Origin of the sequence: Mucilaginibacter polytrichastri, assembly GCF_001911425.1 — a bacterium.
Taxonomy (GTDB): domain Bacteria; phylum Bacteroidota; class Bacteroidia; order Sphingobacteriales; family Sphingobacteriaceae; genus Mucilaginibacter; species Mucilaginibacter polytrichastri.
The window spans coordinates 4,290,766-4,342,286 of record NZ_MPPL01000001.1 but is presented as its reverse complement, the minus strand read 5'-3'; the positions used below and the strand labels follow the sequence as shown (position 1 = coordinate 4,342,286).

Below are 51,521 nucleotides of genomic sequence, written 5' to 3'. Positions count from 1 at the left end.
TATATACCCAATTACGGCTGGCTAGGCTTAGACCCTACCAATAACTGCGTGGCTAACGAAACCCACGTACGCCTGGCCGTGGGCCGTAACTTTTTAGATTGCTCACCGGTGAAGGGTGTGTACAAAGGCTCATCGGGCCACCACCTGGAAGTTGCTGTATCTGTAGGCTACCAGGACCATGAACCAGAACCAGCTATAGATCAGTTTGTGGACAGGGTAACCAAACCCGGGCCGTTTGCAGGGCTGGAAAACGATACCTCTAAAAATAGTTATCAGCGCTATATGGAAATGATCCAGCAGCAGCAACAACAGCAGCAATAATGCTTTAGGCGTTACCTAAAAATATACCAAGTACAAACACAATGCCGCCGCCCACTATTACCTGTAAAATGGTTGATAGCAGCGGCGTTTTCATAAACTTATACCTGATAAAGGCAATGGCCAATAATTCAAATACCACTACTGCATAAGCCAGGTGCAGGGCGTGTTGTAAGTTGCCGATCAAAAATGGCAAGGTATGCAGCATGCCACCAAGTGCCGTGCTAAAGCCGGTAATACTTCCCCGCAATATAGGGTTGCCCCGCCCGGTAACGGTGCCATCGTCAGATAGTGCTTCGGCCAGGCCCATACTTATCCCGGCCCCTAATGATGCAGCTAAACCTACATAAAAAGCTTTAATAGGTGTACCGGTTAACCCGGCTGTGGCAAATATGGGTGCCAGTGTAGATACCGAACCATCCATTAAACCTAACAGCGCAGGCTGTACTTTCTGTATTACAAATTGATTTTCTTTTGTGCGGGCCATTAGGTGTTGCAGTGTTTATTTGTTTAAGACGATTAAACTTATTGAATTTTAATCCATCTATTACTATATAAAACGATAATTAGGAAAGCGAAAATATTTGGAGGTTTATTAATCGCAGCTTTGGCTGTTACTTCAGTTGCAGAAGCTCAAATATAGCGCGGAAAGATATTACTATTGATTGATAAGTGTGGTTGAATGATGGAGGCGGGGCTGTAAAAGGCTTCGCCTTTTTTGTTGTTATACCTATATATTATTATACTTTTGCAAACTTGTTAATCAAGGGAGGTTTACAGCCTTCAAAGTTTAGCAATGTTTATAATAATAGGAGAAGTGTCTGAGTGGTCGAAAGAGCACGCCTGGAAAGTGTGTATACGTCACAAGCGTATCGAGGGTTCGAATCCCTCCTTCTCCGCAAGAAAATGAAAGAATACGCTGAATTTTAAAGATTTAGCGGATTTTCTTTTTTCACATACAAGATTCCATGCAAAGGGTTCAATGATTTCGACTACATGGCCTCTACGGTGCCAGCTAATCGCTTTTCCTGTAAGGCCCAGATCTTTCCAAAACCACAAACTGGTAATGCCCATCATTGCAGGTACGATGATGAAATCAGAAAGATTAACATACCAAGTCCCGTGCTGTTTTTGTAGTGGTATTGCTGATTCCAACTACAAAAGGTCAGCAAGTTGTCCCCAAAAAGCCTTTAAACTCTGTGCATTTCTTTTATCATTCATTTTATGGTAAAGTTTTAGGAATGATGAATATGATTAATTTTTAGTGGTAGTCAAAATATTGTTTAAGGCTGTTTCTGCATCAGGAAACATGAATGTAAACCCGCTATCAGTTAATTTTTTAGGCAGCACCCAGCGGCTTTTTAAAATCAGTTCTGTTTCTGTGCCGATAATAACAGCGCCTATCTGCAACAGCCAGGCAGGGGCAGGTAGCCCCAATATTACATGGGCAGCTTTACGTATATCGGCCATAAAAGCTTTGTTTTTAATAGGTTGAGGTGATGTGCAATTGAATACGCCATTCAACTCGGGATGTTGTAATAGCCATTCGGTACAACGGGCTGCATCGTGTTCATGCACCCATGATACATATTGCATGCCACTGCCTTGCATTCCGCCTAATCCAAATTTTACCAGGTTAAGTAATCGTGGAAAAGCGCCATCGGCAGCACCCATTACAATGCTCATGCGCAAGGCAACTTTGCGGGTTCGCGGTGTTGGGGCTTTAAAAAACGTGTCTTCCCATTGGCGACAAACATCGATAGAAAAACCGGTTCCAATTTCGCCGGTTTCTTCGTCTTGCGGGCGGTCTTCTGCGTGGCGGTAAATGGTTGCAGATGTTACATTGATCCAAAGTTGGGGAGGGTTTTTGAGTTTTGCTATCGCATTTCCCAATAAGGTAGTTGGTAATACTCTTGAATCAATAATCGCCTCGCGATTAGCGGGCGTATACCTGCAATTTACATTCTTGCCGCATAGGTTTATGAGCAAATCGGCACCATCAATTTCGTTAATCCAGTCGCCTTCTGTCTGTCCATCCCAAACAAGGGTTTTAATGTTACCATCATCAGCTTTAGGAGTACGGCTTAAAATGATGATCTGCTGGGCCTTTTCGCGATAGTAATTGGCCAGTACGGTACCGATGTAGCCGTTACCACCAGCCAGTATAATTTTATTGTAAAGCATATTATTTGGCTAAGAAAATGAATAATAAAACCAATAAACGATAGCAGGCCCAGCTAACAGTAAGTACCCAGCCAAGGTTTAATAATTGGGTTCTGCGGATATGTTCCAAAAACATCAGGCCTGCAACACTCATAAAATAGCATACATAGAAAATGGAAGGGAGGTTGAAGAAAGCGGCTATCAATAAACCTGGCAATAGTAGTAAGGCACCGGCAAAAGAGATAGTCATCATATTACCGAGGTAGGCCCACTTTTTGTTATGGGCAATTAAGCTAACTATTACACCTTGAAAAAAGATCTGCCCACCGCAAACTAAATATTCGCGATAAGCAGTTCCAATAGGCAGCAGGCCGTACATCAAGTGTACATAAGCGGTTAAAATATAGGCGGTAACAGCCCAGGTAAATAATAAATATGCTATGCGATAGTGCAGTTTAAAAGTTGGCTGATATAAATATTGCTCGTTATTGGCTGGGATAATTACACGCCTGTTGTAAGAGATAAATGCATATACTTTGCTCATTAGCCATACAAAAGGTGCAAACTCAAACAAGGGTTTAAGGAAGGGGACGGTTACAGAAAATATTTTAAATAAACTTTTAATACCATAAGTAACTTCGCCGGTTTCCTGATTTATAAGGGCGATCTCGTTAGCTGCACGTTGCCTGTCAACCATTGGGCAAGTCTCAATTGCGGTTTCCTGATAGGCGGCGCGGCCATTTTTTTCTAATAAGCCAGTGCTTACAAATGCCTTAGTATACAGGTTGCACATAGGGCACTCAGCATCAAACAGTATCAGGTGTTTCTTTAAGGTATTCATAATATTTAAGTTTCAGTAATAAATGAAAGTTTTAGTGCAAAAAAAATCTTACTTAAATATTTTAAAAATTGATCCCCAAAACCAGCTCTCTTCAGCCTTAAGCATGGTTTCTAAAGTTTTATCCACGTTTTTAGCCAGCTTGTTTATATCAGTTACCGATTTATTGAAGGTTTGGTAGGCTGGATCTTTCTTATCACCTTCTACTTTGGTTAGCTCGTCTAATATTTTTAATACCGGGTCAAGCTCTCTTTTGCGGCGCTCTTTGGCAACCTGGCGTGCAATGTTCCAGGTATTTTTATCAGCATAAAAATATTCTTTACGCTCGCCTGCTTTGTGTTGCTTTTCAACCAGTCCCCAGCTCATCAAATCACGAAGCGTCATATTGGCGTTTCCTCTTGAGATGCTTAGGGCTTCCATAATTTCTTCGGTAGTTAAGGTCTCCGGTGTTACCAGTAGTAGCGCATGTACCTGTGCCATGGTGCGGTTAATGCCCCACTCAGATCCCAACTTGCCCCATGCCTCAATAAACTTCTGCTTTGCTTCTGGTAATTCCATAAACAAAGGTACGTTTTGTATTGAACTTTCAAAATATATTGAAAGTTTAATTTTTTAAAATATTTGTAATGAAAATAATTTCGGTAAAGGCCAACATACTAAATTTATTGCTGGTGAGTTAGAACCGGATATGGTAACGGTTTCTCTAAAAGACAGCTAGAATATTTTCGTCAATTTTATCGCAATTGGGCTGGACACATTATAAGGTTTTATTGCGTATTGATAGTCAGGACAAAGAACAAGAAGAGGCTGTCTCATAAAGCGAGGCAGCCTCTTGTTGGTCTGATTCAATAAGTTGAATAGTAACTTTTATTTAAGACTGGATAAAAGCTAATATATCGGCATTGATGGTTGCTGCTTCTGTAGTAGGCATCCCATGGGGGAAACCGGGGTAAGAAATCAGTTTTCCATTTTTTAATAATTTTGCAGCTTTGGGGCCCGAAATTGCATATGGCACAACCTGGTCATCTTCGCCGTGTAATACCAATACCGGGATCTCTACACTTTTTAAATCTTCTGTAAAGTCAAATTCAGAGAATGCCTTAATACCATCATAATGTGCTTTAATGCCGCCCATCATTCCCTGGCGCCACCAGTTGTCCCTGATGCCTTGCGAAATTTTGGCTCCTTCGCGGTTATATCCGTAAAATGGAATAGTAAAGTCCTGGAAAAACTGCGGTCTGTTTGTTGCGGTATTTAAACGTATTTCATCTAAAACAGCAATAGGCACACCATCTGGGTTGGTATCGCTTTTTAACATTATAGGGGTAACTGCGCTAATAAGTACTGCCTTGGCAACACGGTTTTTACCATATTTTGCAATATAGCGAATAACCTCGCCGCCACCTGTTGAGTGGCCAATATGGATGGCATCTTTCAAATCAAGAAATTCGGCAAGTTCGGCAACATCAGCTGCGTAGGTATCCATATCGTGGCCGATAGAGCCCTGGCTTGATCGGCCGTGGCCTCTGCGGTCATGTGCAATTACACGGTATCCTTTTTCGAGGAAAAACATCATCTGCGCATCCCAATCATCGCCTGATAAAGGCCAGCCATGGTGAAATACTAAAGGTTGGCCAGTTCCCCAATCTTTGTAATAAATTTCGGTTCCGTCTTTTACTGTGATTTTCATGTTGTTGTATATGTATGTGTTAATAATGTATTTCCTGATTTAAGCCTGGCAATAATCTGCTTATTGATCTGAAGCACATTTTGTTTACTTGTAACCGCAACTATAATAGCTATCTGTGTGCCATATTTTTAATATATTGCAAATCAGTTATTTGCGTTTTTCTTCCATTTTTTTTGGTTACGATATATCGTTAATTTACGTTAATTAACGCTTTATAGCTAATCAATACTTGGACAACAAAGTTATGTCATTGATATTAACGGAGTTTACCTTCCTCTGTATCTATGCGGCATTTAATATTTTTAGTTTCAAATGGTCACCACTAATCGTTGCCCATCGGGTACTTCCATATTCCAGAGACTGGCTATGTTTGCCAGTTTAACCTCAGTGGTTTTTACCTTTAGCTTTCCATCGGCTGCCAACTGAAACATCTCCGGTAGTATTTCAGTAAAAAGCTGCCGTACATGGCTCTTCGGCCAGCTACCTAAGCCAGAGCCCGTTAACTGGAGGTCTACGCTTCTTAAATTTGCGGCAGATAGCTGGATCAGATCTCCGGCCATGCTGCCTACAGAAACAAACCTGGTTTTGTGGGTAAATGAGCCCTTGCCCATTAAGCTGGCTAATATCATTTCGGCCGTGTGGCCCCACAGGTAATCAATAATAATATCTATCGGCGTGCTGTTGTGTGTTTCTTTTAATTGCGAAATAAACTGTTCATCTTCCTGTTTTAAAGAAATAATTTCATCGGCACCCAGTTCCAGTAAATCTTTTAGCGATTGCTCGTTTCTTCCGGTCGCAATTACTTTCTTCGCACCGTAGTGTTTGGCTATCTGCACAGCTACGCGCCCGGTAAAACCTGTTGCGCCATTAATTAACACAACATCGCCGGGCTGTATATCTGCTTTAAACCGTAAGCCCATTGCCGCACCTATTACGGCATTGGCCAGGGCCGCCGCATCTGTATCACTTACGCCGGCTGGTAGTTTTACAATCCTGTCTTTTTCAATGGTTGCTTTTTCGGCCATCATGCCACTTACCCCCATCCCGTATACCCTGGTGCCATCTTTTAGCAGGCAAACGCCATCGCCGCCAATTACGCGGCCATCTTCTTTTGGGCCACCGCTCGAATAATGTTTACCTGTAGCGGTGCCTTTGTCAAAATGTTTAAGGGCAACTGCTTTAACGGTTACTAATACTTCATCTGTGCTTTGAGCGGTTGGCTCGGGAAAGTCTATATACTGGGGCAGTTCGCCCTTCTGATACATTACTGCTGCTTTCATTTTCGTCGTGTTTTTGTTAAGCAAAATTACTTAGTGCCTAATCGGCAGACGATAACATATGTTACCAAGTTTAAAAATGAGACTGGCCTTTGGCTATTTTACTTTTAATACGGCTAAGGTGTACCGTAGTAACGCCCAGGTAAGAAGCAATATAATGCTGAGGTACCCGCTGTATAATATGCGGCCTTTCATTTAAAAGGTTTTGATAACGTTGTTCGGGCGTATCCCTGATAAAAGATACAAACTCGTGCATGTAATGTAGTTGCCGTTCGGCAAAAACGGCTAAAATTATATTTAGAAAGCCCGGCTCGCCGCTCAGTTCGGCCATTAATTTATTAACGTATACTTTGGGTAGCAAATAAATGATGGAAGGCTCAATGGTTTCGATGGTAAACAGGCTTGGCGTGTTTTTTAAAAAACTTTGCAAGGAGGTAAGGCCTTCTTTCTCAAAGAAAAACTGGATGGTTTTATCAACCCCGTTATTGTTAAGAGCCGCACGGATGCAGCCTTTTTCTACAAAAATGTACTGGCCGGATATCTTTCCTTCTTCCAATAAAACGGTCTTGGCGGGTACTTCAATCCGTTTCTGAAACTCCAGGTACTTATCCCAGTAAGGCGCCAGTTGAGGAAATTTATCTTTGAAATGGAAAAGCATACATTAGCAATATGATTTGCTAATGTAGTTACAAATTGTATTGGTTGTACTTTGTACAAGCATGTGTAACTGTATTAAATAGTTGAAACGAAACTTCAATCAGTAAAGCCTGTTGATCTATATATAATAACAAAATAAACAATGGAAATTAAACGCAACGGTTCGCAGCCATCGGGTAAAGGCCCGGCAGAATATTTTACAGGCACGGTACGCATCGACCCGCTGATTAACCCGCCCGAGCCGTCGCGCGTTGCGATGGCATTAGTAACCTTCGAGCCGGGGGCACGTACGGCATGGCATACGCATCCGTTTGGGCAAACTTTAATTGTTACCGCAGGTGCCGGCTGGGTACAACGCGAAGGGGAGGCGAGGCAAGAGATTTATCAGGGCGATGTGGTGTACTTTTTCCCTAATGAAAAGCACTGGCACGGCGCAACTGCCACCACGGCAATGAGCCATATAGCCATACAGGAAAAACTTAATGGTTCGCCTGTAGATTGGATGGAACAGGTAACAGACGAGCAGTACGGTAAATAAATGGCTAAGTTTTCCGTTTGCGGATCATGCTTAAAAAAACAGGGGTAATGCCCAGGTAAGAGGCAATCTGTTTCTGCGCAATTCTTAATTCTAACTGCGGGTACTGCTTTTGAAAAAGCGCATAACGTTCTTCGGCTGATTTTGAAAGGTTGGAGGTTACGCGTAGCTGATATAGGTAGAAACCGTTTTGTGTCAAAATTCTAAAAAAACGTTCAAGTTTAGGGATTTCTATATACAGCTGCTCCAGTGTAGGATAACTAAAATAAAGCACCTCGGTATCTTCTAACGCAGCAATGGAATAGAAGGCAGGTGTTTGGCCCGAGAAACTGGCTATATCTACCGCCCACCAATTTTCGGGGCAAAACAAAATGTTATGTTCCAGCCCTTCCTGGTCGCTGTTGAAGATGCGCAGGCAGCCTTTTTTTACAAAATAAATGTTCTTAGCTATTGCACCCGCATCCAGCAATACGGTGTTCTTTTTCACGGTTTTATATTGGAGCCGGGATACTACAAGTTCGGTTTCTGCAGCATCGAGCACAATGTGCATGGAAAAATTTTTAAGGATGAGCCGGTACATTTTAGTTTTTAGTAAAGATAAAATGTACAGGCTCATATATACTGCACACAATAGAAATTAATACAGCGTGCGGCTTACACCCTATAAGGGCTTGTTAGAAAAAGCTAACAATACGGGTAATTTGATGTGCCTCATTAAACTCAAAATAGTCGAAACCTTGCTTGGTTTCTTCGGGCAAAATAACTTTCCAGGTATAGCGGCCAACATTATTATGGTGCTCTGGTTGGGTAAGTACATGGAAAGTGCGCGTAGGTACGTGCTCTAACGAGATCTGCGCAAGCCCGGCAATGCCGTCTACGCCTTTTACAAGTGCATAATCAGGGTCGGTGTAAATCGCATCGGCTGCCCAAACAGGTGCAAACGCAGCTTTAAATTCTTCCGGCCCATTATTGTTCCAGGCGGCTACATATTGTTTAATCATTTCTTCAACTGATAGTATCATGTTTTTCAATTTTTAGTGTATTACAAAAAACGGGCACCCCGGCCACAATAAAATTAAAGTAGTTTAATAAATGAAATATCCGGAAACGTGTATAGAGCAGTGTTTTTAATCATTTAAAATGTTGTTAACCCTCAATCGTCTCTCTTATTAAACTGGGTTCATTTTTATAAAGCCCCGATTTATAATAACACAACATGAATAATCTTACCAATAAAAAGATAGCCATAATAGGCGGCGGCCCTGGTGGCTTAACACTTGCCAGGCTTTTACAACTAAGCGGTGCCGATGTAAAGGTTTACGAAAGAGATGTTGACAAGGATGCCCGCATGAAGGGAGCCACGCTCGATTTGCATCACGAGTCGGGCTTAAAAGCATTACACGCTGCCGGGTTAATGGAGGCTTTTTGGGCCAACTACCGCCCCGGGGCAGATTATATGCGCATTACAGATCAGCACGCAACCATTGTAATGGAAGATAACGCGGACGGCGAAGGTGAATATGCCCGGCCGGAAATTGACCGCGGGCCGCTTCAAAATATTTTGCTGGAATCGTTGCAACCCGGTACCGTGGTATGGGGCAGCCAGTTTGTTGCGCTTACCCCGCAGGGTAGCTCCTGGAAGGTAGACTTTAAAAACGGTACTGCTATTGTAGCCGATCTGGTGATTGCGGCAGATGGGGCCAACTCCAAAATTCGCCCATATATTACGCCCATTAAGCCATTTTATGCCGGCGTTACCGCGATAGAAGGTGCTGTTTATAATGCTGCAACAGCAAGCCCCAAAATACACGAACTGCTAAACGGTGGAAAGATCTTTGCCTTTGGCGATGAAAAATCTTTAATTGTAAGTGCAAAAGGGGATGGTAGCCTGGTGTTTTACCCCGGTTTTAAAGCTGATGAAAACTGGGTGAAAAAAAGCGGGATAGATTTTGCAGATAAAGCACAGTTAACCGAATGGTTTAAAGAAACCTACATCGGCTGGAATAGTATATGGCTGGAATTATTTGAAAACGCAAGTGCAGCCTTTATACCCCGGGCACAATACTGCATGCCCCTCAACCAAACCTGGGAAGCTTTACCCAACCTCACCATGCTGGGCGATGCTGCCCACCTGATGCCGCCCTATGCCGGCGAAGGTGTAAATATGGCCATGCTGGATGCCTTGGAACTAAGCGAGTGCCTAACCAGCGAAGATTTTCCTGATACACTAGCGGCCATTACAACTTATGAAAAACAAATGCGTGCCAGGGCTTCAGAAACGGCAGACATGACCATGCAATCAACCGCGGCACTGCACTCGCCGGATGCTATTTCTTTTATGCTCAATATATTCAGTTGAATAATTAATAACTATGATTAATTTGTGATGAACATATTAATCATCATCGTCTTTTTTCTTTTTTTCTAATATTACAAAGGCACTGCGCTTAGGTGCGGGCATTACAGCTTCTTCGCCTTTAACAGATTTCCAAATCACTTCGTTAAGGTCAAGATCGGGCGCAGCATCTTCTTTTAAAAAGTTAAAAGATTCAGACCGTTTACTGCTTTTATTCACCGCAACATTGCGTTGGTCCAGATTAACCTTTACTGGTTTGCATTGGTAGGGGGTTAAATCTGCTTTATTGGTAAAACACTCGTATAGCGGTAATGCAGCTGCATCATACTGGCTCATGGGTGGTAAACCTAATATTAATTCAATAGTACGTAACACGCCCGACGTTGAGTACATGCTATGTACAACTGCATTGCGTTTTACATAAGGCCCTGCTACAAATACCGGCGACCGGTGCGCATCAACATGGTCCGGGCCATTTTGGGCATCATCTTCCAAAATAAAGACAACCGATTCCTTCCATATCGGGCTATTTGAAAGGTGTGCCAGGAAACGGCCAATAGCCAGGTCGTTATCTCCAACAGCAGCAATAGGTGTATATTTCCCTATTTTTTGTCCGCTGGTATGGTCATTACAAATGCGGATGGTGCTAAATTGCGGCACTTCATTAATGGTTAACAGCGAGTCGAAATCATGTTGCCAGGCATCTACTCTAACCTGGTCTTTAATGTCGAGATCAAACCCCGGCGATTGCGGGCTCATATGCCCCTGTAAAGATTTAAGTCCGGTTCTGTTATACTCGCCAAATTCGCCATAACTACGGTAGCTCACCCCAGCTCTTTTGCAATAGTCCCATATAAAGCCGTCTCGTGGATAAGTTGCAGGGCGGCCGCCTTCGTAATTACCAGTACCGCCGCGTTTGCCGTAACCTGTTGGCCAGGTTTTTTCTACTACATCTGTTGCATAAGCTGCCATGCTCCAGTTATGGCCATCGGCGCTTACTTCGGCATCAACATAAAAATTATCCATCAGCACAAACTCGTTGGCAAGGGCATGGTGATTGGGGGTAATTTCTTTGCCAAAAAGGCATAATGACTTATCGCCGTTTCCTGCAGATACATCGCCCAATACCTGGTCGTATGTACGGTTTTCCTTTATAATATAAAAAACATGCTTAATGGGCGATTTCTCCCCTTGTTTACGTGGAATTGGGTTTCCCGTTTCGCCATCGGCAATGAGTGTACGCTTAGTGGTAAAGGGCGTATTAGCGTATACCTGTTTGGTGTAAACTTTTAGCTGGTCGAAATTAGGGATCTCAATAAATGACAATGTACCTTTAAATAACCCGGCTATGTATTGCAGCTGATCATTCGCGGTACTGCCGGTCTGATACCCGCTGTTATCTGCTTTAGATATTGGCTGTGGCCCTTTTGGGTTGGGTAATGATGTTTCGCCTTTGCCATTGCTTACCAATAGTTTGCTCCCAAGTACCTTCACACAAGTAGGGTACCACCCTACAGGTATAAAACCCTGGCTCTTGCTGTTACCGGTTTGGCTAACATCAAATACAGCCAGGCAATTATTGTCGGCATTGGCAATATAAAGGGTTTTATTATTGGCAGACAACGCCAGTCCGTTGGTGGTTGAACCAGTTAAGGTAGTAGGGTATAGAGATGTTGAAATTGTTTCTATTACTTTGTTGGTTGTAGTGTTAATAATAGAAACAGAATTGTCGTTAGCATTGGCTACATAAAGTAGTGTGCCTTTATTATTCAGTAGCAATTCATTAGGATGGCAGCCTGTTTTTATCGTATTTGTAATGCTTGCCGATTCGGTACTCAATGCAACAACTTCGTCGCCTCCCCATAAAGAAACGTACAGCGTTTTTTCATCTTTAGATAATACACAGCTATAAGCAATGGTAGACAATTGTATTTTATTGATAATACTCTTCTTTTTAAGATCGATGATATAAACGCTGCTATCTTCTTTGGTAACGGTATATAGGCGGCTATTATCTTTTGTAACCACAATACCTGCCGGGCTCACTTTACCCTTGGGCCATGGCGCGCCCAGGCTAATGGTATCGGGCAGCCCTAACTTGTTGTTTTTTATACCGAAATTGAGGATCGTATTATCGTTACCGGTGGATACATAAAGGTTTTTTTCGTCATTACTAAACGCCAGCCCGTACCACGATTTATCCAGCACATGCTCATCCAGCAACTTCTGGTGTTGCGGATCTATCAATTGGATAGATTGTGTGCTTTGCCCGTTATTAGTAATAGCCAGTAATTTGCCGGAGGGACTCAGCTGCATGTTCAATGGTAAATCGCCAAGGGGTATCGATTGCCCTGCCGGACTAAGCTTCCACCCATTAGGTAATAATATTTGCCCTTTTTGCTTGTCCTTGCCCGGTATTTGTGCCAAAGCTGTACTCGCTAAAAAGGTCAAAGCAAAAACAGTAACCAAGCCGGATTTTTTGAAGAAATTACGCATAACCTAATGTACAAATTAATGGCAGCACGGCTGCCAAGCTGGTAAAGATCGCTTGTTGTGGTTACGTAATTGTTAAGGTTATGTTATAACTTGGTTGCTGTTTGGAGCCAAAAAAAGGGCACAAAAAAAGCGGCTTATGCCGCTAAATAATGAAACAGGTATAGGAAGTTATTTATAACACTACGGCCAGTATCATGGCAATATGTATGAGTGTGCTGGCTGCTAAACAGGTTAATGTGGTACGGATACCTTCGCCGCCCATGTTGGCAATAAGCGTTGTGAAAAAGCATACCATGGTAATGGCCAATACAATAATTGGGGCATCATAATAATACATTAATACAGCAGGGATGGGCAAAAATAATACCCCCTGGCCTACCAGTGTAATAAAGAACCAAAGGGTGTGGTTGGGTTTCTGGCTGTCTGCAAATGCCATGAATCTGGCCCATGGGTTAAAGCTGAATGTTTCTTCTTTATGATTTCCGGCGGCCCAGCTTGCGGGACTGATTGTTTTTAAAGTTGCCATGTTGTTGTTGTTTTGATAGAACAAATATGGCCTTAAACACTAACCCACACCATGACGGGTGTCAGGCTAAAATATGATCGTAATCACTTTTTATCAAACAGGTAGGTATGGTATTAGCGGGGGTATATAAATGCAAAACCCAATAGCCGTTAGGCTATTGGGTTTGCTGATTAAGTTTATGAAAGATATTTTTTCTATTGGTTACAATACCCCGTTGATGCCGTTCACAACACCATTGGTACCCACCATGTCATACAATACCACTTCGGCAGACTGGCCTGTGGCATTAGTAAGTTGCAGGGTTTTGTTAGGGCTAACAGATAGGGTTAACGTTTGCCCGTCTATAGTGGTTAAAGCGGCTTTACCTTTACCTGCGGTAAGGGCTTTAATAATTTCGGCCTTGGTGTAATGGCCGGCAACTACGTGTCCTTTTAATAGGGGGCCTAGTTTTGCAGGGTCTTTCAACAGGCTGTCCAATTTACCCGCGGGCAATTTGCTAAATGCTACATTGTTTGGCGCAAATATGGTAAATGGCCCAGTTGCTTTTAAAGCGGTTTCTAAACCGGCCGATTTAACGGCTGCATTTGCAGAAGAATAATCCGGGTTACCGGCTAATATAGTTGCAACATCTGCTGTTGGCGCTGTTGCCGTGGTGCTTGTAGTTGTTGTGGTAGTTTTTTTAGTAGTGTCTTGCGTTTGTGCAAAAACTTGGTTTGCAGTAAAACACGTGAACAAAGATGCGGCTACTATTACAAGTGACTTTTTCATAATTTTTAAGTATTTAAAATGAATGGATCTGGATTAATAATAAGTAGTTTTTTCGCTATATGCTGTACATTAAATAAATACTTTTTCTGCTATTTATTAATTATAACTTAAATAAAGGCATTTTTGTTTCCCTTAAATTTAAAATGGCCGTTACTACGCTGATATTCAAACTTTAAAAAAGCATAGAATTTTTTTCTCACAACCGATTAATCAGATAAAATCAGTTGTATTATACTACGGCAGGTATTTAATTTTATTTCCTTTCACTAGTGTGACATATATGTTAGCCCAAGGCTGTTAAATTTGAATTATGCGTATGGGCATGTATAGGCCTGCGTAATTTTCATCTTTTAACTACACAACTATGGAATACAGACAATTAGGTGCATCCGGGTTAAATGTGCCTGTACTGAGCTTTGGTACAGCCACTTTTGGCGGCGGCAATGAATTTTTTAAAGCCTGGGGCGATACCCAGCTCGACGATGCTAAGAAACTGATACACCTTTGCCTTGATGCAGGCGTAAACCTGTTTGACACTGCCGATGTATACTCTAATGGCCTGGCCGAAGAAATTCTGGGCAAGGCGCTGGAAGGGATCCGCAACAGGGTGCTCATCTCTACCAAAGCTACTTTTACAATGGGCGAAGGTGCCAATGATTATGGATCATCGCGCTTTCACCTTATCGAATCGGTAAACAATAGCCTGAAGCGTTTACAAACAGACCATGTTGACATCTACCACCTGCACGGTTTCGACGGTAATACCCCGGTTGAAGAAACCCTACGCGCGCTGGACGACCTGGTTACCAGCGGCAAGGTGCGTTACATTGCCTGCTCTAATTTTTCGGGCTGGCACTTAATGAAATCGCTTTCGGTATCAGAGCGTTATGGCTGGTCGCGCTATATTGCACACCAGGCGTATTATTCGCTGCTCGATCGTGAGTTTGAGTGGGAACTGATGCCTTTAGGTATTGACCAAAAAGTAGGTACCATTGTTTGGAGCCCATTGGCAAGCGGGCAGTTGGGGGGCAAGTTCCGCAGGGGGCAGCCTATCCCGCAGGATAACCGCCGCAGCCAGGGTGGCAGCCACGGCCCGGCTACAGATTTTGAGCACTTATATAATATTGTTGATGCTTTGGATGAAGTAGCAGAAGAAACCGGCAAATCTGTAGCGCAGGTATCATTAAACTGGCTATTACAGCGCCCAACCGTTGCCAACCTGGTTATAGGTGCCCGTAACGAAGAGCAGTTGAAGCAAAATTTGGCCGCAGTAGGATGGAACCTTACCACTGAGCAAGTTAAAAAACTAGACGATGCCAGCTTTAAAGATCCTATTTATCCATACTGGCACCAACGCCAAAATACTAAATTGAATCCGCCGCCTAAATTCTATTAGTATAGTAAATAGTGTTATGGATTTAGTTTCCTCCAAAGGAGGCTATGGAGGGGTTTCTACGATTTAACATCGACAAAAACCCCTCTTTTGCGTTAACTTTCTTTAACACTAAATAACATTTTTTTACAACTGATACCGGTAGTTTAGATGATGTAACCTCACACCATCATCATGCGTATCAAGTTGTTTTTCTTATCCTCTTTCTTCCTCGTTTTTGGCTGTAATGATGATTGCAAAATCAATAATATCCCGGCTCATACAGCCTGTAGCTTCACCGCCACAGATATGGTATGGTGGATAGGTACCCGGTAGTATAAATCTGCCCTAAATTAAACTAGCTGATAGTGTACCAGGTAAAAGGCTTCATTATTACTGCTGTCGGTTATTTCATCAACAAACAAGGTATCTGCCTCGGTATACTCATCGGGCAATAAATACAAAGGTACAGATATGGTGCCGTTATCATTTAAAATATGGCTTTGCGGTACGGTTACTTTAATAATTTGCTGAGGCGTAGCTTTCACTTCTTCTACACCCATACTGTAAGGGTATTCGCCCAGGGCCAACCTGCCTTTACCACGTACAAATTTACCGAAGTAACCATTGTTAAGCACGCCTTCTGATGCACGGCCATTCTCGATATAAAATTGAAACGCACCGGTATCAATAACCAGTACCAGCATGCCGTTAATGGTCATCTCAGAAATTACCTTGCCGCCAAACTCATACTCGGCAAAGGTGGAGTTGGTTAGGTAGCTGTCGCCCATTTCGCGCACTTGCAGGCGGGCTGCAACTACCATCCAAAATTTAACATTTACTGCTTTACCTACTTTAACAGGCAGATGGTCATTTACACTATATCCCGGCAGATGTGCCCAAATGGTTGACATATTAATTCAGTTTTATAAGCTGCAAATTAAGCGTAAAGTTAGCAATGGTAAAGAACAGGATGGGTTTGTTTACAATTTGCTGTCTGTTTATAATGTTGATGCTTATCTTTAAACCCATGCTTCCCGATTTGTTGGCCCCTAACCTAAAACTGGTTTTCTGCGGTACCGCCGCCAGCGAACAGTCGGCACTAAAGCAGGCTTACTATGCCGGCCCGGGGAATAAATTTTATAAAGCCTTATACGCCGCCGGTTTAACACCACATCTGCTTACCCCGCCCGAATACCCAACGTTATTGAACTATGGCATCGGCTTAACCGACCTGGTAAAAGGGCGCTCTGGCATGGACAATACCCTGAGACGCGAACACTATGATGCTACATCTGTAAGGCAAAAGATCGAATATTATCAACCCTGCATCCTCTGCTTTAATGGCAAACAAGCTGCGCGGATGTTTATGGGTTTAAGTTCCACTACAGTTATTACTTATGGCTTACAGGATTTTGTAATTGGCAATACAAAAGTATTTATTGCACCTTCCACATCCGGTGCGGCCAATGGCGCATGGGATATGGAATGGTGGCTTGGGTTGGGGAGAATAGTGGAGTGACGTCATGTTGAAACAAGTTACAGCATGACGAGCAGAATTATTTTTTCTCCCCACCCAAAAACTCATCTGTAAAATGTTCCTTATGTTTTGGCTTGGCAAACTTGCCTGCGTTATAAACTTCAGAATTTCCCCGTGGGATAGATAGCGATGCCCATTGCTCGTTCAAAGCCATTTTGCCTATAAAAACAATCTGGCCAATGTGATAGGGGTAGTGTGCCAGTTGCCTGTTAATGGCTTCTGTTACGGTATGGCCCATGTTGCGGATGTAAATAGTGGTATCGATATTATCACCATTAACACTATCTATCGCCGTGAATAAACATTGCCAGCCTTCGTTCCATTTCTGCATTAATTCGGCTCGGTCTGTTATGTCGTTATCAAACTCTGCTTCACGTTTGCGTGATGCCTTTTCGCCGTCGGTGGTTAAAAAGTCAGTCCACCGCGATAGCATGTTGCCCCAAAGGTGTTTAACAATGGTTGCAATACTATTGCTCTCTGTATTGTATTGCCAAAAAAGCTGCTCATCTGTAAGCTGCGCAAATGTTTTTTCGCCCAGCATTTTATAATATTCAAATTGCTTTCTGGCGCTTTGTAAATAGTCTGGTTGCATAGTGTTGGTGTTTAATTTTTTAATCGGTATAAACACACCTCTTGTTAAAGTTAGTGCCAGAAGCTACTGCACAATAATTCCCCTCTCGAGAGGGGAAAGCATAGGCACTGCAATTTGCAGTTGCGCTCATTGGGGTGTGTTACGTCGGTGAGTGAATTTACTCTACCCCCTTAACCTTCATCTTCAGTGTATAAATCGCTTTCGACGCCGTCACAAACAACACATCCTTGTTTTTACCGGCGAAGCAAATGTTAGCCGTCCACGGTTCTGGAATATCGATGTGGGCAATTTGAATACCTGCCGAATTATAAACGGTTACGCCTTTGCCGCACAGGTAAATGTTGTTCTGCTCATCAATCGTCATGCCGTCCGATCCCTGGTTTACAAATACCTGCTGGTCGGTTAGCTTACCGTCGGCCTGGCGGGTAAAGCGGTAGGTTTTATTTCCTTCAATATCGGCTGCGTATAAATATTTACCATCGGGCGTGCCGGTAATACCGTTGGGCTTTTTCAGCTTATCGTTTACCACAATAGCTTCCTGCGCGTCTTTGGGTAGGTAGTAAACCTTCATCCCATCCAGGTCAGGTTGCTTGCGGGTCCAGTAATCGCGCTGGTAGTAGGGGTCGGTAAAGTAAATACCGCCCGTGCTGCGGTCAACCCAAACATCGTTGGGGCCATTAAACAATTTCCCGCCGTATGATTTGGCCAGTACAGTTACCTTTTTATTTGGCGCAATAGACCATAGCTGATCGTTTTCATCTGCACACGAGATTAAATTCCCTTTCTTATCAAAATACATCCCATTGCTGCGGCCTGCACTATCCATAAACAGGGTAAGCTTGCCATCGGTATTGTATTCCCAGATCTTATTATTAGGCTGATCTGTGAAAAATACATTCCCTTTTTTATCAGTAGCCGGGCCTTCGGTAAAGCTGAACTGATTGGAAATCAGCTGCGCTTTGGTTGTGGTATCATATAGCGTATTGGCGCTGGCAGGCTGCGCTGTACAATGTGTTGCCGCTTGTGCAATAATAAATAATGCTAATGCACTTATAGGGATCAGGTTTTTGAAATTCATAATTGGTAATGTCGTGGTATACAAATGTAAGATTCGTTTTTTATTAAGAAGGGCTTGTAAACGAATGAATGTTGATCTGCAGTAATTGAGCGGGACTAAAACTTATAGCCTGTAAAGTTCTGCCATATATGGTACTTGATTATAATATAGCACGCAACTCAATTAACTACATAAAACAAACCATTTCCAGCAACAAACATGTCAGTTTTCCTCTTCCTGTATATTGAGAAAATAATTTTAGCTATGTTTGCCACACGGCCATAAAGGCCAAATGCACAAATAAAAAGCTTGTTTAAGATCGATGCTGAGCATTAACGAGATCAAAAAACCCATCGCTGCGGATATTGATGTTTTTGAGGAAAAATTCAGATCCTCTATGCATAGCTCGGTACCCCTGTTAGACCGTATTACCCATTACATCGTAAAACGCAAAGGCAAGCAAATAAGGCCCATGTTTGTGTTTTTTTCGGCCAGTACCTGTGGTGGTATAAATGAGGCGACCCATCGTGGGGCATCATTGGTAGAACTGCTGCACACTGCTAGCCTGGTACATGACGACGTGGTTGATAACTCTTACCAGCGCCGCGGCTTTTTCTCTATCAATGCTTTATGGAAAAATAAGATAGCTGTTTTGGTGGGCGATTACCTGCTTTCTAAGGGCCTGCTGCTTTCTTTAGAGAACGATGATTTCCTGATACTTAAAATTGTTTCTGAGGCGGTAAGGCAAATGAGTGAGGGCGAATTGCTGCAGATGGAAAAGGTACGCCGCATGGATATCAGCGAAGATATTTACTATGAGGTGATCCGTAATAAAACGGCTTCTTTAATAGCGGCATGCTGCGCCGCAGGCGCGGCTTCGGCCAATGCAGATGCCGAGACGGTAGAGAAAATGCGCTTGTTTGGCGAAAAAACCGGCATTGCTTTCCAGATCAAGGATGATATGTTTGATTTTGGTACCGATGACGTAGGCAAACCGCTGGGTATCGACATTAAAGAAAAAAAGATGACCTTACCGCTCATCTATGCTTTAAATACAACAACTACTAAAGAGAAAAAACGCATTATTAATTTGGTGAAGAACCATAATAACGATGTGGACAAGATAGCCGAGATCATTAAGTTTGTAAAAGACACCGGCGGGCTGCAATATGCCGAAAGCCAGATGAAGAAATACCAGGACGAGGCTTTTACCATACTGAACACCCTGCCCGATGGCGATGCCCGGCGCGGACTGGAACAATTAGTACGCTTCACGACTGAAAGAAATAAGTAGATGTACAGCGAAATAGAATTTATTGCAGGATTTTTGGTTTTTATTGCCTTAATGCTGGCGATAGATCTGGGGCTGTTTAGTAAATCTGACAAGCCGGTAAGTATTAAACAGGCCGGTATTATGAGCGCTGTTTGGGTTACATTTGCGCTTATATTCTATGCCATTATTTACAATTACGGGCACCTGTTGCATAACATTCATGATTTTGCCAGGCTTCAACAGGTAAACGTTAGCCACCTCCATCGCCTTAAATTAAACCCAGCCGATTTTGAAGACAGCCTGGCCCTTTACCGTAAAAACCTTTCGCTCGAATTTATTACCGGTTATATTGTAGAGTACGCGCTCTCTGTAGATAACATCTTTGTGATGATCCTTATTTTTACCGCTTTTTCGGTAGACCAGAAGCATTACCATAAGGTGTTAATCTGGGGCATTATCGGTGCGGTGATTATGCGATTCCTGTTTATTTTTATAGGGTCATCATTAATTACCCACTTTCATTGGGTGCTGTATATTTTCGGAGCCTTTTTGGTTTACACAGGCATTATGATGTTTGTAAACCGCAACAAGGAAGATGAGGTTGATACGCAAAACCACCCGATGGTAAAATTCGCGTCTAAATATTTTGCAGTTTATCCGCAATTTTCGGGCAGTAAGTTTTTTATCAAGGTTGATAAAAAGAAGATGATCACACCGCTGTTTCTGGTGCTGATGATTATCGAGGTAACAGATTTGGTGTTCGCGGTTGATTCTATCCCGGCTATATTTTCGGTTACTAAAGATCCTTATATCGTATTTTTCTCCAATATTTTTGCCATACTGGGCCTGCGGTCTATGTTCTTTTTGCTGGTCAATATTATCGACAAATTCCATTATTTAAAAACCGGCCTGGCCATCCTGCTGGCATTTATTGGCCTTAAAATGCTGGCTGGTGAGTATGCCGAAATGGTGGGTGTAACCACATCAACATCATTGTTTGTTATTTTGGGGATACTGGTAATTAGCGTTGTAGCATCACTTGTATTTCCGAAGCAACCAAGTCCCCTAAAAGGGGAGTGAGACAGAATCAGGAAAGAAAACTGCAACTGCTAATCCATAACCCCATGGGCGCGGTACGGCGTAGCGCAGATAGCGGGGCTGCAGACACCCATGTGTTACTGCATGCTCATTTTCAAAAAGTATTTAATACCAATAGCAAACATCACAACTATTGCATGCCGCAGATCATTTGCGTTTACGCATATAAATAAATCTTTATAACTTGCGGTGCATGCATAACTTCGACTTCAGTTTCCTGAAATTTAGTTTTTTCGATGTACTGGATATTGTGCTGGTAGCCCTTATTATCTATCAGTTGTATAACCTTATCCGTGGTACCATTGCAGCCAATATTTTTATTGGTCTGGCCATTATCTGCCTGCTGTATTTTGTAGTAAAAGCGTTGCATATGACGCTACTTACAAACATACTGGGCAACTTCATGAATGTGGGCATTATTGCCGTTATTGTTGTTTTTCAGCAGGAAATAAGACGATTTTTATTGTTGGTAGGTAAAAATGCGTCGCTGCAAAGAAACAAAGCATGGTGGAAATATTTCTTTGGCAAGGCCGAAACCGAAAAAAATAACTACATCCGCATTAAGCCTATTATAGATGCCTGTAAAAGCCTTAAACAAACTCGCACAGGGGCACTGATTGTGTTCGCCAAGTTTTATGATGAGCAGTTTTATCAAAATAGCTGCGAGGTAATTGATGGTAAAATATCGAAACGTTTACTAGAGAGTATTTTCCAAAAAACAAGCCCGCTGCACGACGGTGCGGTGGTGATATCAGAGAATAAAATAAAATCGGCCAGCTGTATTTTACCCCTTACAGAAAACACAGATCTGCCGCCTCAGTTTGGCTTACGCCATCGGGCAGGTATTGGCGTAACCGAGGCTAATGAAGCTACAGCCATCATTGTATCAGAAGAAACCGGCGAAATCTCTTACGCCAAGCAGGGCCGCGTAAAAATGAATATCAGTTTTGCTGAGTTGGAAAAGTTGCTAAACAAAGATTTTTAACAAACAATAGGGAGGCTCCCAATGGCAGCCTCTCTATTGTTTATTTCTTTTCGTCATTGAGGTACGAAGTAATAACGGGTGGTTGTTTTTATGCCAGTTAACTACTTAACCCACACCGGGACGCTAAGATTATCCCAGTCTAAAGTAAAGCCTTTATCAGAGATTTTATAAACCAGGCGTTCGTTCATGGTAGCAGATTTCACGGGTTTAACGGTTACTACCAACACATCTTTAGCAGGGTCTTCGGTGGTAGAACCATCGCGTTTAATACCCCATTGGCCGGTTTGCGAGTTGAAGATGATCTTCCATTCTTTTTCACCAGGTGTAGCATACAGGCTGTATTTGCCTGCAGGCAAGGTTTTACCTTGTATGGTTAATGGCTTATCTGTAGTGAAAATAGTTGCCTCATTAGCACCTGCGCGCCATACTTTATCATAAGGAACCAAACCACCCCAAATTTGGCGGCCTTTAACGGCAGGGCTGCTGTAAGCGATACTTACATTAACACCTTTTATGGTACCTTTTGCTACTTCGGCAGGGCTTGCCGGGGCTGGTTTATCTTGTGCCATCATAGTTAATGACATCATTGTGCCGAATAATGACAGCAAGAGTGACCTTTTTAGTGTGATACTTTTCATACGATTTTTAATGTTTTCTTTTGGTTAATAATAGGCAAGTTACAAGATATTGATGAATAAAAATTATTAAATAGCTAAGGCTGCCAATTGGCAGCCTTAGCTATTTATTTCTGGATTTTTATCCAATTGTCATCACAATGACGGTAAACTTTGAATATTAAAAGCAACAAGGGAAATTAAATTTGTCATTCTGAACGTAGTGAAGAATCTTCTTCGATTGCAAAGTGCACATCTGCTTAACAACCTTAATGAAGCAGAAGATTCTTCACTACGTTCAGAATGACAAACTTGATATAGGCAACGATAGTCTATTTATTTACTGAATCGCCTTAATGGCATCAGTAGCAGCTTTAGCCGAAGCCTCGTCTTTCATTTTTGTGCGTTGGTCTTTAACCTGCGTAAGCATTTCTATAATTGCGGGCACAAGGCCAGGAGTTTCTTTGTAGCGTTTGGCAGTTGCTATTAACTCTGCGATGCCTTGTTGCGCATAAGCTGGGTTTATTACACGGGTAGTCATCTGGGCAAAGTTTTCCAACAATTCCATGCGTTCGGCACGGCGCGATGCTTTAAATTGCTCGTAGATAAATGGCCATTCATTATCGCTGCCGGCTGTGCCCAGTATGGTAGCCACACGCGATTTTAACGGGCCTTCGCTATCGCCTTTTAATTTATTTGCATATTGTAAGCCATCTGTAGGGTTTAATTGATAAATGCCGTTTAACGCAGCCGCTTGTACGGCATAAGATTCACTACTGATGGCTTGTTTAAACAAGTTATAATTTGCCTGCGATTTTTGTTTAGCCAAAATATTTAATGCTGCAGCCTGCACCAAAGTATTTTTGGTAGTTTGCGCAACTGTAAACAGAACCGGTAATGCGGCATTGCGTACATCATCATTCTTTAAATTAAGGCCTTCTATGGCTTCAATTTGTAAGGGGGCATATTTATCCTGCAAGGCAGCTATCAGCACTTTACGGGCGCCTTCATTATCCTGGTGTGAGGCAAGGGCTTCTAAAGCCTCGTGCCTGTCCAGGTATAACGGGCCGTTAAAATACTGGTAAGCAAATTCGGCCGGGGTTTTATTGTCAATCTTTAAGGCTAGCAGCACTTTGTCTGCATCCACATTTACCAGGTTAGGCTTGGCACCTAATTTAAAGCTTAAAGTATCGGCTTTGTTGCGCATCCATACCTGTTTGTGCTCTTTATTGCTATTGTTGTATACGTCCACATTCAGTGGTAAAATAAAGGCATCACCATCCTGCGTTTGTTGTAAAAAAACCTTTTGGGTTTTGGTATCCTCATCCCACTGGTAGCTGATATTTAGCACCGGGTGGCCTGCGCGATAGTACCATTGGTTAAAAAACCAGTTAAGGTCTTTTCCGCTGGCTTCTTCCATGGCTAAACGTACCTGTTGTGCTTCGCCGGTTTTAAAGGCGTTGGTTTTTAAGTAGATGTTAAGGCCTTTATAAAAGGCTTCGTTACCTAAATAATGGCGTAGCATATTTAAAATACGGCCGCCTTTTTCGTAAGTAACCACGTCAAAAACATCTTCCTTATCATCATAATGGAAACGTACCAGTGGCTCTGTATAGGCTTTTGGCGATGACAGGTATTTTTGCATCGATTTATAGTTATACTCATTACCCGCGTCCATGCCATTCTTATGCTCCATCCACATGGTTTCGCTAAAATCTGCGAATGATTCATTAACGGTGAGGTTGCTCCAGCTTTCGGCCGTTACATAATCGCCAAACCACTGGTGAAAAAGCTCGTGTACAATATCAATGCGGCTTTCGTCTCCACCGTCAATTAGTTCGCGGCGGGTATGTTGCACCTGCTCGCCGTGCAGCGTGGCCGATGTGTTTTCCATGGCACCACTTACATAATCGCGCACTACAATCTGGGCATACTTGTTCCAAGGGTAATCAACACCCAAAGTTTTAGAGTAAAACTCCATTACTTCCGGCGTAAAGCCGAAAATGTCTTTGGCGTAAGGCGCATACTTGGGTTCCAGGTAATAGCTTACCTCTTTGCCGCGCCATTGATCGCGGTAGATCTTAAAATTACCCACGGCCATCATAAACAGGTACGGGGCATGTGGCAAATCCATTTTCCAGGTATCGGTGCGGGTACCGTCGGCATTTTTTTTCTGCGAAGCCAGGCGCCCGTTAGATAGCGTTACATATTTGCCCGGCACGGTCATGCTGATCTCGTCGGTAGTTTTTTGGTTCGGCTTGTCAATGGTAGGGAACCAGGCCGATGAGCTTTCAGATTCGCCCTGTGTCCAGATCTGTACCGGCTTGCCTTTTTCGGTGCTATCCGGGTTAATAAAGTATAAACCCTTGGCATCATTAATAGCTGCACTGCCCTCAACCTTTAATTCGTTTGGTTTGGACGTGTAATCGATATAAATAGTGTAGCTCTCGTTATTGGTATACTTTTTATCCAGGTGGATATTCAGCGTCAGCTGATTGTAAGTATACTTTAATGGAACATTCCGGCCGTTTTTAACAACAGAAATGTTCTTAATATCCATACCCTTGGCATCCAGCCTTAGCGAATCTGTAGGGTAAATATGGGGCTTCAAGGTAACCCACTCTTTACCATACAGGTAGCGTTTTTTGTAGTCAAACCGCACATCGAGTTTGGTATGTACCAAATCATTAACCTTGGTTACGGTTTCGCGGTAAATGTTCATCGGGTCGGCGCTATTCTCTGTTTGTGCCTGTACCTCAGTTGTTTTAAGCGATACTATAAACAGTGCTGCTATCGCTAAAGCAGGGTATTTTAAATGCATAATGTATTATTGGTTCTTGTAAATCTTTCCTTCTTTCATCACAAAGGCCATATTGCCCATTGTTTTGATGTCCTGCAGCGGGTCTCCGTCAACGGCCACAATATCTGCAAATTTACCTGTAGTAATGCTACCGGTTATTGCCGTTATGCCTAATAAGTCAGCAGCGCTGGTGGTTGCAGCTTTAATCGCAGCCATTGGAGGCATACCGGCTTCAACCATGTAACCAAACTCCATCCAGTTTTTGCCATGCGGGTAAACGCCTGCATCGGTACCGAAAGCAATTTTTACACCGGCTTTGTAGGCTTTGCCAAACGTATTCTGAATTACCGGGCCAACTTCTAAGGCTTTGCGGGCAATTACCGGCGGGAAATAACCTTTGATCTTGGCCGAATCCATTACAGAACGACCGGCAATAATAGTCGGCACTAAATAAACGCCGTTCTTTTTAGCCAGTTCCATGCCTTCGGCATCCATAAAGGTGCCATGCTCTATAGAGGTTACGCCGCCCAAAATGGCACGCTTTATACCTTCGGCACCGTGTGCGTGGCAGGCTACCTTCATGCCGTAATCTTTGGCGGTTTCTACCACGGCCTTAATTTCTTCAATGCTAAACTGTGCGCCCGAGCCGTCTTCGCTCAAATCTAATACCCCACCGGTTGAAGCAATTTTTATGAGGTTAGAGCCGCGTTTAAATTGCAGGCGTACGGCTTTTATCAATTCATCCTTCCCGTCGGCAATGCCTTCATCGGGGCCCGGGCGATGCTGAAATGCATCATCTCTGAAACCATCAGACTCATCCATGTGGCCGCCGCTTGCAGAGATAGCACGGCCGGCTGTATAAATACGCGGGCCATCTACCAGGCCCTGTGCCACTGCTTTACGCAGGCTAATGTTTACACCAGACCCGCCCAAATCTCGCACGGTGGTAAAGCCGGCCATCAACGTGGTTTTGGCATGTATGGCAGCGTGGTAAGCAATGTCGGCATCTGTAAAACGAAAGCGGTCCATAGCCGAAGTTTTGGTAAACTCACTTTCCAGGTGCACATGGCAATCAATTAAACCCGGCATTACGGTTTTGTTTTTAAGTTCGATCACATGGTCTGTAGAGGTTCCCGAGGTGTAGCCTTTTTCAATACCGGAGATCTTGTTGCCATCAACCACAATGGTCATCTCACTTTGGGGAGAATTAGCCACACCGTCAATTAATTTCCCACAATGGATGTAAGTTTTTTGGGCTACAGCAAGTTGCGCAGCGGCCATAAAGAGCAGGGGTAAAAGTTTTTTCATAATACTTTTGGGTTGTTTTTTTCTTATGGTAAGTTAGTTAAGCTTGAAGATATAAACTTTTGGCAATTAGTGGTATGCAATAATTCATTAAAATAATGTTCGTTTGTGTGCGAACTTAACCTGTATAAATTGCCAGATAGGCGTTTCAATTACATTTGAAGCACATGGCCGTAGCAACGCTGCAATGATTTATCGCCATTGCAAAAGGTGGTTGTTATAAAAATGTATTGGCGATGCGGGGATGCTGTTTGCTCTTAATTTATAATCCAAACGGGTTTCGGCTATTTTACAAATGTTTGCTGGCATTGTAGTTGCCATATATATTGTTGTTAACAAATAAATAAGGAGGAGCAAATGAATTCGTTTAGGGTGGTTTTATTGTTGGCTATGATATTTATAATAGCCGTTGTTGCAAATACAGTTACAGGTTATATGTTTTTTTACAGGCACATCAATGTTTTATTATTGATAGGCAGCGTAAGTTTTGTGTTGTTTGTAGTGGGCACTACAGTTTTTAGAAAAATAAAAAAGGAAACTTTATTGTAATATAAGAGTCTCTGTTTGGAGGCCTTTGTGCTGTGATCTATTGATAGATACTGATTGAGCGCGCGGATCGGTTGTAAATAATCATCATTGAGTTAAGATATTAAAACAATACGTAAGATAATGGCTTACCATATAAGAAACTATTATTTATAATATGGGGAGTATGCAAGCATGCCGGATTTTCTCGATTACCGGTTTTCTTTTAATTATTATTTTCGGAATCGGCCATATGATGTGGCATAATCCGGTCGACAGGTTTTTTATAGCGCCGCTAATCTGTGTTACTGCAATTATTATAACCAGCCTGGGCATGATGTTTAAAAGAACATTAAAGCCTAGCCGAATAAAGCGTTAATTAAGATTTGAGGTAGTTTAAGGACAAATCATTACAATAAATAGCAATAAAAAAACTTTTTTAAATACCTAATATTTAGTAACTTAGTTAAGTATTTCGAGGTTGTATCATGTTAATCTTTGTAAAGATGAGCTTTCTTAAACAGTTATTAAAAGATTTTGCTTTAGCTACAATAGTTATATTTATATTTCACTATAGCTTTGATTCCCGGCTTGTTTTTAAAACCATTGTGCTGGATTCTATATATACGGGGATAGGCGTATCATTAGGTATTGCTTCACTTAAATTGATGAAAAAAAACTACAGTAAGCAACGAGCCTAAATAAATCAGAAGATATTTTAAAATAAAAAAAGTCCCCTGGCAGTATACCAGGGGACTTTTTTTATTTTCATTTTGCTTAGCAATATTGATCGAAAGCGTGCATCAGGTTATCAGCAATCATTTGGGCGTTGCGGCCTTCAATCTGGTGGCGCTCTATCATGTGTACCAATTTACCATCTTTAAACAGAGCCATAGATGGCGATGACGGAGGGTAAGGCAGCATGTAATTACGTGCGCTATCAACAGCCTCTTTTTCCATACCTGCAAATACAGTAACTAACTTAGTTGGGCGTTTTTCGTAACCGGCAGCCATTTTTGCAGCAGGGCGTGCATTGGCAGCAGCACAACCGCAAACAGAGTTTACCATTACCAATACAGTGCCTTCGCTTTCAACCGCGCCTTTTACAGCATCGGCATCCAACAGCTCCTCAAAGCCTGCGTTGGTTAATTCTGCCCGCATTGGGGCAACTAAATATTCTGGGTACATCATTTTCTTATATATTTGGATTACAAAAATAACGATTATGTAATGAAATAATTTTACACTGTAAAATATTAACATTGTGTTGACGTTATTTTTAATGCTTGTGCCTGCATAAGGTGCTGGCAAAACCCTGATTAAAAATTTAAACTATTGTATGAACTTAAAACAAGCAGATTTAGGTGTGAGTGAGGTATTGGTGGAGAGCGAGTTTCAGGCTAAAGTATTGCAAGTAAAAGCTAAACATTTTAAAAGATTAAAGTTAACAGCCGTAACCGCGGTTTGTTTGGCAGCATGTTTAACATACACCGTTAAACAGCTGCATGATAGCGGCGAGCAAAAGGCTCAGGAAAACGCCAGGCTAATGTCGCAGATCTCGGCCCTGAGAAATGAGGTTGACGAAAGCTCGACCAAGCTGGATGCCATTACGGCATCGAGCGACAGCACCAACAACAAGGCCTTAAATTACATAGACGGTATCCAAACCAAACTAAAAAAAATTAACGATTACCTGGGCAAGCGTGGCTTAAAGGCGGTTACCTTTAAAGGCATAAACACTGGTAAAGCCAGTACCGATAAAAAAGTAAGCAACCTGCAGCTTTATGCAAAGTATAACAGCTACCTGGAGCAATTGGTTACCAATGTGGCCATGGTGCCTATGGGCTACCCGCGCATCAGCAGCTTTACTTCGTTTTTTGGCTACCGTGGTAACCCCTTTGATTTTGGCCGTAACGAGTTTCATCCCGGCATTGATTTTAAAGGCAAAGTGGGCGACCCTGTTAAATGCACTGCCAGTGGTAAAGTAATTTTTACCGGTAAGGCAGGTGGTTATGGCAACTGTGTACGCATACAGCATATTGGTAATATCGAAACCTGGTACGGGCATCTGTCGCGCATTAATGTACACGAGGGCCAGCGGGTAACTGTGGGCGATGTAATTGGCAAGGTAGGCTCAACAGGCCGCTCAACCGGGCCGCATTTGCATTACGAGGTGCGCCGCAATGGTAAGCCTGTCAACCCCGTGCAATATTTAACACTTAACCAATAAAGGTTAGGCTGCGGTATTAGTAAAAGCATTTATAAAATACGCGTTGCAAACGCGCGCAAGGCTGGTATAGCCGGGAGTTTTCTCCTGTCTTGATTCTTGACGCTCAATTATTAGTTGTAACTAATCTATTTCATTTTCATATACTTATTAGTTAATTTTGCAGTCTAAAAAAACAAACACTATGTCATCAGTAGAGACTGCGTACGTAAAGAGTAAAGTAAAAGACCCATCGTTAGCTGCGTGGGGACGTAAGGAAATAGAACTTGCCGAAGCAGAAATGCCGGGCTTAATGTCGCTTCGTGCAGAGTATGGCCCGTCTAAGCCATTGGCCGGTGCGCGTATTGCAGGTTGCCTGCACATGACTATCCAAACAGCGGTTTTAATTGAAACCCTGATTGATCTGGGTGCCGAAGTTACCTGGTCGTCATGTAATATCTTCTCCACACAAGATCATGCTGCTGCTGCTATTGCTGCCGCAGGTACTTCTGTTTACGCCTGGAAGGGTTTAAACGAAGAAGAATTTAACTGGTGTATTGAGCAAACTTTATTTTTTGGCGAAGACCGCAAACCATTAAACATGATTTTGGATGATGGCGGCGATTTAACCAATATGGTATTTGATAAATACCCTGAACTGATATCAGGTATTAAAGGTTTATCTGAAGAAACTACTACCGGTGTACACCGTTTATATGAGCGCATGAAAAATGGTACTTTACCAGTTCCTGCAATCAATATCAATGATTCGGTTACTAAATCGAAATTCGATAACAAATACGGTTGCCGCGAATCATTGGTAGACGCGATCCGCCGTGCTACCGACGTAATGATGGCTGGTAAAGTAGCTGTTGTTTGCGGTTATGGCGATGTGGGTAAAGGTTCTGCAGATTCATTGCGTAATGCAGGTGTCCGCGTTATTGTTACTGAGATCGACCCGATCTGCGCATTACAAGCTGCAATGGAAGGCTTTGAAGTTAAAAAACTAGGTACTGCAATTAAAGAAGCAGATATCGTTGTAACGGCTACAGGTAACTGTAACATTGTTCGCGAAGAGCATTTCCGCGCATTGAAAGATAAAGCCATTGTTTGTAACATCGGCCACTTTGATAACGAGATCGATATGGCTTGGTTAAACGACGCTTACGGCCACTCTAAAATTGAAATTAAACCACAGGTTGATAAATATACAATTGACGGTAGCGATGTGATCATACTAGCCGAAGGCCGTTTAGTTAACTTAGGTTGTGCAACAGGCCACCCAAGCTTTGTAATGTCAAACTCTTTCACCAACCAAACACTGGCACAATTAGAGCTTTGGTTACACACAGATCAATACGAAAACAAAGTTTATACTTTACCTAAACACCTGGACGAAAAAGTTGCCCGTTTACACCTTGCCAAAATTGGTGTAGAACTGGAAGTACTGGATCAGGATCAGGCCGAGTATATCGGTGTAACTGTTGATGGTCCGTTTAAACCAGAGTATTACAGATATTAATATTTTTTAGTCGAAAGGCTAATTTGATAGTAAAAGGCTTCAGATCATGTGATCTGAAGCCTTTTTTGTTTCCGAATAAAATATAATAGCCTAATCTCTTGTTCTTTACAATAATATTTAGATATTTGTCTAAATATATAATCAGCCAAAGTATTGAACCTTCTTTTTAAAGCATTAAACGACCAAACCCGACGGGAAATATTGGAGTACCTGAAAGAGAAAGACCTGACAGCCGGTGAAATAGCCGACAAGTTCAATATTTCGAAACCCAGCATATCCCATCATCTCGACCTGTTGCGACAGGCCGGCCTGGTGGTATCTGTTAAAGAGGGCCAGTTTGTTTATTACGCTTTAAACACCACGGTAATGGATGAAATGCTGAAGTGGATTATGCAATTTAAATCTTAAAAATAACCTTGCACCATCATGAAAAAGTTTAACCCGAGCGATCTGCTCCTTTTAATTATCTGGGTATTACCCTTTGTTTATCTGGCTGTGGTTTATAAGCAACTACCGGAAACTGTCCCCATTCATTTCGGCATTCAGGGAAAGCCGGATGGTTTTGGTCCACGCGCAGATGTTATTTTTTTAATGGCCATTACGGGCGGTGCAAGCGCGGCTGCTTATTTGTTAATGAGGTTTTTACCATCAATTGATCCTAAAAGGCAGGTGAAATATGGCGAGGATAATTTTAACAAAATAGGTTTCGGTATTGTATCGTTTTTGTCGCTGATATCGCTAACCATTATTTATGCAGTGGTGCATAATGGGTTTAAATACGATAACTTAGAGTTCGTAATTATAAGCCTGCTGTTTGTATTTTTGGGTAACATGATGTACAATGTAAAACCTAATTATTTTGTAGGTATCCGTATCCCCTGGACATTGGAAAGCGAAGATAACTGGCGTGCTACACACCGTTTGGCAGGTAAACTATGGGTAGGCGGTGGCATTGTGCTAACGGCGCTTATGCTAATTATCCATGGCCAGCTGGGTGTAGATGTATTTTTAGGTTTTATAGCCTTACTATCCATCGTACCGATGGTTTATTCTTACCGGTATTTTAAAATGCATACGGCTAAGTAATATCTATTAACAGATAAATTAAAGAGTTCCGGAATTTACCGGAACCTCTTTAATATGAATAATTATACTGTTTTTTCTACTATCACCGCTGTACCGTAAGCCAGCACCTCGGTTATACCCTGCATAATTTCATTAGCATCATAACGCATGTTAATAATGGCATTAGCGCCAATGGCCTGGGCATGTTGTATTAATAACTGGTAGGCTTCTTCGCGGGTATTCTCGCACAGTTCTACATAGATAGATAACCGGCCGCCAAATAACGATTGAAACCCACCGGCAATATTGCCCAGCGCACTGCGGCTGCGCACAGTAATGCCACGTACAACACCCAAATGCTTTGTTATTTTATACCCTTCTAAACTGGTACTGGTTGTTATTAATGAATGGTCCATGATTTGTTTTTATTTGTTATTGGATGGGTTTGTAGATAAAATGTTACGGTTTGTTGTATAAAACATGGTGTGGCGATGAATGTTTTTTAGGTGATCGTTATTGCTGAAGTACAAGTGATATACTACTTGTCATCTGCAAATTCTTCATCAACACTCTCCCGCAAATCATACAATAACCATTGCTTGTTGGCAATCGATTTAGTTTTTGATTGCAGTAGTTTAATGAAATCATTCACACCTACAGGTTCATTCCCGTTGCCGTGTATCAGCACAATACTGCCCGCCTGCGGTTGCTGCCCTTTGGCCAGCCATGCATCGGTACCAATGGGTATCAGCCCGAAACTGGTAATGCTGAAAACCAATTGCTGATCTGATACCAGGCCCGGGAAGCGGAAAAATACCGACGGCAGTAGTCCGTTTGCCAGCATGTCTTTCTCGGTCTTCAAAACTTCATAACTGATGTTGGTGCCCGGCTCCAGCAAAAAGTTTTCTTTTAAAGGTGCGCTTTTGCTTACCCGGTGATTGTACGAATGATTGATCCACGTGATATAGATCTCATGTTTGGCCTGCATGTCTTTTAGCCAGGCCAGGTCTTCCTGGTGTTTGTTCATCCAAATGCCGGTTACAGAAAGCGCCACGGGTACAGGCCGCTCTACCTTTTTAAATTCGTTAAATATGTCGGTAAAAATGCGGCGGTCTAAAGGCTTGTGCGATGGGCATAGGTCGGCCGTTAGGCTGATGCCTGTTTCTTTAGGCAGGCCGCGCTCTATCCCGGCATCCTGTATCATGATAGAGGAGTTTTCTGCCTTACGCAACGCCTTTTCGTATGGGGTACTTTTAAAAAACACTTTGGCTTCATCCGCACTCATGGGTTTTACCTGGTAAAAGCTGCTGTCATCAACTTTGGTTTCCAGGGTTTGCGGGTTCACCAGCAGGTAATAACTTTTGTTGTAGTCTGTAAACTGGCGGATAGCTACCCAATCTTGCGGTGCATGATGCGCCCAGCCAAAAAAAACTTTATAATCTTTTATCTGGTTATACCTGGCCTGTGAGCGGGCCTGCAGAGTGTATATGAGTAGGAAAAGCGTAAATAATTTAAGTTTCATAAGTAGCGGTTAAGCAATATTTAAAAATAAATTAATCATAAAAATGTTTGCGTTGTTAAACACTAATAGGATATTTACCTCCGTACTTCAATATTACAACAATGACCCGATTATCTGTCAATATCAATAAAATTGCAACACTGCGTAATTCAAGAGGTGGTAACAACCCCGATTTGCTGCAAGTAGCCAAAGATTGCGAAGCCTTTGGCGCGCAAGGCATCACCGTGCACCCGCGGCCCGATGAGCGCCACATCCGTTATGCCGATGTTTACGCGCTGAAACAGAGCTTAACTACAGAGTTTAATATTGAAGGCAACTGCGACGAAGAAAAATTTGTAGAGTTGGTATTGGCTACAAAACCACACCAGGTAACTTTAGTGCCCGATGCATTGGGGCAGCTAACCTCCAACCACGGCTGGGATACTATTACTAACAAGGCATACCTTACAGATGTGGTAAAGCGCTTTAAAGACCAGGGCATCCGCGTGTCTTTATTTGTTGACCCCATTGCCGAGATGATAGAAGCTGCTGCCGAAACCGGGACAGACAGGGTAGAGCTTTATACCGAAGGTTATGCCATCCATTATAACCAGGGCAATGAGCTTGCTGCCGCTCCGTATATTCTGGCTGCAAAAAAAGCGCAGCAAGTAGGCTTGGGTTTAAACGCAGGCCACGATCTGGACCTGAACAACCTGAAATATTTTGCTGATAACGTACCCGGTTTGCTGGAGGTAAGCATAGGCCATGCACTCATCAGCGATGCTTTATATTATGGTTTGGAGAACACGATACAGATGTATTTACAGCGTTTATCAAACATTCCGTCTGACGGGGAAGAGGTAGGTACTGCTGGTACGATATAAACTCTTCCAATACTCTATAAAATCGGTCGTTTTTAAGGTCTAATAATAATGTTAATTCTATTGTAAGTATTGCTTTACTAATTGTTACTCAACTGGTAAAATCTTACCTTTGCGGCATTAAAACGCGAGGGGTTCCGTACATGAGTATCAATATCAATTACCAGGAAAAATTTCAAGCCAGACATATTGCGACTAACGAAGCAGATACAGCCAAAATGCTGAAAACTGTAAAGGCCGAATCATTAGATCAGCTGATTGAGCAAACCGTGCCGGCTAAGATCAGGTTAAAGCAACCGCTTAACCTGCCCGCTGCCAAAAGCGAGTTCGATTACCTGAATACCCTGAAGCAAACTGCTTCGAAAAACAAGGTGTTTAAATCATACATCGGTCAGGGTTATTATGATGTAATTGTACCGGGCGTTATCCAGCGCAATATCCTGGAAAACCCGGGATGGTATACGCAATACACACCTTACCAGGCCGAAATTGCACAAGGCCGTTTACAGGCATTGTTAAACTTCCAAACCATGGTTATTGATTTAACCGGGATGGAAATTGCCAATGCATCTTTACTGGATGAAGGTACCGCAGCTGCCGAAGCCATGTTTATGCAATATAGTTTGCGTAAAAATACGGCAGCAAACATTTTCTTCGTTTCTGAAGATGTGTTCCCGCAAACTATCGATATTTTAAAAACACGTTCTGAGCCTTACGGTATCCAACTACAAATTGGCGACTACCGTACTGCTGAACTAAACGACCAGATGTTTGGCGCGATAGTTCAATATCCGGCAGGCGATGGTAACGTATATAACTACACAGATTTTGCCGCCGCAGCGCATCAAAAAAATATAAAATTAACCGTAGTAGCCGACTTAATGAGTTTGGTACTGCTAACGCCACCGGGACAATGGGGTGCTGATATTGTGGTTGGTACTTCGCAACGCTTTGGCATACCTATGGGATTTGGTGGCCCGCACGCTGCGTTTTTTGCTACTAAAGAAGAATACAAACGTTCTATCCCCGGCCGTATCATCGGTGTAACTATCGATAGCGCTGGCAACTATGCACTGCGTATGGCCTTGCAAACCCGCGAGCAGCACATCCGCCGCGATAAAGCAACTTCAAATATTTGTACCGCACAAGCATTATTAGCTATTATGGCTGGTATGTATGCCGTTTATCATGGCCCGCAAGGCATTAAGTTAATTGCCGAGCGTATCCATGGCTTAAGTGTTTTATTGGCCGAGTCGTTAAAACAATTAGGCTACGAGCAGTTAAACGATACGTATTTCGATACACTTAAGTTTGACTTAGGCGTATTAGCTAACCCGGTACACAGCGAGGCATTAAACAACGAAATGAACCTGCACTACAAAGGTTCGGTAGTAACCATCTCTTTAGATGAAACTACCAGCCCGCAGGATATCGAAACCATCGTTCGTTTCTTCGCCAAGGTTAAAGGCAAAACCATTAATGATGTAGCTTTCGAAGAATTGAAGGGCAGCATTGAGACCGTTATCCCTGCCGATTTACAACGTACGGGCGAAATTTTAACCCACGCTATCTTTAACTCGCACCATTCAGAACATGAAATGCTGCGTTACATTAAATCGCTGGAAGCTAAAGATCTTTCATTATGCCATTCGATGATTGCCTTAGGGTCATGTACCATGAAACTAAATGCAACCACCGAAATGGTACCGGTTACCTGGGCCGAGTTTAGCAAAATGCACCCATTTGCACCAACCGATCAGGTTGGCGGTTATATGCAGATCTTTAGCGAACTGAACGACTGGTTAAGTGAAATCACCGGCTTTGCAGCCATGAGCTTACAGCCAAATGCAGGCGCACAAGGCGAATACGCAGGTTTAATGGTAATTCGTGCTTATCATAACGATAGGGGCGACAGCCACCGCAATATTGCGCTGATCCCTTCATCTGCACATGGTACTAACCCGGCATCGGCAGCTATGGCCGGTATGAAGATAGTGGTAGTTAAATGCGACGATAACGGAAATATAGATGTGGCTGATTTAAAAGCCCGCGCCGAGCAATATAAAAACGAACTATCTTGTTTGATGGTAACTTACCCATCAACCCATGGTGTGTTCGAAGAATCTATCATCGAGATCTGCGAAATTATACACGCTAACGGTGGCCAAGTTTATATGGATGGCGCCAACATGAACGCACAGGTAGGCCTAACTAGTCCTGCTAATATTGGTGCCGATGTTTGTCACCTTAACTTACATAAAACTTTCTGTATCCCTCACGGTGGCGGGGGCCCGGGCATGGGCCCAATTGGTGTAGCAGCACACTTAGTACCTTACTTACCCGGCCATGCGGTTGTTGATATTGATAAAGGCAAATCTATCCCTGCTGTTTCTGCAGCACCCTGGGGGTCTGCATCTATCCTCATCATCTCTCATGCTTATATAGCCATGATGGGCGGCGAGGGATTAACCAACGCTACAAAATATGCTATCCTGAACGCTAACTATATTAAATCGCGTCTGGAGGCTCATTACCCTGTGCTTTACATAGGTAGTAACGGCCGTTGTGCACACGAAATGATTTTGGATTGCCGTTCATTTAAAAACTTTGGCGTTGAGGTTACCGATATTGCTAAACGTTTAATGGATTATGGTTTCCACGCGCCAACTGTATCATTCCCGGTTGCGGGTACGGTAATGGTTGAGCCAACCGAATCTGAGCCAAAACACGAGCTCGACCGTTTCTGCGATGCTATGATTGCTATCCGTTACGAGATTGACAGTGTAGAAAAAGGCATCTCAGATAAAACAGATAACCCATTGAAAAATGCACCCCACACCGCTGCTGTAATTACAGCCAACGAGTGGGAACATTCATACACCCGCCAAAAAGCAGCTTTCCCGCTGCCTTACGTAGCGCAATACAAATTCTGGCCCTCAGTTGGCCGCGTAAACGATACCTATGGCGATCGTACTTTAATTTGCTCATGTCCTCCGTTAACGGATTATGAGTTTGAAGAAAGCGAAGTAACCACACCAGAATACGGTACCTGAGAATAATCAGCGTTCGAAAAATACTTGTAAATTGAGGCTCCTTATTTAGGGAGCCTTTTTTATGGAATATATAAACAAGAATGAAGACTTAATTGAGCAGTCTGTTACCGAGAAGTTTTATCCGCTTAATGCTATAGTTATAAGATTCGATATTTATCAACAAGATCATCGCCTATATATCGATGTCTATTTTTCACTGCCATATCACAGATTTCAATCTGAAAAAATATTGAAACTCTCTTTTATTGATGTAATAGAGTATTCGTTTTATTGGAATGCCGCCGATTATTTCTACAATGTGGAGCGGTGCAAATTCTTTAAATCAGGAAAAGGTTATTACATGAGTCTTGACCCTGCTAATGAATCTGAAGAATTAACAGAAGAAGATCAGGATATTATTTTAAGTAAAGAATTAGAGGGATATTTCATGTGATTATTGAATGTTTTATAAATTTTGTCATTCCGAACGTAGTGAAGAATCTTCTTAGATATGCATAGCGAGAATAAATGTCGAAGAAGACTCCTCGTTCCTCGTAATGAAAGAGAAGGTAAATCCGCCAGTCATGCTGAACTTGTTTCAGCATCCCATAGGACAGGTGGTAAGTTTTGCACTTCTACGCTTGGCATGTCATAGACCTAGCATGTGGGATGCTGACAAGTTCAGCACGACGGGTGTAGAGATTAGCTAACGTTTTTGCTCCTTTATCTTTTCTTTCCCCCACACCATAATCATTCATTAGCTCATGGTGTTAATATGCTGGCGTACACCTGCGTTAATATCGCTTTTAAAAGGTGTACTATTGCTGCCGGGGGTATTAAAGTTTTGCTTTACAAAGCAGCAAGGTTAAAACCGGGTTTATTGTTTAAGGCCTCGTAATCTTTCATGATTTTTTCGGGTTGCTGCTGTGGTGAAGCATCGGGGAAGGTTTTACCGTCGGGATATATTTTCTGCATTTGCACAACATCAAATAAATCGCCGTATAATTGTGCAGTGCTTTTGGGTTGCGCCTGTATAAAACCGTAGCAGCAATTCAATATCAATAATACTAATATCTTTCGCATAACGTTTCTCTCCCTGTATTATCTAAGCATAACCCCAATTGTCAGCACAAAGCAAAAAATAAAACTACATGTTGTAACATATATTTTTTAATTATATTTGTGTCACAATTTTGAAACAAGAAAAAAAATGAAAGCACTTAAATCAATCGCTGCAGCATTAGTAGTAACAAGCATGTTTGCTTTTACAGCAGTAAAAAATGAAACTTATAAAGTTGACACTCAAAAAAGCAATATTGAGTGGACAGGTAAAAAAATTGGTGGCGAGCACAAAGGTACCATCAAAGTATCTGGCGGTAGCGTAGTTACCAACGGTAAAGCACCAGTAAGCGGTACTTTTACTATGGATATGAAAACCATTGCCAATACAGATTTAACTGATGCAGATTATAATGCAAAATTAGTTGGCCACTTAAAATCTGATGATTTTTTTGGTGTTGACAAATATCCAACTGCAACTTTTGTAGCTACTAAAATTACCCCTGCAGGTAACGGTGTTGCGAACGTAACAGGTAACTTAACTATCAAAGGCACAACTAACCCGGTTACTTTCCCGGTTAATTATACTATCAGCGGTAATACTTTAACTGCAGTGGCTAAAGGTGTAGCTGTTGACCGTGCAAAATACAATGTAAAATACGGTTCTAAAAGCTTCTTCGAAAGCATTGGCGATAAAGCAATTGAAGACAACTTTTTGTTAGACATTACGCTTGTAGCGCAAAAATAATTGTCTTAGCAGTAAGATTTTATACAAAAACCCGGAATAATAATTTGTTCCGGGTTTTTTATTTATCACATTTGATAATAAAACCTTTTATTTGTGATTGGCGTATAAATATCTATATGAGTAATAACCCCCGTTCCGTTAGTATTTTGCTTGTTGATGATGATGAAATTAATAATTTTATCTCCATTAAACTGATTAAAAAGGCGTTGGTAAGCAGTGAAATTAAGGCTTGCCTGAATGGAAAGTTTGCCATTGATGAGCTCTTAAAAACACAGGCCAGCGGTGCAGAAAATTTGCCCGATTATATATTGCTGGATATTAATATGCCCTTAATGAACGGATGGGAGTTTTTGGACGAATACAAAAGGTTAAACATAGACCCGGCGGGCAAATCCAAGATCTTTATTATCTCGTCATCAGTTTTTAGCAACGATATCAACAAAGCAAAATCTTATACCCTGGTAAAAGACTTCATCTCGAAACCTTTAAACATCGATAAAATCCGCGAACTGTTTGAAACAGAAAAACACGTTTAGGCAGGCACTACGCTAAATGCGTCGTGCTCTAAAAGTTTTACTGTACCAATAGGTGTGCTTTTGGCATGATAAAATAAGCAGGTCCACCCTTCGTTGGCTGCTTTATGCCCGTAAATATCACGTAACTCCATTGCCTTGCGGCCGTCATAGTCATACTTGGCTATAAACTTACGCAGCAGTTGCTCGGGCTCGGGCAGTTCATCTCCTCCAAAAAATATCTTTTTACCTTCTATATCAAACCAAAATACCTGGTGAAAAGGGCAGTGCCCGCCAGAAAGTTCGTAATTGATACCCGGCATAAATTGGCCCGAGCCTTCCAGGAAAGTAACATCGGCCGAGCGTTGCAGCGATTCAAAAATTTCCGGCCGGTATGAATATGATTTGCCCGAGAAGGCAGTTTCCCATTCGTTGCGCTGTATCACGTGCTGCGCCTGCGGGAAGCTGGGGTGCAGGCGGCCATTCTCTTCAAATACCAAACCGCTGGCATGGTCGTAATGCAGGTGCGACATCAGTACCTTAGTTACATCATCGGGTTTAAAACCATGTTTACGGATGTTTTTATGGATAATTAGTTCACCGTCTTCGGCCTTCATGCCTAGGCCGGTATCCAGTACCATTAGGTCGGTTTCTGTTTTGATCAGAAAAGGGTTTACATGGATAAATATAGAACCGGGGCGTGATTTAACATCGTCCTTAGCAGGATCGAAGGGGATAAACTTTTTTGTAGAATCAACCGAATACGAACCTTCTCCCAATGCAAAAACTTCCATGTTGTGTTATATGTGCTTTTTTGACCTTACCTTTGTTTGTTAAATTAACCGGATAATTATATTTACGGCTTAATAAACAAACAAAGATATGCAAAAACGGTGGTCAGTACGCGAAAAGCCGGATCAGGGAAATGTAGAAAAGCTGGCTTCCGAACTAAACATCGACCCGGTACTGAGTGCGTTGCTGCTGCAACGTGGCATTGCCGGCTTTGAAGAGGCCCGTTTTTTCTTCCGGCCCGATATTCGCCACCTGCATGATCCTTTCCTGATGGCTGATATGGAAAAGGCCATCATCCGCATAGAACAGGCTATTGCTACCGGCGAAAAAATGATGATCTACGGCGATTACGACGTAGATGGCACCACGGCAGTAGCTATTGTATACAGCTTTTTTAAAAAACTTACAGATAATATCGAATTTTATATCCCCAACCGCTATACCGAAGGTTACGGCATTTCTACCCAGGGCATTGATTACGCCGCAGCAAATGGCTTTGGCTTAATTGTAGCGCTGGATTGCGGGATTAAATCGGTTGATAAGGTTGAGCATGCCAATAGCCTGGGGGTGGATTTTATTATCTGCGACCACCACTTACCCGGCGATGAGCTGCCTGCGGCAGTGGCTGTGCTAGACCCTAAACGGAGCGACTGCGACTACCCTTACAAAGAACTTTCGGGCTGCGGTATAGGGTTTAAACTGATACAGGCTTATGCCGAGAAAAATGGGATGCCTTTTGAAGATATCAGCTGTTACCTTGACCTGGTAGCCATTAGCATAGCCTGCGATATTGTACACATTACCGGCGAAAATCGTACGCTGGCTTATTATGGCCTGCAGCAGTTAAATACCGACCCATGTACCGGTGTAAAGGTGCTGATGGAGGTTGCGGGCAGAAAAGAACGCGTTAATATCTCTGATGTCGTATTCCTGATTGGCCCGCGTATTAACGCTGCCGGGAGGATAGATGATGCCAAACATGCGGTTGAATTGTTAATAGCTACCTCTATTGATGCCGCCCGGGAAAAGGGCGCATTGATTAATATCCAGAATACCGAACGTAAGGGGCACGACCTCTCTATCACAGATGAGGCGCTGAATATTATTAAAGGCGATGAAGTGCTGATTAACCGTAAATCGACCGTGGTTTTTAATGAAACCTGGCATAAGGGGGTTATCGGTATTGTGGCATCGCGCTTAACAGAAAAATATTACCGCCCCACCGTAGTGCTTACACGCTCTAACGGGCACGTAGCGGGCTCTGCAAGGTCTGTGCATGGGTTCGATCTTTACGAGGCGCTAAGCGGCTGCAGCGACCTGCTAACACAGTATGGCGGGCACAAGTACGCGGCAGGCTTAACCATGCCGCCCGAAAACGTACCTGCCTTTATGGCCCGCTTTGAAGAAGTAGTAGGCCTCAGCATTACACCAGAGCAGCTAATACAGGAAATAAGGATTGATGCCGAGCTGAAACTGGAGCAGGTGGATAGCAAATTCTTCCGGGTGTTGAGCCAGTACGGGCCATTTGGGCCGGAGAATATGACGCCGGTGTTTTTGTCGCGCAATGTAAGCATACAGGGCCAGCCATCAGTGGTAGGGGCCGATCATTTAAAAATGTGTGTAATGCAGCAAGGTTCAGCTATATTTGATTGCATTGCCTTTGGGCAGGCTAGTTGGCTGACGGAATTAAAACGCGGCTTGCCTTTTGATATTTGTTATTGTATAGAAGAACATGTTTGGCGCGATAAGCGTTCCATTCAATTAAACATTAAGGGGATTAGATTAAGCGATCAATAATTCCGTTTATAAACCTGGCCGCCATAATTGGTTTTTAGGCTTAAATTTAAGATATGATATTACGTGCCGAGCACCTGGTAAAAAAATATAAACAGCGTACTGTTGTTAATGATGTGTCGTTTGATGTAGCGCAGGGCGAAATTGTAGGTTTGCTGGGCCCTAATGGTGCCGGTAAAACAACGTCGTTTTATATGATTGTGGGGTTAATTAAACCCAATGAAGGCCGTATTTATTTAGAAGAAAAAGATATTACCGGCGACCCAATGTACCGCCGTGCCCAAAAAGGCATTGGTTACCTGGCGCAGGAAGCCTCTATTTTCCGTAAGCTTACGGTAGAAGATAATATTAAGGCCGTTTTAGAAATGGGCGATATGCCTAAAGACAAGCAGCAGAACAAACTGGAAGAACTGATTGACGAGTTTAGCCTGCACAAAGTACGCCGTAACCGGGGCGACCTGCTTTCGGGTGGTGAACGCCGCCGTACAGAAATTGCCCGCGCCCTGGCTGCCGAGCCTAACTTTATTTTGCTGGATGAACCCTTTGCCGGGGTAGACCCTATTGCAGTAGAAGAAATCCAGGCGATGGTGGCCAAACTGAAGCACCGTAACATTGGCATCCTGATTACCGACCACAACGTGCAGGAGACCTTATCTATTACAGACCGCGCTTACCTGCTGTTTGAAGGTAAGATCCTGGAATCGGGCGTGCCCGAAATACTGGCTGCCAATGAAATGGTGCGTAAGGTATACCTGGGTGCCAACTTTGTACTCAAACGCAAAACCTTTTTATAAGCCAAGTTCATAATCCATCTATGACACTCATTAACTCCGTTGCTACCTGGCTCATGAAAAAGCGCATGCACCAGATTGAGCTTTTTATGAAGTACCCCAACGAAGTGCAGGAGGAGTGGTTTGAGAAATTAATATCGGGTGCAGAAAGTACAGAGTGGGGTAAAAGCCACTACTATAAGAGTATCGAAAACCTAAGTCAGTTTAAAGAGCAGGTACCCATACAAACTTATGATACCTTAAAGCCTTACATAGAGCGCATGCTCAAAGGCGAACAAAACGTGCTTTGGCCGTCTGAAATTAAATGGTTTGCCAAGTCATCGGGTACCACTAATGACAGGAGCAAGTTTATCCCTGTAAGCGAGGAAGCTTTAGAAGAGTGCCACTTTAAAGGCGGCAAGGATATGCTTACCATGTACTTTAACAACCGCCCCGACTCCAAGCTTTTTACTGGGAAAATTTTGACGCTAGGCGGTAGCCACCAGGTGAGCCAGTTAAATGCCGATACCTTTTTTGGGGATCTTTCGGCTGTAATTATGATGAATCTGCCGTTGTGGGCACAGTTTTACCGTACCCCGCATTTGGATATTGCCCTGCTCGATAATTTTGAAGAAAAAATAGAGAAAATGGCCCGTGCCACTATAGATTCTAATATGACAGGCATCAGCGGTGTACCCACCTGGAATATCCTGCTGTTTAAACGAATACTGGAAATTACCGGCAAAGATAATTTATTGGAGGTTTGGCCCAACCTCGAACTCTATTTTCATGGTGCGGTAAACTTTACCCCTTACCGCGAGCAGTTTAAAAAACTGATCCCGGATCGTGAAATGTATTATCTCGAAACCTACAACGCTACAGAAGGTTTCTTTGGGATACAGGATCAGGAAGAGCCTGGCGAAATGTTACTGATGCTTGATTATGGCATTTTCTACGAGTTTTTACCGATTGAGAATCTACATAAAGAAAACCCCGAAACGCTAACGTTAGACGAGGTGCAGCTGGGCGAAAACTATGCGCTGATCATTAGTACCAATGCCGGCTTATGGCGTTATTTAATAGGGGATACCATCCGTTTTACATCACTGGCCCCATACCGTATCCAGATTACAGGCCGTACCAAGCACTATATTAATGCTTTTGGCGAAGAAGTAATTGTTGATAATGCCGACCGTGCCCTGGAAGAAGCCTGCCGCCAAACCGGTGCCATTATACAGGAATATACCGCAGGCCCGGTTTATTTTTCTGACAATAAAGGTGGCGGCCACGAATGGATTATTGAGTTTGATAAGAAACCTGCCGAGTTTGAACGTTTTGTTGACTTGCTGGATGAAACCCTGCGCAAGCTAAACTCTGACTATGATGCCAAGCGGTTCAAGGATATGGCCCTGCACCGTCCGCTGGTGCATGTAGCCCCCCGCGGCACCTTTTTTAAATGGATGAAGGAAAAAGGAAAGCTGGGTGGCCAGCACAAAGTACCGCGTTTGGCAAATAACCGCGAGTACGTGGATAGCATTTTAAAGTATCTTAACTAACAGTAAACTTTGATTTTATGGGCAGGAATGCGTATTTTCATACCCATGAAAAAAACATTTCTGCTACTGATATTATCAATATGCAGCTGTAGCGTTTTTTCACAAACCATACTGCCAGATTTTGTAAGCAACCTAAGGTATGAAAGCAATATTGATACCCTGTTGCGAAGCCATGTAAAGCAATTCGACCTTATTATTGCTTTAAGAACCCATTATAACTGGAAATATGATGCTGATTATCATTTGTTGGTGCATAGGAACGGGCAGTGGCAAAAAATGAACCTTCGCAATAAGAAGGGGAGCCTGGCCAAATTTGATCCACCCGTACCTGTGGCAAATAAGTTTAAAGGGGAGGCCGATTCGCTTTATTTAAAGTTGGTAGCCAATAATATTTTCACCATCGATGATGATGATATTTATCCCACCTGCAACCAGGTGGATACGGTAATAAACGGCAGGCACCGCAAGTTCCCCATCGGTGTAGAAAACGCCGCCGGGTATTCGCTCTGGATCATCAAGCCCCAAAAATCGCGCCTGTTATACTATTATGCCCCCGAATATTTTATCAGGTATTGTTCGCCCTATTGGGACAGGCGAAATGCCATCGATATTATCACCCTGTTAAACCATAACTGGTAGGTGCGTTTACTGCTGTAGCATATTATAAATGCTCACAACCTCTACAGCTTCTTTTACATCATGTACCCGCAAAATATCAGCGCCTTTTGTTAATGCAATGGTGTTTACTACTGTAGTGCCGTTTAAAGCATCGGCAGCGGTACCGCCAGTTATGTTATAGATCATGCGCTTGCGCGATACACCAACCAATATAGGCAGCCCCAGCATATCAAAATCGTGCATGCGGTTAAGCAGCTCATAGCTTTGCTCACTCTTTTTTGCAAAGCCGAAGCCAGGGTCTAGGATCACATCGTGTACACCTAATCTTTTTAGTTCGGCATATTTTTGTTGCAGGTAATCAAATACTTCGGTAAAAATATCGTCGTATTCGGTTAGCTGTGTCATAGTTTGGGGGGTGCCCCGCATATGCATCAGGATATAGGGAACCTGTAAGCGAGCCGCGGTTTCAAACATCTTGTCGTCGAGCTGCCCGCCCGATATATCATTGATAATGTGCGCGCCGCCAGTAACGGCAGCCTCCGCAACAGAAGCGCGAAAGGTATCGACAGACATGATAGCCTGCGGAAATGCTGCCGCAATGGCCTCAACAACAGGCACCAGGCGGTCGGTTTCTTCCTGCGCCGAGATATCAACCGCGTTGGGGCGCGATGAGTAAGCGCCAAGGTCCAAAAATGCAGCCCCGTCGGCCAGCATTTTTTCGGCTTGCAGCAGGGCATCGGCTACTTGGGGTTTACGGCTTTGGCTATAAAAGGAATCGGGGGTAAGGTTAATGATGCCCATTACTTTCGGGGTGCTCAGGTCAATCAGTGTTCCGCGTGCATTCAGGGTTGTCTTTTTCCGAAAATATGTATCTTTAGCCATTGCCTTTGGGATGGTAATTTATCCCTTGCGGCAAATATCGAAGAAAATTTTAACACTACCGTTTTGAGTAAAACAACAGCAGAATACGACGCAGTTATTAAGATATGTAAGGGCCTTTTTATGAAAAAAACCCGCGATTATGGCACCGCGTGGCGTATTTTAAGGCCACCATCCATCACCGACCAGATCTTTATTAAAGCGCAGCGCATCCGCACGCTCGAAGAAAAAAAGGTATCAAAAGTTGGCGATGATATCCTGGGCGAATATATCGGCATTGTGAATTATTGCGTTATAGCTATGATGCAATTAGAATGTGGCAATGAAACATCAACAGAGCTTGCACCCGACCACGTGGAGCAGCTGTTTGATGCCAAAGTAAAAGAAACCCAGGAGCTGATGTTTGCTAAAAATCACGATTATGGCGAAGCCTGGCGCGATATGCGCATCAGTTCGCTAACAGACCTGATACTGCAAAAGATTTTTCGTGTTAAGCAAATAGAAGATAATAAGGGCCTTACAGAGGCGTCTGAAGGGGTAAAAGCCAATTACCAGGATATGCTGAACTATGCCGTTTTTGCACTCATTAAAATGGATGTAAAATGAAGGCAGTAGTTTGGATTTGCCGCATAGCCGTGGGCTTGCTGTTTATATTTTCGGGCTTAATAAAGGCGAATGACCCGTTGGGGTTCTCCTACAAGCTGCAGGAATATTTCGAGGTATTTCACCTGATGTTTTTAAACCCGCTGGCCTTAACTACAGCCATTATATTATGCGCTATAGAAATGCTGCTGGGCTTTGCATTGCTTATAGGCACCCGCGCTAATGCCGTAGCCTGGGGATTACTGTTGTTGATTTTCTTCTTCGGATTTTTGACCTTTTACTCGGCCTTTTTTAAGGTGGTACAAACCTGCGGTTGCTTTGGCGATGCCATCCCGCTTACCCCTTGGCAATCGTTTAGTAAAGACATGGTTTTACTGGCTTTAGTACTCGTAATATTCGTAAAACGGCATACAATTCAGCCTTTATTTCTTACTCATTTAAGTAATGCCTTATTTGCAGGTGCAGTGGTGTTTTCATTCGGGTTTGGCCTGTATACATACAACTTTTTACCGGTTATTGACTTCCTGCCTTACAAGGTTGGCGCCAATTTATTAGACGAGATGAAAACCCCTCCCGGGGCAAAACCGGATGAATACGAGATCACCTATCAGCTTAAAAATAAACAGACCGGCGCCACCCGGAGCATGACCGATAAGGAGTACATGAAAACCGGGATCTGGAAAGATGCCAACTGGCAGGTAGTGGGTAACCCAGAGTCGCGCCTGGTGAAAAAAGGTTTCGAACCTAAAATTCGGGACCTGGCTATCCAGGATGCGCAGGGGACCAACTATACACAGGAATTGTTAGGCAGCCCTTTCTATAACCTCGTTATTGTGGCTTACGACCTGAGTCACACTGACGAGCAGGCCATTGCCCGGATTAATGCCCTGGCCGTTAACCTCACTGATAATTATAATATCCGCACCGTATTGCTTACCTCGAACTCGGCACCGGATGCTACTGCCTTTGCCAAAAAGCATCATCTCATATCTGAAGTTTACTACGCCGATGGTGTGCCACTGAAAACCATTGTACGGGCTAACCCCGGCATTTTATTGATGAAGGGCGGTACGGTAGTTGCCAAATGGCATTACCACAGCCTGCCCAAGTATGATGATATTGTTAAACATTATTTACGCCAGCAACCATGAAGATTTTTTTAGTAGGGTTTATGGGTTGCGGCAAATCAACCCTGGGGCGTAAGCTGGCAGCCAGGCTGGGCTATAAGTTTATTGACCTGGATGAACTTTTTGAGCAAAAGGAAGGGACCACTATTGCCAAATACTTTGTGAGCCACGGCGAAGAAGCTTTCAGGCAGGAAGAATCTAACATATTGAAGTATACCGATTTTGGGGAGCAGAGCATTATCTCTACAGGTGGCGGGCTGCCCTGCTATTTCGACCATATGGATTGGATGAATGCCAATGGTAAGGTAATTTATATCCAGATGTCGCCCAAGGCACTGGCCAGCCGATTGGAGTATGGTAAAGAGGAGCGCCCGTTACTGCATGGCAAGCATGGCGAAGACCTGGTTGCCTTTATTGCCGAAAAACTGGCTGAGCGCGAAACTCACTATCTCAAATCGGGCATTGTGGCCGATGGCATGAGTTTAACTGCCGAGAAACTGGAAGAGATATTAGCGAATAGCTAATTACCCCAGCCAAACTGCATCGTTTTCGCCGCTTTCGGTAAGTTGTACATCTACATGCTCATTGAGCAGGGTTGATAGCGCAATGCCCGAATAATCTGTAGTAACCGGGAAGCTTTTGTGGTTACGGTCTACCAGTACCACGGTGCGCAGTTTTTTAAGCGGCACATCCAAAAATACGCCGAAGCCGTAAGCCAGGGTTTTGCCGCTGTTCATCACGTCGTCAACCAGGATGATCACTTTGTTGGTGCATTCTTCAATCGGCGTATCGAGGTTGAATTTCAGACTGCTGCCATGTTTATCCAGTTCGATGTTGATGAGCGTGCTTTTAAACGGCGCAATCTGATCCAGGATGGCTTTAATTCTTAGTGCAATATTGGTTCCCTGCGGTAAAATACCGGCAATAACAATTTCCTGTTCCTCAAAATTATCTTCGAGGATCTGGTAAGCAATACGATCTATCTTTTGCTGTATTTGCTGTGGATCGAGTATAAGCAGCCTTTTTTCTGACATGTCTGTGTTAGCTAACAACCGAAACTACTATTATTCTTTTGAATATGGAAAAAATACAAAATTGGCACCCTCGGGTACAATCACAAACACGCACATAAAATCGTCGGCACTTTTATAGTTGTCTATAAAGCGTTGCTTTAGTTCGGCCTTAATGATGCCACGCTCTACAAATTCTTCGAGGGTGGAGGCGTTGATGTTCCAGTCGGTGCTCAGGTCTTCTTTGTTAAGAATTTCTTCACCCAGTTTAACCTCGTGCTGGTGAGCCACGAAGATGGGGTACAGGGATAGGCCTTCTACCATAATTTCAACCGCCACTTCGCGCATCGATTCGCTGAACAGTTTTAAGTCCACACTCAGGCTGGCTAAGGGGCTGTCTTTTTGGGGTTGGTTACCCTCGTTTAATAATTCTTCCGGATCCATTTGATCAATATTTTTATTCTAAATTCTATCATCATCTCTTTTGTCATTCTGAACGTAGTGAAGAATCTTCTGCTTCGTGTTTGTCCTCTTGAAGAAGATCCTTCGCTATCGCTCTGGATGACAAATTAAGATCATCGCCCGTCATGCTGAACTTGCTTCAGCATCCCACTTACTAAGTCTGCTACCCGTACGGCGCATAACCTCTGTCCTGTGGATCCCGAAACAAGTTCGGGATGACGTTTGGATTATTTTTTCATCGCCCGTCATGCTGAACTTGTTTCAGCATCCCACTTGCTAAGTCTGCTACCCGTACGGCGCATAGCCTGTCCTGTGGGATCCCGAAACAAGTTCGGGATGACGTTCGGGTTGTTTTTTCATCGCCCGTCATGCTGAACTTGTTTCAGCACCCCACTTGCTAAGTCTGCTACCCGTATGGCGCATAAGCTGTCCTGTGGGATCCCGAAACAAGTTCGGGGTGACGTTTGGATTGTTTTTTCACCACCCGTCATGCTGAACTTGTTTCAGCATCCCACTTGCTAAGTCTGCTACCTGTATGGCGCATAGCCTGTCCTGTGGGATCCCGAAACAAGTTCGGGATGACGTTTGGGTTGTTTTTTCATCGCCCGTCATGCTGAACTTGTTTCAGCATCCCACTTGCTAAGTCTGCTACCCGTACGGCGCATAACTTGTTCTGTGGGATCCCGAAACAAGTTCGGGATGACGTTTGGGTTATTTTTTCACCACCCGTCATGCTGAACTTGTTTCAGCACCCCAATTGCTAAGTCTGCTACCCGTACGGCGCATAACTTGTTCTGTGGGATCCCGAAACAAGTTCGGGATGACGTTTGGATTATTTTTTTCACCACCCGTCATGCTGAACTTGTTTCAGCATTCCACTTGCTAAGTCTGCTACCCGTACGGCGCATAGCTTGTCCTGTGGGATCCCGAAACAAGTTCGGGATGACGTTTGGGTTATTTTTTCATCGCCCGTCATGCTGAACTTGTTTCAGCATCCCACTTGCTAAGTCTGCTACTCGTACGGCGTATAACCCGTTCTATGGGATCCCGAAACAAGTTCGGGATGACGTTTGGATTATTTTTTCACCACCCGTCATGCTGAACTTGTTTCAGCACCCCACTTACTAAGTCTGCTACCTGTATGGCGCATAACTTGTTCTGTGGAATCCCGAAACAAGTTCGGGATGACATTTGGGTTATTTTTTCACCACCTGTCATGCTTGGCTTGCTTCAGCATCCCACTTGCTAAGTCTGCTACCCGTACGGCGTATAACCTGTTCTGTGGGATCCCGAAACAAGTTCGGGATGACGTTTGGATTGTTTTTTCACCACCCGTCATGCTTGGCTTGTTTCAGCACCCCACATGCTAAGTCTGCTACCTGTATGGCGCATAGCCAGTCCTGTGGGATCCCGAAACAAGTTCGGGATGACGTTTGGGTTATTTTTTCACCACCTGTCATGCTTGGCTTGCTTCAGCACCCCAATTGCTAAGTCTGCTACCCGTATGGCGCATAACCTGTCCTGTGGGATCCCGAAACAAGTTCGGGATGACGTTTGGGTTATTTTTTCACCACCTGTCATGCTGAACTTGTTTCAACATCCCACTTGCTAAGTCTGCTACCCGTATGGCGCATAAGCTGTCCTGTGGGATCCCGAAACAAGTTCGGGATGACGTAGTGATTATTTTCTTAACCTTAACAGCATCACATTCTCCACGTGCTGGGTATGCGGAAACATATCCACCGGTTGAATTTTTACGCTGTCGTATTTTTCTTTCAGTACCAGCATATCGCGTGCCTGTGTGGCGGGGTTACAGCTTACGTAAACAATTTTTTCTGCCTCAATTTCCATCAGGCGGGCTACCACATCGGGGTGCATGCCTGCGCGCGGCGGGTCGGTTATAATCACATCCGGCTTGCCGTGTGTTAATACAAACTCAGCATCCAACACATCTTTCATATCACCTGCATAAAAATCGGTATTGGTGATATTGTTGATCTGCGAATTGATCTTAGCATCTTCAATAGCCGATGGCACATACTCTACCCCAACAACCTTGTTTACATGTTTGGCCACAAAGTTGGCAATGGTGCCTGCGCCGGTGTACAGATCGTAAACCAGTTCGGTGCCGGTAAAACCTGCAAAATCGCGGGTTATTTCGTATAATTTTTTAGCCTGGATGGCATTGGTTTGGTAAAATGATTTAGGCCCGATACGGAACCTGATCTCATCCATACCCTCATGTATATATTGCGGACCTTTCCAACTGATCACTTCCTGATCGAAGAAAGTATCGTTCTTTTTTTGGTTGATGATGTACAACAGCGAAGTGATCTCGGGGAAACCCTGCTCCACAAAATCCATCATCAGTTTCACTTCATCTTCGCTTACATAAGCGAAAATGACGATCACCATCAGTTCACCGGTTGATGAAGTGCGGATTACGAGGTTACGCAAAGCGCCTTCGTGGTTTTTTAAGTTATAAAAGCTGATGTTGTTTTGTTTGGCAAAATCGCGCACGCTTAAACGCAATTCGTTAGACGGATTGGCTTGCAGGTAACAATGGTTAATATCCAATATCTTATCAAACCGGCCGGGG

At 43.2% G+C, this 51,521-nt stretch carries 54 protein-coding genes, 1 tRNA gene and 1 pseudogene (1 of these 56 running past the window's edge); 28 read left to right on the top strand and 28 right to left on the bottom strand.

Annotated elements, in window-relative coordinates; genetic code table 11:
• Positions 1–321: pseudogene (locus tag RG47T_RS26825) on the top strand (transglutaminase family protein); the annotation flags it as partial.
• 4 nt (positions 322–325) lie between these two features.
• On the opposite strand, the gene RG47T_RS18610 reads toward RG47T_RS26825, so the two are convergent.
• Positions 326–805, bottom strand: a complete 480-nt coding sequence (locus tag RG47T_RS18610) for a VIT1/CCC1 transporter family protein (RefSeq protein WP_074490960.1) — start codon at positions 803–805, stop codon at positions 326–328.
• A 324-nt stretch (positions 806–1,129) separates the two neighbouring features.
• Between RG47T_RS18610 and RG47T_RS18605 the strand changes: the two genes are divergently transcribed.
• A tRNA-Ser gene (locus RG47T_RS18605) sits at positions 1,130–1,217 on the top strand.
• On the opposite strand, the gene RG47T_RS26165 is transcribed toward RG47T_RS18605, so the two are convergent.
• From RG47T_RS26165 to RG47T_RS18570, 7 genes are all read right to left on the bottom strand, one after another.
• The gene (locus RG47T_RS26165) at positions 1,180–1,473 is read right to left on the bottom strand and encodes a hypothetical protein (RefSeq protein WP_074490959.1); all 294 of its coding nucleotides are present in this window, start codon (positions 1,471–1,473) and stop codon (positions 1,180–1,182) included. The genes RG47T_RS18605 and RG47T_RS26165 overlap by 38 nt on opposite strands.
• A gap of 99 nt (positions 1,474–1,572) precedes the next feature.
• Complete coding sequence (locus RG47T_RS18595; protein WP_074490958.1) at positions 1,573–2,502, bottom strand: TIGR01777 family oxidoreductase; 930 nt, start codon at positions 2,500–2,502, stop codon at positions 1,573–1,575.
• A gap of 1 nt (position 2,503) precedes the next feature.
• Positions 2,504–3,322: a thiol-disulfide oxidoreductase DCC family protein gene (locus RG47T_RS18590; RefSeq protein WP_074490957.1), complete on the bottom strand. Its 819-nt coding sequence runs from the start codon at positions 3,320–3,322 to the stop codon at positions 2,504–2,506.
• 48 nt (positions 3,323–3,370) lie between these two features.
• Positions 3,371–3,877, bottom strand: coding sequence for a GbsR/MarR family transcriptional regulator (locus tag RG47T_RS18585; RefSeq protein WP_074490956.1), 507 nt, complete (start codon positions 3,875–3,877; stop codon positions 3,371–3,373).
• Positions 3,878–4,190: 313 nt separating this feature from the next.
• Entirely contained in the window at positions 4,191–5,009 is an 819-nt protein-coding gene (locus tag RG47T_RS18580; protein WP_074490955.1) for an alpha/beta fold hydrolase, read from the bottom strand.
• 308 nt (positions 5,010–5,317) lie between these two features.
• Positions 5,318–6,289 (bottom strand): quinone oxidoreductase family protein, encoded by a 972-nt coding sequence (locus tag RG47T_RS18575; RefSeq protein WP_074490954.1) that lies wholly within the window; start codon positions 6,287–6,289, stop codon positions 5,318–5,320.
• 70 nt (positions 6,290–6,359) lie between these two features.
• Positions 6,360–6,944 carry a Crp/Fnr family transcriptional regulator gene (locus RG47T_RS18570; RefSeq protein WP_074490953.1) on the bottom strand — a complete coding sequence of 195 codons (585 nt, stop codon included), beginning with the start codon at positions 6,942–6,944 and terminating at the stop codon, positions 6,360–6,362.
• Positions 6,945–7,085: 141 nt separating this feature from the next.
• On the opposite strand from RG47T_RS18570, the gene RG47T_RS18565 reads away from it, so the two are divergent.
• Positions 7,086–7,481, top strand: coding sequence for a (R)-mandelonitrile lyase (locus RG47T_RS18565; protein WP_074490952.1), 396 nt, complete (start codon positions 7,086–7,088; stop codon positions 7,479–7,481).
• 4 nt (positions 7,482–7,485) lie between these two features.
• Here the strand turns inward: RG47T_RS18565 and RG47T_RS18560 are convergent, their stop codons facing one another.
• Both RG47T_RS18560 and RG47T_RS18555 read right to left on the bottom strand, forming a co-directional pair.
• Positions 7,486–8,058 (bottom strand): Crp/Fnr family transcriptional regulator, encoded by a 573-nt coding sequence (locus tag RG47T_RS18560; RefSeq protein ID WP_074493579.1) that lies wholly within the window; start codon positions 8,056–8,058, stop codon positions 7,486–7,488.
• Between the two features lie 94 nt (positions 8,059–8,152).
• Positions 8,153–8,500: a Cif family virulence factor gene (locus RG47T_RS18555; RefSeq protein WP_074490951.1), complete on the bottom strand. Its 348-nt coding sequence runs from the start codon at positions 8,498–8,500 to the stop codon at positions 8,153–8,155.
• Between the two features lie 194 nt (positions 8,501–8,694).
• Here RG47T_RS18555 and RG47T_RS18550 point away from each other — a divergent pair, with 194 nt between their 5' ends.
• Positions 8,695–9,837, top strand: a complete 1,143-nt coding sequence (locus tag RG47T_RS18550) for an FAD-dependent oxidoreductase (protein WP_074490950.1) — start codon at positions 8,695–8,697, stop codon at positions 9,835–9,837.
• Positions 9,838–9,873: 36 nt separating this feature from the next.
• On the opposite strand, the gene RG47T_RS18545 is transcribed toward RG47T_RS18550, so the two are convergent.
• The 3 genes from RG47T_RS18545 to RG47T_RS18535 form a co-directional block, all read right to left on the bottom strand.
• The gene (locus RG47T_RS18545) at positions 9,874–12,330 is read right to left on the bottom strand and encodes a bifunctional YncE family protein/alkaline phosphatase family protein (protein ID WP_074490949.1); all 2,457 of its coding nucleotides are present in this window, start codon (positions 12,328–12,330) and stop codon (positions 9,874–9,876) included.
• Between the two features lie 172 nt (positions 12,331–12,502).
• The gene (locus RG47T_RS18540) at positions 12,503–12,856 is read right to left on the bottom strand and encodes a hypothetical protein (RefSeq protein ID WP_074490948.1); all 354 of its coding nucleotides are present in this window, start codon (positions 12,854–12,856) and stop codon (positions 12,503–12,505) included.
• 201 nt (positions 12,857–13,057) lie between these two features.
• On the bottom strand, positions 13,058–13,624 hold the full coding sequence (locus tag RG47T_RS18535; RefSeq protein WP_074490947.1) for a fasciclin domain-containing protein: 567 nt from the start codon (positions 13,622–13,624) through the stop codon (positions 13,058–13,060).
• Positions 13,625–13,988: 364 nt separating this feature from the next.
• Here RG47T_RS18535 and RG47T_RS18530 point away from each other — a divergent pair, with 364 nt between their 5' ends.
• The gene (locus RG47T_RS18530; RefSeq protein WP_074490946.1) at positions 13,989–15,020 is read left to right on the top strand and encodes an aldo/keto reductase; all 1,032 of its coding nucleotides are present in this window, start codon (positions 13,989–13,991) and stop codon (positions 15,018–15,020) included.
• A gap of 171 nt (positions 15,021–15,191) precedes the next feature.
• On the top strand, positions 15,192–15,332 hold the full coding sequence (locus tag RG47T_RS26460) for a hypothetical protein (RefSeq protein ID WP_216351074.1): 141 nt from the start codon (positions 15,192–15,194) through the stop codon (positions 15,330–15,332).
• A 17-nt stretch (positions 15,333–15,349) separates the two neighbouring features.
• Here the strand turns inward: RG47T_RS26460 and RG47T_RS18525 are convergent, their stop codons facing one another.
• Positions 15,350–15,910 carry a hypothetical protein gene (locus tag RG47T_RS18525; protein WP_074490945.1) on the bottom strand — a complete coding sequence of 187 codons (561 nt, stop codon included), beginning with the start codon at positions 15,908–15,910 and terminating at the stop codon, positions 15,350–15,352.
• Positions 15,911–16,026: 116 nt separating this feature from the next.
• Here RG47T_RS18525 and RG47T_RS18520 point away from each other — a divergent pair, with 116 nt between their 5' ends.
• Positions 16,027–16,518 (top strand): mismatch-specific DNA-glycosylase, encoded by a 492-nt coding sequence (locus RG47T_RS18520; RefSeq protein ID WP_216351073.1) that lies wholly within the window; start codon positions 16,027–16,029, stop codon positions 16,516–16,518.
• Between the two features lie 37 nt (positions 16,519–16,555).
• On the opposite strand, the gene RG47T_RS18515 is transcribed toward RG47T_RS18520, so the two are convergent.
• Together RG47T_RS18515 and RG47T_RS18510 are read right to left on the bottom strand one after the other, a co-directional pair.
• Positions 16,556–17,128, bottom strand: a complete 573-nt coding sequence (locus tag RG47T_RS18515) for a DUF1572 domain-containing protein (protein WP_074490943.1) — start codon at positions 17,126–17,128, stop codon at positions 16,556–16,558.
• A 157-nt stretch (positions 17,129–17,285) separates the two neighbouring features.
• The gene (locus RG47T_RS18510; RefSeq protein WP_074490942.1) at positions 17,286–18,206 is read right to left on the bottom strand and encodes an SMP-30/gluconolactonase/LRE family protein; all 921 of its coding nucleotides are present in this window, start codon (positions 18,204–18,206) and stop codon (positions 17,286–17,288) included.
• A gap of 301 nt (positions 18,207–18,507) precedes the next feature.
• Here RG47T_RS18510 and RG47T_RS18505 point away from each other — a divergent pair, with 301 nt between their 5' ends.
• Genes RG47T_RS18505 through cdaA form a run of 4 tightly spaced genes read left to right on the top strand, consistent with a single transcriptional unit; the run spans position 18,508 to position 21,541 of the window.
• Positions 18,508–19,479, top strand: coding sequence for a polyprenyl synthetase family protein (locus RG47T_RS18505; protein ID WP_074490941.1), 972 nt, complete (start codon positions 18,508–18,510; stop codon positions 19,477–19,479).
• Complete coding sequence (locus RG47T_RS18500; protein ID WP_074490940.1) at positions 19,480–20,538, top strand: TerC/Alx family metal homeostasis membrane protein; 1,059 nt, start codon at positions 19,480–19,482, stop codon at positions 20,536–20,538.
• The gene (locus RG47T_RS25815) at positions 20,535–20,729 is read left to right on the top strand and encodes a hypothetical protein (RefSeq protein ID WP_139235740.1); all 195 of its coding nucleotides are present in this window, start codon (positions 20,535–20,537) and stop codon (positions 20,727–20,729) included. Before RG47T_RS18500 ends, RG47T_RS25815 begins: the two co-directional genes overlap by 4 nt.
• Positions 20,730–20,749: 20 nt before the next feature.
• Positions 20,750–21,541, top strand: a complete 792-nt coding sequence (gene cdaA / locus RG47T_RS18495; RefSeq protein WP_074490939.1) for a diadenylate cyclase CdaA — start codon at positions 20,750–20,752, stop codon at positions 21,539–21,541.
• A gap of 101 nt (positions 21,542–21,642) precedes the next feature.
• On the opposite strand, the gene RG47T_RS18490 is transcribed toward cdaA, so the two are convergent.
• The 3 genes from RG47T_RS18490 to RG47T_RS18480 form a co-directional block, all read right to left on the bottom strand.
• Positions 21,643–22,179 (bottom strand): DUF2911 domain-containing protein, encoded by a 537-nt coding sequence (locus RG47T_RS18490; RefSeq protein ID WP_091690969.1) that lies wholly within the window; start codon positions 22,177–22,179, stop codon positions 21,643–21,645.
• Positions 22,180–22,495: 316 nt separating this feature from the next.
• Positions 22,496–24,976 carry a M1 family aminopeptidase gene (locus RG47T_RS18485; protein ID WP_074490937.1) on the bottom strand — a complete coding sequence of 827 codons (2,481 nt, stop codon included), beginning with the start codon at positions 24,974–24,976 and terminating at the stop codon, positions 22,496–22,498.
• Between the two features lie 6 nt (positions 24,977–24,982).
• Positions 24,983–26,263 carry a metal-dependent hydrolase family protein gene (locus RG47T_RS18480; protein ID WP_074490936.1) on the bottom strand — a complete coding sequence of 427 codons (1,281 nt, stop codon included), beginning with the start codon at positions 26,261–26,263 and terminating at the stop codon, positions 24,983–24,985.
• Between the two features lie 1,028 nt (positions 26,264–27,291).
• Here RG47T_RS18480 and RG47T_RS18465 point away from each other — a divergent pair.
• Entirely contained in the window at positions 27,292–27,486 is a 195-nt protein-coding gene (locus RG47T_RS18465) for a hypothetical protein (RefSeq protein ID WP_074490933.1), read from the top strand.
• A 76-nt stretch (positions 27,487–27,562) separates the two neighbouring features.
• Here the strand turns inward: RG47T_RS18465 and RG47T_RS18460 are convergent, their stop codons facing one another.
• Positions 27,563–27,973 carry a BrxA/BrxB family bacilliredoxin gene (locus RG47T_RS18460; protein WP_074493578.1) on the bottom strand — a complete coding sequence of 137 codons (411 nt, stop codon included), beginning with the start codon at positions 27,971–27,973 and terminating at the stop codon, positions 27,563–27,565.
• Between the two features lie 151 nt (positions 27,974–28,124).
• Here RG47T_RS18460 and RG47T_RS18455 point away from each other — a divergent pair, with 151 nt between their 5' ends.
• The 4 genes from RG47T_RS18455 to RG47T_RS18440 all read left to right on the top strand — a co-directional run bounded on the left by RG47T_RS18455 (position 28,125) and on the right by RG47T_RS18440 (position 31,599).
• The gene (locus RG47T_RS18455; RefSeq protein ID WP_074490932.1) at positions 28,125–29,015 is read left to right on the top strand and encodes a peptidoglycan DD-metalloendopeptidase family protein; all 891 of its coding nucleotides are present in this window, start codon (positions 28,125–28,127) and stop codon (positions 29,013–29,015) included.
• 181 nt (positions 29,016–29,196) lie between these two features.
• Positions 29,197–30,513, top strand: coding sequence for an adenosylhomocysteinase (ahcY, locus tag RG47T_RS18450; RefSeq protein ID WP_074490931.1), 1,317 nt, complete (start codon positions 29,197–29,199; stop codon positions 30,511–30,513).
• 153 nt (positions 30,514–30,666) lie between these two features.
• Positions 30,667–30,921 carry an autorepressor SdpR family transcription factor gene (locus tag RG47T_RS18445; protein WP_074490930.1) on the top strand — a complete coding sequence of 85 codons (255 nt, stop codon included), beginning with the start codon at positions 30,667–30,669 and terminating at the stop codon, positions 30,919–30,921.
• An 18-nt stretch (positions 30,922–30,939) separates the two neighbouring features.
• Complete coding sequence (locus RG47T_RS18440; protein WP_074490929.1) at positions 30,940–31,599, top strand: SdpI family protein; 660 nt, start codon at positions 30,940–30,942, stop codon at positions 31,597–31,599.
• A 62-nt stretch (positions 31,600–31,661) separates the two neighbouring features.
• Here the strand turns inward: RG47T_RS18440 and RG47T_RS18435 are convergent, their stop codons facing one another.
• Positions 31,662–31,994, bottom strand: coding sequence for a YbjQ family protein (locus RG47T_RS18435; RefSeq protein WP_074490928.1), 333 nt, complete (start codon positions 31,992–31,994; stop codon positions 31,662–31,664).
• A gap of 122 nt (positions 31,995–32,116) precedes the next feature.
• Positions 32,117–33,100: a polysaccharide deacetylase family protein gene (locus RG47T_RS18430; protein WP_074490927.1), complete on the bottom strand. Its 984-nt coding sequence runs from the start codon at positions 33,098–33,100 to the stop codon at positions 32,117–32,119.
• Between the two features lie 101 nt (positions 33,101–33,201).
• On the opposite strand from RG47T_RS18430, the gene RG47T_RS18425 reads away from it, so the two are divergent.
• The 3 genes from RG47T_RS18425 to RG47T_RS18415 all read left to right on the top strand — a co-directional run bounded on the left by RG47T_RS18425 (position 33,202) and on the right by RG47T_RS18415 (position 37,446).
• Complete coding sequence (locus tag RG47T_RS18425; protein WP_074490926.1) at positions 33,202–33,963, top strand: pyridoxine 5'-phosphate synthase; 762 nt, start codon at positions 33,202–33,204, stop codon at positions 33,961–33,963.
• Positions 33,964–34,103: 140 nt separating this feature from the next.
• The gene (gcvP, locus tag RG47T_RS18420; protein WP_074490925.1) at positions 34,104–37,013 is read left to right on the top strand and encodes an aminomethyl-transferring glycine dehydrogenase; all 2,910 of its coding nucleotides are present in this window, start codon (positions 34,104–34,106) and stop codon (positions 37,011–37,013) included.
• Between the two features lie 61 nt (positions 37,014–37,074).
• The gene (locus RG47T_RS18415; RefSeq protein WP_074490924.1) at positions 37,075–37,446 is read left to right on the top strand and encodes a hypothetical protein; all 372 of its coding nucleotides are present in this window, start codon (positions 37,075–37,077) and stop codon (positions 37,444–37,446) included.
• 395 nt (positions 37,447–37,841) lie between these two features.
• Here the strand turns inward: RG47T_RS18415 and RG47T_RS18410 are convergent, their stop codons facing one another.
• The gene (locus RG47T_RS18410; RefSeq protein ID WP_074490923.1) at positions 37,842–38,075 is read right to left on the bottom strand and encodes a hypothetical protein; all 234 of its coding nucleotides are present in this window, start codon (positions 38,073–38,075) and stop codon (positions 37,842–37,844) included.
• 127 nt (positions 38,076–38,202) lie between these two features.
• On the opposite strand from RG47T_RS18410, the gene RG47T_RS18405 reads away from it, so the two are divergent.
• Together RG47T_RS18405 and RG47T_RS18400 are read left to right on the top strand one after the other, a co-directional pair.
• Entirely contained in the window at positions 38,203–38,799 is a 597-nt protein-coding gene (locus tag RG47T_RS18405) for a YceI family protein (RefSeq protein WP_074490922.1), read from the top strand.
• Between the two features lie 116 nt (positions 38,800–38,915).
• Positions 38,916–39,335 carry a response regulator gene (locus RG47T_RS18400; RefSeq protein WP_074490921.1) on the top strand — a complete coding sequence of 140 codons (420 nt, stop codon included), beginning with the start codon at positions 38,916–38,918 and terminating at the stop codon, positions 39,333–39,335.
• On the opposite strand, the gene RG47T_RS18395 is transcribed toward RG47T_RS18400, so the two are convergent.
• Positions 39,332–40,105: an MBL fold metallo-hydrolase gene (locus RG47T_RS18395; protein WP_074490920.1), complete on the bottom strand. Its 774-nt coding sequence runs from the start codon at positions 40,103–40,105 to the stop codon at positions 39,332–39,334. The two genes, RG47T_RS18400 and RG47T_RS18395, sit on opposite strands and share 4 nt — an antisense overlap.
• Positions 40,106–40,193: 88 nt before the next feature.
• Between RG47T_RS18395 and recJ the strand changes: the two genes are divergently transcribed.
• The 4 genes from recJ to RG47T_RS18375 are packed head-to-tail and all read left to right on the top strand — an operon-like array spanning position 40,194 to position 44,862.
• On the top strand, positions 40,194–41,900 hold the full coding sequence (gene recJ / locus RG47T_RS18390; RefSeq protein ID WP_074490919.1) for a single-stranded-DNA-specific exonuclease RecJ: 1,707 nt from the start codon (positions 40,194–40,196) through the stop codon (positions 41,898–41,900).
• A gap of 53 nt (positions 41,901–41,953) precedes the next feature.
• The gene (gene lptB, locus RG47T_RS18385; RefSeq protein ID WP_074490918.1) at positions 41,954–42,691 is read left to right on the top strand and encodes an LPS export ABC transporter ATP-binding protein; all 738 of its coding nucleotides are present in this window, start codon (positions 41,954–41,956) and stop codon (positions 42,689–42,691) included.
• Positions 42,692–42,711: 20 nt separating this feature from the next.
• A complete protein-coding gene (locus tag RG47T_RS18380; RefSeq protein ID WP_074490917.1) occupies positions 42,712–44,223 on the top strand; it encodes a GH3 auxin-responsive promoter family protein in 1,512 nt (503 codons plus the stop codon).
• 45 nt (positions 44,224–44,268) lie between these two features.
• Positions 44,269–44,862 carry a hypothetical protein gene (locus RG47T_RS18375; protein WP_074490916.1) on the top strand — a complete coding sequence of 198 codons (594 nt, stop codon included), beginning with the start codon at positions 44,269–44,271 and terminating at the stop codon, positions 44,860–44,862.
• A 6-nt stretch (positions 44,863–44,868) separates the two neighbouring features.
• Here RG47T_RS18375 and folP read toward each other — a convergent pair whose 3' ends face one another.
• Entirely contained in the window at positions 44,869–45,723 is an 855-nt protein-coding gene (gene folP, locus RG47T_RS18370; protein WP_074490915.1) for a dihydropteroate synthase, read from the bottom strand.
• Between the two features lie 120 nt (positions 45,724–45,843).
• On the opposite strand from folP, the gene RG47T_RS18365 reads away from it, so the two are divergent.
• From RG47T_RS18365 to RG47T_RS18355, 3 genes are read left to right on the top strand one after another with little or no spacing between them, the layout of a single operon-like run.
• On the top strand, positions 45,844–46,326 hold the full coding sequence (locus RG47T_RS18365; protein ID WP_074493577.1) for a DUF1599 domain-containing protein: 483 nt from the start codon (positions 45,844–45,846) through the stop codon (positions 46,324–46,326).
• Positions 46,323–47,474: a BT_3928 family protein gene (locus RG47T_RS18360; RefSeq protein ID WP_074490914.1), complete on the top strand. Its 1,152-nt coding sequence runs from the start codon at positions 46,323–46,325 to the stop codon at positions 47,472–47,474. Before RG47T_RS18365 ends, RG47T_RS18360 begins: the two co-directional genes overlap by 4 nt.
• Positions 47,471–47,974, top strand: a complete 504-nt coding sequence (locus RG47T_RS18355; RefSeq protein ID WP_074490913.1) for a shikimate kinase — start codon at positions 47,471–47,473, stop codon at positions 47,972–47,974. Before RG47T_RS18360 ends, RG47T_RS18355 begins: the two co-directional genes overlap by 4 nt.
• On the opposite strand, the gene RG47T_RS18350 is transcribed toward RG47T_RS18355, so the two are convergent.
• From RG47T_RS18350 to rlmD, 3 genes are all read right to left on the bottom strand, one after another.
• Positions 47,975–48,484, bottom strand: a complete 510-nt coding sequence (locus RG47T_RS18350; RefSeq protein WP_074490912.1) for a phosphoribosyltransferase family protein — start codon at positions 48,482–48,484, stop codon at positions 47,975–47,977.
• Between the two features lie 30 nt (positions 48,485–48,514).
• Positions 48,515–48,904: a hypothetical protein gene (locus RG47T_RS18345; RefSeq protein ID WP_074490911.1), complete on the bottom strand. Its 390-nt coding sequence runs from the start codon at positions 48,902–48,904 to the stop codon at positions 48,515–48,517.
• 1,698 nt (positions 48,905–50,602) lie between these two features.
• Positions 50,603–51,521, bottom strand: partial view of a 23S rRNA (uracil(1939)-C(5))-methyltransferase RlmD gene (gene rlmD, locus RG47T_RS18340; protein WP_074490910.1) — the 3' portion only. It continues 488 nt past the right edge of the window; 919 of the gene's 1,407 nt are visible here — the last part of the coding sequence; its start codon lies off the right edge, out of view; it ends in the stop codon at positions 50,603–50,605.

Excerpts from the sequence above, each read along its gene's own strand:
- RG47T_RS18350 (WP_074490912.1), bottom strand. The coding sequence starts at position 48,484 with ATGTCAGAAAAAAGGCTGCTTATACTCGATCCACAGCAAATACAGCAA.
- RG47T_RS18405 (WP_074490922.1), top strand. The coding sequence starts at position 38,203 with ATGAAAGCACTTAAATCAATCGCTGCAGCATTAGTAGTAACAAGCATG.
- RG47T_RS18565 (WP_074490952.1), top strand. The coding sequence starts at position 7,086 with ATGGAAATTAAACGCAACGGTTCGCAGCCATCGGGTAAAGGCCCGGCA.
- RG47T_RS18425 (WP_074490926.1), top strand. The coding sequence starts at position 33,202 with ATGACCCGATTATCTGTCAATATCAATAAAATTGCAACACTGCGTAAT.
- RG47T_RS18535 (WP_074490947.1), bottom strand. The coding sequence starts at position 13,624 with ATGAAAAAGTCACTTGTAATAGTAGCCGCATCTTTGTTCACGTGTTTT.
- RG47T_RS18585 (WP_074490956.1), bottom strand. The coding sequence starts at position 3,877 with ATGGAATTACCAGAAGCAAAGCAGAAGTTTATTGAGGCATGGGGCAAG.
- RG47T_RS18610 (WP_074490960.1), bottom strand. The coding sequence starts at position 805 with ATGGCCCGCACAAAAGAAAATCAATTTGTAATACAGAAAGTACAGCCT.
- RG47T_RS18505 (WP_074490941.1), top strand. The coding sequence starts at position 18,508 with ATGCTGAGCATTAACGAGATCAAAAAACCCATCGCTGCGGATATTGAT.
- RG47T_RS18590 (WP_074490957.1), bottom strand. The coding sequence starts at position 3,322 with ATGAATACCTTAAAGAAACACCTGATACTGTTTGATGCTGAGTGCCCT.
- RG47T_RS18550 (WP_074490950.1), top strand. The coding sequence starts at position 8,695 with ATGAATAATCTTACCAATAAAAAGATAGCCATAATAGGCGGCGGCCCT.
- RG47T_RS18560 (WP_074493579.1), bottom strand. The coding sequence starts at position 8,058 with ATGTACCGGCTCATCCTTAAAAATTTTTCCATGCACATTGTGCTCGAT.
- RG47T_RS18500 (WP_074490940.1), top strand. The coding sequence starts at position 19,480 with ATGTACAGCGAAATAGAATTTATTGCAGGATTTTTGGTTTTTATTGCC.
- RG47T_RS26460 (WP_216351074.1), top strand. The coding sequence starts at position 15,192 with ATGCGTATCAAGTTGTTTTTCTTATCCTCTTTCTTCCTCGTTTTTGGC.
- RG47T_RS18490 (WP_091690969.1), bottom strand. The coding sequence starts at position 22,179 with ATGAAAAGTATCACACTAAAAAGGTCACTCTTGCTGTCATTATTCGGC.
- RG47T_RS18520 (WP_216351073.1), top strand. The coding sequence starts at position 16,027 with ATGCTTCCCGATTTGTTGGCCCCTAACCTAAAACTGGTTTTCTGCGGT.
- RG47T_RS18400 (WP_074490921.1), top strand. The coding sequence starts at position 38,916 with ATGAGTAATAACCCCCGTTCCGTTAGTATTTTGCTTGTTGATGATGAT.
- RG47T_RS18345 (WP_074490911.1), bottom strand. The coding sequence starts at position 48,904 with ATGGATCCGGAAGAATTATTAAACGAGGGTAACCAACCCCAAAAAGAC.
- RG47T_RS18545 (WP_074490949.1), bottom strand. The coding sequence starts at position 12,330 with ATGCGTAATTTCTTCAAAAAATCCGGCTTGGTTACTGTTTTTGCTTTG.
- RG47T_RS18440 (WP_074490929.1), top strand. The coding sequence starts at position 30,940 with ATGAAAAAGTTTAACCCGAGCGATCTGCTCCTTTTAATTATCTGGGTA.
- RG47T_RS18595 (WP_074490958.1), bottom strand. The coding sequence starts at position 2,502 with ATGCTTTACAATAAAATTATACTGGCTGGTGGTAACGGCTACATCGGT.
- RG47T_RS18380 (WP_074490917.1), top strand. The coding sequence starts at position 42,712 with ATGACACTCATTAACTCCGTTGCTACCTGGCTCATGAAAAAGCGCATG.
- RG47T_RS18525 (WP_074490945.1), bottom strand. The coding sequence starts at position 15,910 with ATGTCAACCATTTGGGCACATCTGCCGGGATATAGTGTAAATGACCAT.
- RG47T_RS18455 (WP_074490932.1), top strand. The coding sequence starts at position 28,125 with ATGAACTTAAAACAAGCAGATTTAGGTGTGAGTGAGGTATTGGTGGAG.
- RG47T_RS18540 (WP_074490948.1), bottom strand. The coding sequence starts at position 12,856 with ATGGCAACTTTAAAAACAATCAGTCCCGCAAGCTGGGCCGCCGGAAAT.
- RG47T_RS18580 (WP_074490955.1), bottom strand. The coding sequence starts at position 5,009 with ATGAAAATCACAGTAAAAGACGGAACCGAAATTTATTACAAAGATTGG.
- RG47T_RS18460 (WP_074493578.1), bottom strand. The coding sequence starts at position 27,973 with ATGTACCCAGAATATTTAGTTGCCCCAATGCGGGCAGAATTAACCAAC.
- RG47T_RS18570 (WP_074490953.1), bottom strand. The coding sequence starts at position 6,944 with ATGCTTTTCCATTTCAAAGATAAATTTCCTCAACTGGCGCCTTACTGG.
- RG47T_RS18360 (WP_074490914.1), top strand. The coding sequence starts at position 46,323 with ATGAAGGCAGTAGTTTGGATTTGCCGCATAGCCGTGGGCTTGCTGTTT.
- recJ (WP_074490919.1), top strand. The coding sequence starts at position 40,194 with ATGCAAAAACGGTGGTCAGTACGCGAAAAGCCGGATCAGGGAAATGTA.
- RG47T_RS18555 (WP_074490951.1), bottom strand. The coding sequence starts at position 8,500 with ATGATACTATCAGTTGAAGAAATGATTAAACAATATGTAGCCGCCTGG.
- lptB (WP_074490918.1), top strand. The coding sequence starts at position 41,954 with ATGATATTACGTGCCGAGCACCTGGTAAAAAAATATAAACAGCGTACT.
- RG47T_RS18530 (WP_074490946.1), top strand. The coding sequence starts at position 13,989 with ATGGAATACAGACAATTAGGTGCATCCGGGTTAAATGTGCCTGTACTG.
- RG47T_RS18355 (WP_074490913.1), top strand. The coding sequence starts at position 47,471 with ATGAAGATTTTTTTAGTAGGGTTTATGGGTTGCGGCAAATCAACCCTG.
- RG47T_RS18575 (WP_074490954.1), bottom strand. The coding sequence starts at position 6,289 with ATGAAAGCAGCAGTAATGTATCAGAAGGGCGAACTGCCCCAGTATATA.
- RG47T_RS18485 (WP_074490937.1), bottom strand. The coding sequence starts at position 24,976 with ATGCATTTAAAATACCCTGCTTTAGCGATAGCAGCACTGTTTATAGTA.
- RG47T_RS18375 (WP_074490916.1), top strand. The coding sequence starts at position 44,269 with ATGAAAAAAACATTTCTGCTACTGATATTATCAATATGCAGCTGTAGC.
- RG47T_RS18430 (WP_074490927.1), bottom strand. The coding sequence starts at position 33,100 with ATGAAACTTAAATTATTTACGCTTTTCCTACTCATATACACTCTGCAG.
- gcvP (WP_074490925.1), top strand. The coding sequence starts at position 34,104 with ATGAGTATCAATATCAATTACCAGGAAAAATTTCAAGCCAGACATATT.
- folP (WP_074490915.1), bottom strand. The coding sequence starts at position 45,723 with ATGGCTAAAGATACATATTTTCGGAAAAAGACAACCCTGAATGCACGC.
- cdaA (WP_074490939.1), top strand. The coding sequence starts at position 20,750 with ATGCATAACTTCGACTTCAGTTTCCTGAAATTTAGTTTTTTCGATGTA.
- RG47T_RS18465 (WP_074490933.1), top strand. The coding sequence starts at position 27,292 with ATGAGCTTTCTTAAACAGTTATTAAAAGATTTTGCTTTAGCTACAATA.
- RG47T_RS18510 (WP_074490942.1), bottom strand. The coding sequence starts at position 18,206 with ATGAATTTCAAAAACCTGATCCCTATAAGTGCATTAGCATTATTTATT.
- RG47T_RS18435 (WP_074490928.1), bottom strand. The coding sequence starts at position 31,994 with ATGGACCATTCATTAATAACAACCAGTACCAGTTTAGAAGGGTATAAA.
- RG47T_RS18480 (WP_074490936.1), bottom strand. The coding sequence starts at position 26,263 with ATGAAAAAACTTTTACCCCTGCTCTTTATGGCCGCTGCGCAACTTGCT.
- RG47T_RS18365 (WP_074493577.1), top strand. The coding sequence starts at position 45,844 with ATGAAAAAAACCCGCGATTATGGCACCGCGTGGCGTATTTTAAGGCCA.
- RG47T_RS18395 (WP_074490920.1), bottom strand. The coding sequence starts at position 40,105 with ATGGAAGTTTTTGCATTGGGAGAAGGTTCGTATTCGGTTGATTCTACA.
- RG47T_RS18515 (WP_074490943.1), bottom strand. The coding sequence starts at position 17,128 with ATGCAACCAGACTATTTACAAAGCGCCAGAAAGCAATTTGAATATTAT.
- RG47T_RS18410 (WP_074490923.1), bottom strand. The coding sequence starts at position 38,075 with ATGCGAAAGATATTAGTATTATTGATATTGAATTGCTGCTACGGTTTT.
- RG47T_RS18415 (WP_074490924.1), top strand. The coding sequence starts at position 37,075 with ATGGAATATATAAACAAGAATGAAGACTTAATTGAGCAGTCTGTTACC.
- ahcY (WP_074490931.1), top strand. The coding sequence starts at position 29,197 with ATGTCATCAGTAGAGACTGCGTACGTAAAGAGTAAAGTAAAAGACCCA.